The sequence below is a fragment of the Streptomyces camponoticapitis genome (assembly GCF_014646115.1).
GTDB classification, from domain to species: Bacteria; Actinomycetota; Actinomycetes; order Streptomycetales; family Streptomycetaceae; genus Streptomyces; species Streptomyces camponoticapitis.
In genome coordinates, this window is the sequence record NZ_BMMV01000010.1 from 1 (window position 1) to 57671 (window position 57671).

General features: G+C 71.1%; 49 protein-coding genes, 1 tRNA gene and 1 pseudogene (1 of these 51 running past the window's edge). 26 read left to right on the forward strand and 25 right to left on the reverse strand.

Features of this window, described 5'->3' with window-relative positions:
* Positions 1–105 precede the first annotated feature (105 nt).
* A complete protein-coding gene (locus IEY79_RS16975; protein WP_229700921.1) occupies positions 106–552 on the reverse strand; it encodes a MarR family winged helix-turn-helix transcriptional regulator in 447 nt (148 codons plus the stop codon).
* Positions 553–740: 188 nt separating this feature from the next.
* On the reverse strand, positions 741–1400 hold the full coding sequence (locus tag IEY79_RS16980; RefSeq protein ID WP_229700922.1) for a response regulator transcription factor: 660 nt from the start codon (positions 1398–1400) through the stop codon (positions 741–743).
* A 285-nt stretch (positions 1401–1685) separates the two neighbouring features.
* On the opposite strand from IEY79_RS16980, the gene IEY79_RS16985 reads away from it, so the two are divergent.
* A complete protein-coding gene (locus tag IEY79_RS16985; protein WP_189108341.1) occupies positions 1686–2462 on the forward strand; it encodes a ScbR family autoregulator-binding transcription factor in 777 nt (258 codons plus the stop codon).
* Positions 2463–2538: 76 nt separating this feature from the next.
* On the opposite strand, the gene IEY79_RS16990 is transcribed toward IEY79_RS16985, so the two are convergent.
* Positions 2539–3330, reverse strand: coding sequence for a DeoR/GlpR family DNA-binding transcription regulator (locus tag IEY79_RS16990; RefSeq protein ID WP_189108342.1), 792 nt, complete (start codon positions 3328–3330; stop codon positions 2539–2541).
* A 136-nt stretch (positions 3331–3466) separates the two neighbouring features.
* Here IEY79_RS16990 and IEY79_RS16995 point away from each other — a divergent pair, with 136 nt between their 5' ends.
* The 6 genes from IEY79_RS16995 to IEY79_RS17020 all read left to right on the forward strand — a co-directional run bounded on the left by IEY79_RS16995 (position 3467) and on the right by IEY79_RS17020 (position 8564).
* On the forward strand, positions 3467–4357 hold the full coding sequence (locus tag IEY79_RS16995) for an SIS domain-containing protein (protein WP_189108343.1): 891 nt from the start codon (positions 3467–3469) through the stop codon (positions 4355–4357).
* A 311-nt stretch (positions 4358–4668) separates the two neighbouring features.
* A complete protein-coding gene (locus IEY79_RS17000) occupies positions 4669–6600 on the forward strand; it encodes a sensor histidine kinase (protein WP_189108344.1) in 1932 nt (643 codons plus the stop codon).
* Between the two features lie 6 nt (positions 6601–6606).
* Positions 6607–7044, forward strand: coding sequence for a roadblock/LC7 domain-containing protein (locus IEY79_RS17005; protein ID WP_189108345.1), 438 nt, complete (start codon positions 6607–6609; stop codon positions 7042–7044).
* A 2-nt stretch (positions 7045–7046) separates the two neighbouring features.
* Positions 7047–7418 carry a DUF742 domain-containing protein gene (locus IEY79_RS17010; RefSeq protein WP_189108346.1) on the forward strand — a complete coding sequence of 124 codons (372 nt, stop codon included), beginning with the start codon at positions 7047–7049 and terminating at the stop codon, positions 7416–7418.
* On the forward strand, positions 7396–8037 hold the full coding sequence (locus IEY79_RS17015) for a GTP-binding protein (protein WP_189108347.1): 642 nt from the start codon (positions 7396–7398) through the stop codon (positions 8035–8037). Before IEY79_RS17010 ends, IEY79_RS17015 begins: the two co-directional genes overlap by 23 nt.
* The gene (locus tag IEY79_RS17020; RefSeq protein WP_189108348.1) at positions 8037–8564 is read left to right on the forward strand and encodes a GAF domain-containing protein; all 528 of its coding nucleotides are present in this window, start codon (positions 8037–8039) and stop codon (positions 8562–8564) included. The genes IEY79_RS17015 and IEY79_RS17020 overlap by 1 nt, the downstream gene beginning before the upstream one ends.
* 7 nt (positions 8565–8571) lie before the next feature.
* On the opposite strand, the gene IEY79_RS17025 is transcribed toward IEY79_RS17020, so the two are convergent.
* Genes IEY79_RS17025 through IEY79_RS17035 form a run of 3 tightly spaced genes read right to left on the reverse strand, consistent with a single transcriptional unit; the run spans position 8572 to position 12774 of the window.
* Complete coding sequence (locus tag IEY79_RS17025) at positions 8572–10542, reverse strand: DUF2264 domain-containing protein (protein WP_189108531.1); 1971 nt, start codon at positions 10540–10542, stop codon at positions 8572–8574.
* A gap of 34 nt (positions 10543–10576) precedes the next feature.
* Positions 10577–11737, reverse strand: coding sequence for a mandelate racemase/muconate lactonizing enzyme family protein (locus IEY79_RS17030; RefSeq protein ID WP_189108349.1), 1161 nt, complete (start codon positions 11735–11737; stop codon positions 10577–10579).
* Positions 11734–12774, reverse strand: a complete 1041-nt coding sequence (locus tag IEY79_RS17035; RefSeq protein ID WP_189108532.1) for a LacI family DNA-binding transcriptional regulator — start codon at positions 12772–12774, stop codon at positions 11734–11736. The genes IEY79_RS17030 and IEY79_RS17035 overlap by 4 nt, the downstream gene beginning before the upstream one ends.
* A gap of 315 nt (positions 12775–13089) precedes the next feature.
* Between IEY79_RS17035 and IEY79_RS17040 the strand changes: the two genes are divergently transcribed.
* From IEY79_RS17040 to IEY79_RS17055, 4 genes are all read left to right on the forward strand, one after another.
* The gene (locus IEY79_RS17040; RefSeq protein WP_189108533.1) at positions 13090–13938 is read left to right on the forward strand and encodes an ABC transporter permease; all 849 of its coding nucleotides are present in this window, start codon (positions 13090–13092) and stop codon (positions 13936–13938) included.
* A gap of 29 nt (positions 13939–13967) precedes the next feature.
* Positions 13968–14984 (forward strand): ABC transporter substrate-binding protein, encoded by a 1017-nt coding sequence (locus IEY79_RS17045; protein WP_189108350.1) that lies wholly within the window; start codon positions 13968–13970, stop codon positions 14982–14984.
* Positions 14981–15850: an ABC transporter ATP-binding protein gene (locus tag IEY79_RS17050; RefSeq protein WP_189108351.1), complete on the forward strand. Its 870-nt coding sequence runs from the start codon at positions 14981–14983 to the stop codon at positions 15848–15850. Before IEY79_RS17045 ends, IEY79_RS17050 begins: the two co-directional genes overlap by 4 nt.
* Before the next feature lie 123 nt (positions 15851–15973).
* Positions 15974–16492: a GNAT family N-acetyltransferase gene (locus tag IEY79_RS17055; protein ID WP_189108352.1), complete on the forward strand. Its 519-nt coding sequence runs from the start codon at positions 15974–15976 to the stop codon at positions 16490–16492.
* Positions 16493–16624: 132 nt separating this feature from the next.
* Here IEY79_RS17055 and IEY79_RS17060 read toward each other — a convergent pair whose 3' ends face one another.
* Both IEY79_RS17060 and IEY79_RS17065 read right to left on the reverse strand, forming a co-directional pair.
* Positions 16625–17563: a sugar phosphate isomerase/epimerase family protein gene (locus IEY79_RS17060; RefSeq protein WP_373292561.1), complete on the reverse strand. Its 939-nt coding sequence runs from the start codon at positions 17561–17563 to the stop codon at positions 16625–16627.
* A gap of 57 nt (positions 17564–17620) precedes the next feature.
* Positions 17621–21085 (reverse strand): ThuA domain-containing protein, encoded by a 3465-nt coding sequence (locus IEY79_RS17065; RefSeq protein ID WP_189108353.1) that lies wholly within the window; start codon positions 21083–21085, stop codon positions 17621–17623.
* Between the two features lie 327 nt (positions 21086–21412).
* Between IEY79_RS17065 and IEY79_RS17070 the strand changes: the two are divergent.
* Positions 21413–21778, forward strand: a pseudogene (locus tag IEY79_RS17070) (DUF5959 family protein); the annotation flags it as partial.
* A gap of 60 nt (positions 21779–21838) precedes the next feature.
* Here IEY79_RS17070 and IEY79_RS17075 read toward each other — a convergent pair.
* Both IEY79_RS17075 and IEY79_RS17080 read right to left on the reverse strand, forming a co-directional pair.
* The gene (locus IEY79_RS17075) at positions 21839–22744 is read right to left on the reverse strand and encodes a transketolase family protein (RefSeq protein WP_189108355.1); all 906 of its coding nucleotides are present in this window, start codon (positions 22742–22744) and stop codon (positions 21839–21841) included.
* Positions 22745–22789: 45 nt separating this feature from the next.
* Entirely contained in the window at positions 22790–23497 is a 708-nt protein-coding gene (locus tag IEY79_RS17080; RefSeq protein WP_189108356.1) for a thiamine pyrophosphate-binding protein, read from the reverse strand.
* 148 nt (positions 23498–23645) lie between these two features.
* Between IEY79_RS17080 and IEY79_RS17085 the strand changes: the two genes are divergently transcribed.
* Positions 23646–23719 (forward strand) — tRNA-Pro (locus IEY79_RS17085).
* A 144-nt stretch (positions 23720–23863) separates the two neighbouring features.
* Here IEY79_RS17085 and IEY79_RS17090 read toward each other — a convergent pair.
* Positions 23864–24817, reverse strand: a complete 954-nt coding sequence (locus IEY79_RS17090; protein ID WP_189108357.1) for an SLAC1 family transporter — start codon at positions 24815–24817, stop codon at positions 23864–23866.
* Positions 24818–25196: 379 nt separating this feature from the next.
* The gene (locus tag IEY79_RS17095) at positions 25197–25940 is read right to left on the reverse strand and encodes a flavodoxin family protein (RefSeq protein WP_189108358.1); all 744 of its coding nucleotides are present in this window, start codon (positions 25938–25940) and stop codon (positions 25197–25199) included.
* A 373-nt stretch (positions 25941–26313) separates the two neighbouring features.
* On the opposite strand from IEY79_RS17095, the gene IEY79_RS17100 reads away from it, so the two are divergent.
* The 3 genes from IEY79_RS17100 to IEY79_RS17110 all read left to right on the forward strand — a co-directional run bounded on the left by IEY79_RS17100 (position 26314) and on the right by IEY79_RS17110 (position 29097).
* Complete coding sequence (locus IEY79_RS17100) at positions 26314–27297, forward strand: DUF5996 family protein (protein ID WP_189108359.1); 984 nt, start codon at positions 26314–26316, stop codon at positions 27295–27297.
* Positions 27298–27311: 14 nt separating this feature from the next.
* Positions 27312–27959, forward strand: coding sequence for an RraA family protein (locus IEY79_RS17105; RefSeq protein WP_189108360.1), 648 nt, complete (start codon positions 27312–27314; stop codon positions 27957–27959).
* Between the two features lie 172 nt (positions 27960–28131).
* A complete protein-coding gene (locus IEY79_RS17110; RefSeq protein ID WP_189108361.1) occupies positions 28132–29097 on the forward strand; it encodes an MBL fold metallo-hydrolase in 966 nt (321 codons plus the stop codon).
* On the opposite strand, the gene IEY79_RS17115 is transcribed toward IEY79_RS17110, so the two are convergent.
* Entirely contained in the window at positions 29087–30322 is a 1236-nt protein-coding gene (locus tag IEY79_RS17115; protein ID WP_189108362.1) for an erythromycin esterase family protein, read from the reverse strand. The two genes, IEY79_RS17110 and IEY79_RS17115, sit on opposite strands and share 11 nt — an antisense overlap.
* Positions 30323–30426: 104 nt before the next feature.
* On the opposite strand from IEY79_RS17115, the gene IEY79_RS17120 reads away from it, so the two are divergent.
* A complete protein-coding gene (locus tag IEY79_RS17120) occupies positions 30427–31134 on the forward strand; it encodes a MerR family transcriptional regulator (protein ID WP_189108363.1) in 708 nt (235 codons plus the stop codon).
* Positions 31135–31296: 162 nt separating this feature from the next.
* On the forward strand, positions 31297–32196 hold the full coding sequence (locus tag IEY79_RS17125) for a hypothetical protein (protein ID WP_229700924.1): 900 nt from the start codon (positions 31297–31299) through the stop codon (positions 32194–32196).
* Positions 32197–32312: 116 nt separating this feature from the next.
* On the opposite strand, the gene IEY79_RS17130 is transcribed toward IEY79_RS17125, so the two are convergent.
* The 9 genes from IEY79_RS17130 to IEY79_RS17170 all read right to left on the reverse strand — a co-directional run bounded on the left by IEY79_RS17130 (position 32313) and on the right by IEY79_RS17170 (position 43692).
* Complete coding sequence (locus tag IEY79_RS17130; protein WP_189108365.1) at positions 32313–34352, reverse strand: metallopeptidase domain-containing protein; 2040 nt, start codon at positions 34350–34352, stop codon at positions 32313–32315.
* A 13-nt stretch (positions 34353–34365) separates the two neighbouring features.
* A complete protein-coding gene (locus IEY79_RS17135) occupies positions 34366–35367 on the reverse strand; it encodes a proline racemase family protein (RefSeq protein ID WP_189108366.1) in 1002 nt (333 codons plus the stop codon).
* Positions 35367–36368 (reverse strand): dihydrodipicolinate synthase family protein, encoded by a 1002-nt coding sequence (locus tag IEY79_RS17140; RefSeq protein WP_189108367.1) that lies wholly within the window; start codon positions 36366–36368, stop codon positions 35367–35369. The genes IEY79_RS17135 and IEY79_RS17140 overlap by 1 nt, the downstream gene beginning before the upstream one ends.
* Positions 36365–37873 carry an NAD(P)/FAD-dependent oxidoreductase gene (locus IEY79_RS17145; RefSeq protein ID WP_189108368.1) on the reverse strand — a complete coding sequence of 503 codons (1509 nt, stop codon included), beginning with the start codon at positions 37871–37873 and terminating at the stop codon, positions 36365–36367. The genes IEY79_RS17140 and IEY79_RS17145 overlap by 4 nt, the downstream gene beginning before the upstream one ends.
* The gene (locus tag IEY79_RS17150; protein ID WP_189108369.1) at positions 37870–38202 is read right to left on the reverse strand and encodes a (2Fe-2S)-binding protein; all 333 of its coding nucleotides are present in this window, start codon (positions 38200–38202) and stop codon (positions 37870–37872) included. Before IEY79_RS17150 ends, IEY79_RS17145 begins: the two co-directional genes overlap by 4 nt.
* Positions 38199–39437: an NAD(P)/FAD-dependent oxidoreductase gene (locus IEY79_RS17155; protein WP_189108370.1), complete on the reverse strand. Its 1239-nt coding sequence runs from the start codon at positions 39435–39437 to the stop codon at positions 38199–38201. The genes IEY79_RS17150 and IEY79_RS17155 overlap by 4 nt, the downstream gene beginning before the upstream one ends.
* Before the next feature lie 165 nt (positions 39438–39602).
* On the reverse strand, positions 39603–40196 hold the full coding sequence (locus tag IEY79_RS17160; RefSeq protein ID WP_189108371.1) for a helix-turn-helix domain-containing protein: 594 nt from the start codon (positions 40194–40196) through the stop codon (positions 39603–39605).
* A 355-nt stretch (positions 40197–40551) separates the two neighbouring features.
* Entirely contained in the window at positions 40552–41532 is a 981-nt protein-coding gene (locus IEY79_RS17165; protein ID WP_189108372.1) for an acetylxylan esterase, read from the reverse strand.
* A 45-nt stretch (positions 41533–41577) separates the two neighbouring features.
* Positions 41578–43692: an amylo-alpha-1,6-glucosidase gene (locus tag IEY79_RS17170; RefSeq protein WP_189108373.1), complete on the reverse strand. Its 2115-nt coding sequence runs from the start codon at positions 43690–43692 to the stop codon at positions 41578–41580.
* A 141-nt stretch (positions 43693–43833) separates the two neighbouring features.
* Between IEY79_RS17170 and IEY79_RS17175 the strand changes: the two genes are divergently transcribed.
* The 8 genes from IEY79_RS17175 (at position 43834) to IEY79_RS17210 (ending at position 54571) form a co-directional block, all read left to right on the forward strand.
* On the forward strand, positions 43834–44883 hold the full coding sequence (locus tag IEY79_RS17175; protein WP_189108374.1) for a LacI family DNA-binding transcriptional regulator: 1050 nt from the start codon (positions 43834–43836) through the stop codon (positions 44881–44883).
* A gap of 110 nt (positions 44884–44993) precedes the next feature.
* The gene (locus tag IEY79_RS17180; RefSeq protein WP_189108375.1) at positions 44994–46235 is read left to right on the forward strand and encodes a sugar ABC transporter substrate-binding protein; all 1242 of its coding nucleotides are present in this window, start codon (positions 44994–44996) and stop codon (positions 46233–46235) included.
* 75 nt (positions 46236–46310) lie between these two features.
* Positions 46311–47489: a carbohydrate ABC transporter permease gene (locus IEY79_RS17185; protein WP_189108376.1), complete on the forward strand. Its 1179-nt coding sequence runs from the start codon at positions 46311–46313 to the stop codon at positions 47487–47489.
* Entirely contained in the window at positions 47486–48451 is a 966-nt protein-coding gene (locus IEY79_RS17190) for a carbohydrate ABC transporter permease (protein ID WP_229700925.1), read from the forward strand. Before IEY79_RS17185 ends, IEY79_RS17190 begins: the two co-directional genes overlap by 4 nt.
* 114 nt (positions 48452–48565) lie before the next feature.
* Positions 48566–51304 carry a GTPase-associated protein 1-related protein gene (locus IEY79_RS17195; protein ID WP_189108377.1) on the forward strand — a complete coding sequence of 913 codons (2739 nt, stop codon included), beginning with the start codon at positions 48566–48568 and terminating at the stop codon, positions 51302–51304.
* Positions 51305–51506: 202 nt separating this feature from the next.
* Positions 51507–52163, forward strand: a complete 657-nt coding sequence (locus IEY79_RS17200) for a vWA domain-containing protein (RefSeq protein ID WP_229700940.1) — start codon at positions 51507–51509, stop codon at positions 52161–52163.
* Positions 52160–53065 carry a protein phosphatase 2C domain-containing protein gene (locus IEY79_RS17205; protein ID WP_189108379.1) on the forward strand — a complete coding sequence of 302 codons (906 nt, stop codon included), beginning with the start codon at positions 52160–52162 and terminating at the stop codon, positions 53063–53065. Before IEY79_RS17200 ends, IEY79_RS17205 begins: the two co-directional genes overlap by 4 nt.
* A gap of 156 nt (positions 53066–53221) precedes the next feature.
* Positions 53222–54571 (forward strand): protein kinase domain-containing protein, encoded by a 1350-nt coding sequence (locus IEY79_RS17210; protein ID WP_189108380.1) that lies wholly within the window; start codon positions 53222–53224, stop codon positions 54569–54571.
* Between the two features lie 93 nt (positions 54572–54664).
* On the opposite strand, the gene IEY79_RS17215 is transcribed toward IEY79_RS17210, so the two are convergent.
* The 3 genes in view from IEY79_RS17215 to IEY79_RS17225 are tightly spaced (at most 20 nt apart) and all read right to left on the reverse strand, a layout consistent with a single transcriptional unit that may run on beyond the window.
* Positions 54665–56908, reverse strand: coding sequence for a hypothetical protein (locus IEY79_RS17215; protein WP_189108381.1), 2244 nt, complete (start codon positions 56906–56908; stop codon positions 54665–54667).
* Between the two features lie 20 nt (positions 56909–56928).
* Positions 56929–57453, reverse strand: coding sequence for a hypothetical protein (locus IEY79_RS17220; RefSeq protein ID WP_229700926.1), 525 nt, complete (start codon positions 57451–57453; stop codon positions 56929–56931).
* Positions 57450–57671, reverse strand: the end of a protein-coding gene (locus IEY79_RS17225; RefSeq protein ID WP_189108382.1) for a hypothetical protein. It continues 1344 nt past the right edge of the window; only the last 222 of its 1566 coding nucleotides appear in the window; its start codon lies beyond the right edge, outside the window; the stop codon is at positions 57450–57452. The genes IEY79_RS17220 and IEY79_RS17225 overlap by 4 nt, the downstream gene beginning before the upstream one ends.

The following is a 57671-nucleotide window of genomic DNA, read 5'->3' on the forward strand; positions in this document are numbered from 1 at the left end:
CTTCAAGACCACAACCAGGTCTTGAAGGCCGACGTCACGCACGAGCCCGAATTAACCAACAGCGTCCGGACACCCCGGTACGGGCCACGGCATCGTCTCGCGGGATCAGGGGAAGTCGGGGTCCCCGCCGACGTTGCTGATCATGCGGCGCAGCACTCCCAGCGCCCGTACGTACTCCGCGTCGTCGATGCCGTCGTGGATCCGCGCGCGCAGTTCGAGCACCAGCTTCTTGATCCGTGCGCGGCCGGCCTCCCCGGCCCCGGTGAGTGAGAGCCGGCCGTCGGCGCCGGTGGTGATCCAGCCGCGCGCCAGCAGAATGTCGATGTCGGGACCGAGTGTCGTTCCCGGGTCCAGGTAGTCCCGCAGCCGGCGGGCAAGTTCGACCTGGCTCATGGCCGTCGGCGCGCCCGCGAGCTGGTTGAGCACCCACCACTGCGGCTGGGACACCTGGAGGCGTGCCATCGCCTGACGGATGTGCGTGATGATCGCCTTGTTCGCGGCTCCACTCCAGTAGCCGATGGGCTGCGCGGCCAGTGCGGTGTCAACGCTCACTGTGGTCACCTCCGGGTCCACCTGCGGTTTGTTGCCGTGGTGACCAACGTAGAACCTCAAGTCCACTCAAGGTCAAGGCCGTTCGGGGACTTGCCGCACGCGACGCGAGGGAGCCCCGTACCCGGTCGGGTACGGGGCTCCCCCAGGGTCCTTCGGTACGGCTCCGGGGCCGCGGCGGCCCGCCCGGTTCAGCCGTGTCCGATACGGAATCCGACCCCTCGTACGGTGGTGATCCACGTACTGGCCCCGAGCTTGCTGCGCAGACTGCTCACATGCGTGTCGATGGTCCGGCCCGACTTGGTCCAGGTCTCCTCCCACACCTGCGACATGAGCTGCTGACGGGAGACCACATGGTCGGGCCGGGAGACCAGCATGTGCAGGAGGTCGAACTCCTTGCGGGTCACCTTCACCAGCTCCTTCTCCAGCCGGACCTCGCGGGCGCCCGCGTCGATGTGCAGCGGACCGTGACTGACCTCCTGGGCGACCGGGGTCCCCGGGGAGGCCCGCCGCATGACGGCGTCCATCCGCGCCAGCAGCTCCCGGAATCCGTAGGGCTTGACGAGGTAGTCGTCGGCGCCGGCCTGTAATCCGAGGACCCGGTCGAGCTCGGTGCCCCGCGCGGTGACGGCGATGATCGGGGTGTCGGTGGAGTCGCGGATGGTGCGGCAGACCTGCAAGCCGTCGATGTCCGGCAACTCCAGGTCGAGCAGCACGAATTCGGCCTGCCGATGGGTCTTCAGCGCGGAGGCCCCGGTGCCGACGCTCGTCGCGTCGTTACCGTGCCGCCGCAGGCCGCGAACGAGGGTCTCCGCGGCGGCGGCGTCGTTTTCGATCACGAGTACACGCACGACTTGATCTCCGTATTCGTCTGCCTCAGCCTGGGAGATGACCATAACAAACCTAACCGTCTGTTTGTCAAGGTGATTGGAGTCGTCTGTCGACCGTTATCGCCCTGGATCTGTCTGGGTTAGGGTGTAAATTCCAGTCAAAATGGCTGAGATGGGATACTTCGAGTCAAGAAGCGGAATGCGTGACGGGTACACAAAACCAGCACGACGGTTTATTGTGGTGATCGAAGCGGCCGGGGGATACGGAGAGCCGCCATCTCCCCTAGAGACGTTGAGGTGTGACTCGTGGCGAAGCAGGCAAGGGGCGAGCGGACCCGGAACGCCCTGGTGCGGGCAGCTGCCGAAGTCTTCGACCGGGCCGGTTACGAACGTGCGAATCTCACCACGATCAGCGAGACCGCGGGGGTGACCAAGGGAGCCCTGTCGTTCCACTTCGCGCACAAGGAGGAACTCGCCCGCGCGGTTCAGGAGTTGGCCTGCGCGCACTCCCGGACCGCCTTCGAGGCCCTGAACGGCCGTGACACGACCGCCGTTCAGACCCTGATAGACATCACGCACGCGCTCACCGAGCAGCTGCGCGGCAGCGCGACCGTCCGGGCGGGTCTGCGGCTGTCCGGCGAACGCGCCGACGCGGACCCCGCGTTGGACTGCTCCCGGATCTGGCTGGACGCGATGTGCCAGGCGCTCCAGCGCGACCGGGCGGACCGGAGCATCGCCCCCGGGGCGGACCCCCCGGCGGTCGCCGCGCTGGCGCTCGCCATGACCACCGGTATGGAAGTCCTGGTCCGGGGCAACGGGTCGGTGCCGCCGTCGGGTCAGCGGCCCGGCGCCCACAGTCCGCCGAGGCAGTGGCTCACCCGGTTCTGGACCCTGCTCCTGCCCCAGGTGGCCTCGCTCGACCATCTGCATGCCCTGCTGCCGGGCGGCAGTCTCCTCGTCACCGCCGGGCCCGATCCGGGCGCGCGGAGCACACCGCCGTATCCCGGTGAGTGGTACGAGCCGACGCCGGTGGAGAGCGTGCGGGGCGCGCCGTGGTGGCGCTCGGCCCCGAACGCGCCGTAACGACGAGGCTCCCGCGTACCGACGAGTCCCCGCGCCCACGCGAGCGTTCCCCGTCGGCCGCGCGGGTGAGGGCGTCTCAGACCTGGACCACCTTCACGCCGCGCTCCTCGAACAGCTTCGCCTGTTCGGGGGCGCCCGCGTCCGTGATCAGTGTGCTGATGGCGTCGGTCGGGCAGATCCGGGCGAAGGCCGGCGTGCCCAGTTTCGAGCTGTCCGCCACCACCACGAGCCGGCGTGCCCTCTCGGCGAGAAGCGCGTTGATGCTCGCCTCGTGTTCGCTGCGCGCGCCGGCCCCGGCCGTCACGTCCACCGCGTCCGCGCCGATGAAGGCGATGTCCAGACTCACCTCGCCGAGGATGTGCCGGGCCAGCGGCCCCACCAGCTCGTACGACTGCGGCATCGCCACCCCGCCCGTGGTCACGATCTTGATGTGCGGGCGTACGGCCAGCTCATGGGCGATGTTCAGCGCGTTGGTCACCAGGGTGACGGCCGGCTCGCCGCCCCGGTCCGACATGTCGGCCAGATCGCCGCGCGTGGCGATGGCCCGCGCGACCTCGGCCGTCGTCGTCCCGCCGTTGAGCCCGACGACCATGCCCCGGTACACCAGCGCGGCGGCGGCGCGGCCGATGCGCTGCTTCTCCGCCGACCGCCCCACCGACTTGTAGCGGGGCGGCAGCCCGTACGAGACGGAGTGCGCCACCGCCCCGCCCCGGGTCCGTGTGAGCAGTTGCTGCTCGGCGAGATGATCGAGATCCCTGCGTACGGTCGCCGCCGACACGGACAGCTCGGCCGCGACGACGTCCACGTCCAACCGGCCCCGCTCCGCGAGCAGTTCGAGCAGGGTGTTGTGCCGTTCGTACCGGTTCACCGCATCTCCTTCGTCACGCTCCGGATCATTCAAGCACCTTCATACCGGAAGGACTTTGCTTGAAGGTGCTTGAAAGTCTCACCTAGCATGCATGAACGAGCATTTCTGTTGCGGAGATCGAGAGTGGAGAGCCGACGTGACGTTTGTCCAGACGGAACTGGCCAGCCAGCCCGCGAGCTGGAGCCGGGCGGCGGGGCTGGCCGAGGGCCTGCGCGGTTCGGGCCGACTGCCCGAGGCCGGTGAGCGCACGGCCGTCGTCGGCTGCGGCACCTCCTACTACATGGCGCAGGCGTACGCGGCGCTGCGCGAGGGCGCCGGTCAGGGGGAGACCGACGCGTTCGCCGCGTCCGAGTTCCCGGCCGGCCGCCGCTACGACCGCATCGTGGCGCTCACCCGGTCGGGCACGACCACCGAGGTCCTCCAACTGCTGGCCGCCGCACGCGGCACGGCCCGAACCACCGCGATCACCGCGGACCCCGAGACGCCGATCCGCTCGGCCGCCGACGACCTGGTGGTCCTGGACTTCGCCGACGAACAGTCCGTCGTGCAGACCCGGTTCGCCACCACGGCCCTCACCCTGCTCCGCGCCCATCTCGGCCTGCACACCGCCTCCGTGGTCGCCGACGGCGAGCGGGCCGTCAGCGAGCCGCTGCCCGAAGGGGTCACCGACTGCTCGCAGTTCACCTTCCTCGGACAGGGCTGGACCGTCGGACTGGCCAACGAGGGCGCGCTCAAGATGCGGGAGGCGGCGCTCGCCTGGACGGAGTCGTACGCGGCGATGGAGTACCGGCACGGCCCCATCAGCATCACCACCGAGGGTACGGCGACCTGGCTGCTCGGCCCGGCGCCCGACGGTCTCGCCGAACAGGTCGCGGCGACCGGCGGACTGTGGGTCGCCGGTGAACTCGACCCGCTGGCCGAACTCGTGAGGATCCAGCGTCTGGCCCTGGCCCTCGCCGACGCGCGGGGTCTCGATCCCGACAGGCCGCGCCACCTCACCCGTTCGGTGATCCTCGCCGCCGAGTAGCGGAGGGGGCGCGGAGGCCGGGCGGCCGTAGGGCGCCGGGCGGACGAGGGCCGGAGACGTGGGCAACTGCTCCGGCCCTCAAGGTGATTGCACTGTTTCGGACTGTTGTGCGATAGCTCATACCAGAGCGGGATGCTCTGTGGGCAAGTTCGTCAACTGCCCGCCGTAACTGACTATTCGCCAACTACCGTGAGTGCTCGGCGATCAACGCTGGGCTTCCTTCGCATGTCCGCCCGCCGTCCCGTCGACGACCGCGCACCACACCGCCGCAGAACACCGAATGCCTGGGGCCCCACGTACCGAGGACTCTGATGTCTCAACTTCGCGCACCCACCGCGCGACCCGAACGCCGTGAAGGCGGACGGCACGGCCGGCCCGGCAGCCGCCCGCCCGCGGCCAAGGCGTCACCGGCCAAGGGCGCGCCGGCGCCCCGGCCCCGCGCGCCGGCGTCACCCGAACGACGTCTACGCCCCCAGCTCCTGCGCGCCGCCCTGGTGCCGACGGTCATGGCCACGCTCAGCGGCCTGCTCGCCGTGCTCGTCACCGTACGCTCCGGCGGTGTACGGCCGACCCCCGAGATCTGGGCGGCCGTCGGCGGCACGGTGCTGGTCGGCGTCGTCGCGGCGACGGCCGCCGTGGTGGGCGCCGACCGCGCCACCAAGTCGGTGATCGACCGCTGCAACGCGCTCCGCCGGTCGAGCGCCCGCGCCCAGGCCGACCTGCGCGGCGTCGTCGAACAGCTCCGCCGAGGCGAGGGCCCGCCGCCGCGCCGCACACCGGCGGTGAAGGCCCCCGTCGGCGACGAACTCGACCTGCTCGCCCAGGAACTTGGACGCTCCCAGGAAGTAGCCGTCGCCGCCGTCGTGCAGGCGTCCCGGCTGTCGAGCAGCGTCGGCAACGAACAGAAGGTCGAGGTCTTCGTCAACCTCGCCCGCAGACTCCAGTCACTCGTGCACCGGGAGATCCAGCTCCTGGACGAGCTGGAGAACAAGGTCGAGGACCCCGACCTGCTGAAAGGTCTCTTCCATGTCGACCATCTCGCCACCCGCATCCGCAGGCACGCCGAGAACCTCGCCGTACTCGGCGGGGCCATCTCACGCCGCCAGTGGAGCCGGCCGGTCGCGCTGACCGAGGTGCTGCGCTCGGCGATCGCCGAGGTGGAGCAGTACCCGCGCGTCAAACTCGTGCCGCCCGTCAACGGCACCCTGCGCGGCCACGCCGTAGCCGACGTCGTCCATCTGCTGGCCGAACTGGTCGAGAACGCCACGGTGTTCTCCGCGCCGCACACCCAGGTCCTGCTCCGGGCCCAGCAGGTCACCGCCGGGCTCGCCATCGAGGTGGAGGACCGCGGGCTCGGCATGCCGGCCGACGAGCAGAAACGGATGAACGCCCTGCTCGCCGACCCCGACCAGGTCAATGTCGCCCATCTTCTCCAGGACGGGCGTATCGGGCTGTTCGTGGTGTCCGCCCTCGCCCGCAGGCACGGCATCGCCGTCCGTCTGCACACCAACATCTACGGCGGTATCCAGGCCGTACTCGTCCTGCCGCAGGGTCTGTTGGGCGCCGACCCGGACGGCCCGCAGCAGGCCGGGCAGACTCCCGTCAGCGCTCCCGCGCCCCCGCCCGTGCCCGCGCCCGTGCCCCCGCCATCGAACGAACCCGCGCCCGCCCCCACGCAGGCGTACGAGGCGGAGCCCGGCCCCGTGACCGAGACCCGGCAGCCGTACCCTCAGCCCCAGGCCCAGCGCACCTCGCACCGGCGGACGTCCGGCCGACGGCCGCTGCCCGTACGCGGCGAGCGCGCCGCGCGCGCCACACCGGCCGACGCACGTCCCGGCCCGAGCCCGCGGCTCCAGCCGGAGGCCCCGCTCCGGCCCGAGTTCCGGCGGGTGCCCGACCCGTCGCTGCCCGACCCGTCACCGGATCCCTCCGTACCCGGCGTCGTGCGCGGCACCATGGACCTGGACCGGCCCCAACTGCCCAAGCGGCGCAGCCAGGAGCACCTCGTCCCCCAGTTGCGGGACGCGCCCGCCCCGCCCGGCGACGGCGAACCGGCGCTCCACGATCCCGGTCTGATGGCCGCCTTCCAGCGCGGTATCGGGCTCGCCGAGGCGCAGCCCGCCAGGGACCCCGGGCCCGGTCCCGCCGCACCTCGACCCCCGGCCGGGGCCCCAGCTCCCAGCCCCGTGACGGAACTGCCGGATCCGCACCGCCACGACCGAGACAACCCCCACAAGGAGTAGATCACCATGGCGAGCGATGCGCCGACAGGCCACGTCTCCGACCTCGACTGGCTGCTCAGCGGCCTGGTCCAACGGGTGCCGTACACCCGCAGCGCGGTACTCCTCTCCTCCGACGGACTCGTCAGATCAGTGCACGGCCTCGACCCCGACAGCGCCGACCACATGGCCGCTCTCGCCTCCGGCCTCTACTCCCTCGGCCGCAGCGCGGGCGCGCGCTTCGGCGACACCAGCGAGGTGCGCCAGGTGGTGGTGGAGCTGGACGCCACCCTGCTCTTCGTCTCGACGGCGGGCTCCGGGACCTGCCTCGCCGTGCTGGCCGGACGTGAGGCGGACGCGGCCGTCCTCGGCTACGAGATGGCGATGCTGGTCAAGAGCGTCCGGCCGTATCTGGCGACCCCTGTCAGGCAGGCGGCCGGCACCACATCGAGCGTCACGGGGCCCTGAGCGTGACGGTCCCGACCGACGGGCCGTGGCTGGACGACGCGGCGGGCCGGCTCATCCGCCCCTACACGGTCAGCGGCGGCCGGACCCGCCCGACGGCCGAGCTGGATCTGATGTCCCTGGTCATGGCCACGGGGGCGGCGAGCGAGATGTATTACGGCCCCGAGCACAGCGAGGCCCTCGGCCTCTGCCAGGGGCCGACCTCGGTGGCGGAGATCGCCGGGCATCTGCGGCTGCCCGCCGTCGTGACCAAGATCCTGCTCTCCGACCTGATGGACAGCGGCGCGGTCACCGTCCGGCCACCGCACAACTTCGACAATCCCAGCGACTGTTCCCTCCTGGAGGCAGTACTCGATGGCCTACGACGACAGCTCTGACCCCTTTCCCACCCCCTTCCCGACCGCGCTGAAGGTGCTGGTGGCCGGCGGTTTCGGGGTGGGCAAGACGACATTCGTGGGATCGGTCAGCGAGATCGCACCGCTGAGCACCGAGGAGCTGCTGACGCAGGTCGGGGCCGATACGGACGATCTGACGGGTGTCGAGCTGAAGACCTCGACCACCGTCGCCATGGACTTCGGCCGGATAACGCTCGACGAGCGCCATGTGCTCTATCTCTTCGGTACCCCCGGTCAGGAGCGCTTCTGGTTCATGTGGGACGAGCTCTGCCGGGGCGCGCTCGGCGCGATCGTCCTCGCGGACACCCGGCGGCTGGAGAACTCCTTCTCCGCGGTCGACTTCTTCGAGCAGCGCGGCATCGGATTCGTCGTCGCCGTCAACGAGTTCGACGGCAGCTTCCGTTACGACCCCGAGGAGGTCCGGGCGGCGATCGACCTGCGGCCGGACGTGCCCGTCGTGCTATGCGACGCGCGCATCGCCAGCTCCGGGATCCGGACGCTCGTCACACTCGTCCAGCATCTGCTCACCGCCCTTCCCGTGGCCGATGCCGCCGACACCGCCGTGTCGAGCGGTGTCGTCCCGGACGACGGGGCGGCGTGATGAGGTACGACCCCATCGGCCGGCTGCTCCTCACCCCCGTCGACCGGGACGCGCCCGACCGGGTCGGACGGCTGCGCCTGCTCGGGCTCGGCGAGCGGCCCGAGCCCGCTTTCGACGCCTTCGCGCGGCATCTCGCCCAACTCGCGGGTGCGCCGTACTCGATGGTCAACTTCATCGACGAGGAACGGCAGTTCTACGCGGGACTGCACAGCCCGGCCCCCGAGGCAGGCCGCCTCAGGGACCGGGACCACGGCTACTGCCCCCATGTGGTCGTACGGCGCAAGGCACTCGTCCTGGAGGACGTACGCGACTTCCCGCGGTTCGCCGGCAACGCCATCGTCGACGAGACGGGCGTGCGTTCCTATCTGGGCGTGCCGCTCATCGACCGGACCGGTATCGCGCTCGGCACCGTATGCGTGGTCGACACCCAGCCCCGGCAGTGGGGGAGGACCGGCCTGGACACCGTCAAGTCACTGGCCGCCGAGCTGTCGGAACAGATACACCGACGAGAAGGCGGCACCATCTGACGTGCCCTCACAGCGGGCCCACGTGAACGGTCTCGCCGTCCTCGAAGGTCAACACCACGTCGTCGGCGTCCACTTGCACGCGTACCGCGTCGCGCATCTCTCGCGGGTCGGGCGCGCCCGACGCGTCCCCGACGAGAGCGATCAGCGTCACCAGGACGTGCGTCCCACCCGGATGGCTCGCCAGCCGCAGGACGGGTGTCGCGGAGTGCGTGCCGTAGGCGTTGGCGCCCACCCGCCCGACGACTGTCCCCTCCGGCCCGGTGTCCCAGCCGTGCAGCCCCACCACCGCGCTGGTCAGACCGGCGGCCGTGCGGGCGAGCGCCCAGCCGGGACCGGCGTCGGCCACCGGCGCGTCGGGACCGGCCACCGTATGACCGCCCTCACGGACCGGACAGCCCGCTGGGGCGGCGACCCGGTGCACGCGGATCTCCCACGCTCCGTGCAGCACACTCGTCGTATCGATCCGGAACGTCCCTTCTTCGCCCGGGAGTTCGGCCTCGTACCAGGACGACGCCGTACGCCCCTCACACCGCTCGAAGTGGATCCGGCGCCGTTTGCTGGGCGTGCCGTCGGCGGCGAGCAGGGCGAGGTGGTTGCCGACCCGGTCGGCCCATGCCTCTTCGGCCGAGTCGGGAGCCGTCGCCGTCGAGTAGCCGAACGCCGCGTAGTGCGGCTCGTCGTCGCCCGTCTCCCGGCCCCATGACCCCGGGTCCTGCCGGTCGCTGCCGTGGTTGACGAGCCGTACGATCCCGTCGCGCCGGGTGCCGTGCAGCAGCCAGCCCGGCGCCGGCAGGGCGGTGTACTGGTCCGATTCCTCCACCGGCAACGGCAGTTCGGGCTCCGTCCAGACGGCGTGGTCGGCGGGCAGCAGCAGCCCCACGAACGCCTTGCTCGCCCAGTACGGCGACGCGGGACCCGAGTAGAGCTGTGTGACCGGAAGGAAGGCGTCGTACCAGCCGAGGGTGAGCAGCCCGCGCTCGTCGGGCGCCCCGCGCTCCACGAAATGCCGTACCGCGCCCGACGCGAGCCGGCGGGTGAGTCCCGGCGCCAGCGGGGTGCAGTCGGCGAGCGCGCCCATCCATACCGGTGTCGCGGCGGCGAAGCGGTAGGTCAGCGAACGCCCCTGATGGACAGGGGCGCCGTCGGCGCCGAAGAAGTGCGGATAGGTGGTGAGGAAGCGGGCGAGCCGCTCCCGGTAGACCTCGGTGCGACCGCCGTTCCCGTCGGCCGTCCCGGCGGCCATCCGCGACCAGAGCAGCGGATACAGATGCATCGCCCAGCCGACGTAGTAGTCGAACTTCCGGCCGTCGCCGTCCGTGTACCAGCCGTCGCCGACGTACCAGTCCTCGATCCGGTCCAGCCCGTTCTCGATGTCGGAACGGCTGTGCGGGGCCCCGACAGAGGCGAGGAACTGTTCCGACACCACCTGGAACAACCGCCAGTTGTTGTCGTGCGTACGGCGGCCGACGAAGCCCCCGAGCCACTCCGCGACCCGCTCCTGGACACGGGTGTCCAGCCGGTCCCAGATCCACGGGCGGGTCTCGTGCAGTCCGATCGCGATCGAGGCGGCCTCCACCATCGGCTGCGAGCGGTCGGCCAGTCGGGGCCAGGCCTCCCCGCTGCCCGGATCCGTACCGGCGGCGAGCCCGGCGGCGTACCGCTCGATCAGCGCCTCGTCCACCCGCCCCCGTGCGCCCGCGATCCGGAAGGCGGCGAGCAGGAACGACCGCGCGTACCCCTCCAGACCGTCGGAGAGCTCACCCGACCGGCTGGTCCTGCCGGGCAGCCGGTACAGCGCGCGGCCCGGCGTGGCGTACGGGACGAGCGCGTCGAGCAACTGGTCGGCGACCGCCTCCCAGTGGGCGCGCGTCCAGCCGGTACGCGGTGAGAGGGCGGCGTCGGCGGGCGGCAGGACGAGCGGCGATCGCGACCCGGAGGAGGTGAAGGAGGGGGAGGTGAAGGGAAGTGAGTCGGTCATCCCGCGCTGCTCCTCGTTGTGCGGCCGTACGTGCTCAGCCACGGTGTTCCAGTACGTCGACGGCCAGTTCGCGGACCACCGACTCGTCCACCTCCACGCCCAGCCCCGGGCCCTCGGGCACCCACGCGGTCCCGTTCTCGACCCGCACGGTCTCACCCGCGTACGGCGAGCCGATGAACTGGCGGCCGTTGAGGTCGACCGGCGTCGTGATGCCGAACGCCGCGAACAGGTGCAGCGAGGCGGCCAGCCCCAGGTCCGACTCGGTGAGTCCCGACCCCATCAGCCCGACCCCGCAGTCCTCGGCGAGCGAGCAGAGCCGTCGGGAGAGCGTGAGGCCGCCGCTGCGCTGGACCTTGGCGATCGCGACGTCGACCGCGCCGAGGCGGACGAAGGTCGCCAGATCGCTCGGATGACGCAGGCTCTCGTCGAGCGCCACCGGCACGGCGGAGAGGTCCCGCAGCCGCCGCAGCCCGGCGATGTCGTTGGCGGGCAGGGGCTGTTCGAAGGCGGTGACCCCGAGCGCGTCGAGGCGGCGGGCCATCCGCAGGGCGACGGGCACCGTGTAGGCCTGGTTGGCGTCGACCCAGAGCGGCGCGTCAGGGGCGTGCTCCCGGACGGCCGCCACCACGGCCGCGTCGGTGTCCTCGTCGTGCAGCCCGATCTTGACCTTGAAGGCGCGGTACCCCTCGGCCCTGCCCTCGGCGACGCTGTCACCCACCTCGGCGGGCGACTGGCCCGAGACGATCCAGCCCAGTTCGATGTTCGGAGTCCGGCGCTGTCCCCACAGAACGCCGAGCGGCACTCCGGCCGCCCGGCCGAGCAGATCGTGCAGCGCCACGTCCACGGCGCTCTTGGCGAGGGGCGCGCCGATCGTGAACCCCCGGTTGATCGCCCGGTCGAAGGCGGTGCCGACGGCGTCGAGGTTCCACCCGGGGGTGCCGATGATCGCGGGCGCCAGATAGCGGTCGATCGTGGTCACGATGGACTCGGCGGTCTCGTACGTCCAGGCGGGGATGGGGGTCGCCTCGCCCCAGCCGTACGCTCCGTCCGCGCCGACCCGGACCAGGATCCGGACGGACGGTTTCCCGGCGACGGCCACCGAGCCGCCGGCGACGCCGAAGGAGCGGCGGGTGGGCAGTTCGACGGCGAACGTCTCGACGCGGTCGATCCTCATGCCGGACAGTTCCACGCTCATGTCCCCTCTCCCGCTGCACTGTCCGCCGGCGGCGGCGCCGTGCTGGCGCGCAGCACCACCTCACCGCCCACCCTCAGTACCCGCGACCGCTGCCCGTGCGGCTCACGCAGCGCCAGCGAGATGGCGTGCTGTCCCATCTCGGTCAGCGGCAGGGCGACGGTGGTGAGCGGGGGAGTCAACTCCCTCACGAGCGGGATGTCGTCGAAGCCCGCGAGCGAGATGTCCCGGGGCACCTCGATGCCGGCCTCCCGGAACGCGGCGAGCGCGCCCACCGCCATCACGTCGGTCACACCGAAGACGCAGGTGGGGCGGGTGGGACGGGTGAGGAGTTCGCGGGCGGCGGCGTAACCGCCGTCGCGGGTGAAAGCGCCTTCTACGACACAGCCGGGATCGAGCGTGATGCCCGCCTCGGCGAGCCCTTCGCGGAAGCCGGCCAACCGGTCGGCGACGGTGGTGAGTTCGGGCGGCCCGCTCAGCACGGCGAACCGCCGGTGGCCGAGCGCGAGCAGCGCGCGGGCGAGCTTCGTGGCGCCCGCGCGGTTCTCGGGCAGGACGGCGTCGGCGCGCACGCTGCGGTGCCGGCTGACGACGGCGACCCGGCCGCCCGCGCGGATGTACGGATCCAGCTCGGCGCCCAGCGCCCTTTCCCAGGTGCGGTCCTGGAAGCCGGAGCCGATCAGCAGGATGGCGCGGGCCCGCTGGGCGCGGAGGATGGAGACGTACTCGATCTCCCGCGCCGGTTCGCGGAAGGTGCTCGCGAGCATGACCAGCACGTCCTGCTCGGCCGCCGCCCGCATGACGCCGTCGGCGATCGCGGCGAAGTACGGGTCGCCCACGTCGTGGCAGATGAGTCCGACCGTGTTGCTGGACGAACTGGCGAGCGCCTGGGCGTGCGCGTTGGGGATGTAACCGAGCAAATCCGCTGCCGCGCGCACCCGTTCACGGAGCTCGTCCCGGACGCGTGTCGTGCCGTTCAACGCTCTGGACGCGGTCGCCAGCGAGACCCCCGCCCGCCGGGCCACGACGTCGAGCGTCACATGGGCCCGTGCTTCCCGTTCACTCACGTCGGCCCCCTCGGGCGTGTTTCAGGAGTCCCGTCCGACTCGCGGCGCCTGGCACGCACACGCCCGAGCCGTGGTGGCGGCAGGTCCCTTGACGGGGCCCGGAAACTTCCGGACGACCTATTGACCGTTCGGACAAGCAGTCATTAGCGTGGCGATCACCTTACCAGAAAGCGCTTTCTGAAAGCGCTTCTTCCGGTACGGCAGTACGGCAACCGGTACAGCAGAGGATCGGACAGCGCTTAGTAACCGCTCCTGATTCCCGAGGAGTTCACTGTGAGCCAGAGCGTCATGCCGGGACCGACCAAAGAGATCGCGGGAGTCGCCACACGGAACAGGCCAGGAGCGGGTGAGCGGTTCGGAAAGGCCGTCGAGACCAGCTGGCGGCCCGTAGCGCTGCTGTTCGCGTGCTTCGTCGCGTGGTGGGCCGTCGCCGCGGCCGAACTGGTCGAGCCGTATCTCGTCCCGTCCCCCGGAGCGACCCTCGACGTCCTGACGGGCCAGACCAGTTACATCTGGGAACACACGTGGGTGACCACCTACGAGACCCTGCTCGGCTTCGTCATCGCCGTCGTCGTCGGGGTGCTCGCCGCGGTCGTGATGGTCTACTCGTCGACCGTCGAGAAGACCCTCTACCCGATCCTGCTCTTCGCCCAGGTCGTACCGAAGATCGCCATCGCCCCGCTGTTCGTCGTCTGGCTCGGTTTCGGCATCACGCCGAAGGTCCTCATCGCGGTCCTGATTGCCTTCTTCCCGGTCGTGATCTCCATGGTCACCGGCCTCAAGGCGGTCGACCCCGAGATGCTCCAGCTCTCCGCGACGATGGGGGCGAAGCCGTGGCAGACCTTCGTCAAGATCCGCTTCCCCGCCTCGCTGCCGCATCTGTTCTCGGGCCTCAAGGTCGCCGTGACGCTCGCGGTCACCGGCGCGGTCGTGGGCGAGTTCGTCGGGGCCAACGAGGGTCTGGGCTACGTGATCCTCCAGGCCAACGGAAACCTCGACACCCCGATGCTGTTCGCGGGTCTCCTTGTCATGTCACTGATCGGTGTCGTCCTGTTCGTCCTGGTCGAGATCGCCGAGAAGCTGCTTCTGCCCTGGCACGCCAGCCGCCGGGACAACAACGTCACGACCTCGTTCTGATGAGACCTCTCCTCCGAGAAGGGCCAGCCATGCACTCCCGCAGACTCCTGATCGGCCTCGTGCCGCTTCTTCTGGTCGCCACCGCCTGCGGCGAGGACGGCGACGACACCAGCACCAGCGACTCGGGCAAGAAGCTCGACAAGGTGACGCTGACGCTCAACTGGTACCCGTACGGCGAACACGCGCCCTTCTACTACGGCGTCAAGGAGAAGATCTTCGAGAAGCACGGCATCGACCTGGAGATCAGGGCGGGCCAGGGCTCCCAGAAGACCGTCCAGGCGACCGCCGCCGGGCAGACCGACTTCGGCTGGGCCGACACCCCCGCCGTCCTGAGCGGTGTCGACCAGGGCGTCGACGTCAAGAGCCTCGGTGTGATGCTCCAGACGACGCCGTCGTCCGTACAGTTCTTCAGCGACCAGAACATCAAGACGCCCGCCGACATCAAGGGCAAGACGGTCGCGGGCACGGCCGGTGACGCGCTCACCAAGACGTTCCCGATCTTCCTGGAGAAGAACAACCTCAAGCTGTCGGACGTCAAGATCCAGAACACCGACCCGGCGGGCAAGATCGCCGCGGTGATCTCCGGAAAGACGGACGCGCTGCTCGGTTACGCCAGCGACCAGGGCCCGACCATGGCGGACAAGGCCAAGAAGGACGTCGAGTACCTGCGCTTCTCGGAGCACGGGCTCAACTTCTACTCCAACGGTCTGATCGCCGGCCAGAAGATCCTCAAGCAGGACGCCGACCTCACCAAGCGTATGACCACGGCGGTCAGCGAGGCCTGGGCGGCGGCCGAGAAGGCCCCGGAGCCCGCGGTCGCCGCGATGGAGGGCGCGTCCGAGCAGCTGCCTCCGAAGGCCGTACTCACCGAGCAGTTCGCGACGACGATGACGCTGCTGCACACCGAGTCGACCCAGGGCAAGGCTCCCGGGCTCAACACCGAGGCCGACTGGCAGGAGACCATCGACATCTTCGCCGAGGCCGGTCTCGTGAAGAACCCGAAGGCTCCGTCGGATTACTGGGACAGCTCGGCACTGAAGGGATGACGATGCCCAGGGAAGCGACTCTCCGGGAGCATGGTGTGAGCAAGACCAGTCTGAGCAAGGACGACGGGCCGAGGGACGGCGCGGGTGCCGACGGCACGGCGGCGGTCTCCCTGAACGACGTGGCTGTCCGGTTCCGTACGAAGGACCGCGACGTCACGGCCCTGCGTGAGGTGTCGCTCGACGTTCCGATGGGCGAGTTCGTGGCGATCGTCGGCCCCTCGGGGTGCGGCAAGTCGACACTGCTCAAGCTGGTCGCCGGCCTGCTGAAGTCGTCGGCCGGTGACGTACGGCTGCACGGTGAGCAGGTCGACGGGCCACGGCCCGACATCGGTTACGTCTTCCAGCGGGCCGCCCTCCTGGAGTGGCGCACCGCCCGGCGCAACATCCTGCTCCAGGCGGAGATGCGCCGGATGCCCAGCGCGATGGCGCGAGCCCGCGCCGACGAGCTCATCAGGATGACCGGCCTCGGAGGGTTCGAGGACGCCTATCCGCACGAGCTGTCGGGCGGGATGCAGCAGCGGGTGGCCCTGTGCCGGGCGCTGCTGCACGAGCCGCCGGTGCTGCTGATGGACGAGCCGTTCGGCGCGCTCGACGCGCTGACGCGCGAGCAGATGAACATGGAGCTCAACCGCATCTGGCGGGAGACCGGCACGACCGTACTGCTGGTCACGCACTCCATCTCGGAGGCCGTCTACCTGGCGAACCGGGTCGTGGTGATGAGCCCGCGGCCCGGCACCATCACGGAGATCATCGACGTGGGGCTGCCGGCGGAGCGGGACTACGTGGAGACCTTGGCCCGGCCGGAGTTCCGCGAGGCCACGACGCACATCCGGGAGCTCCTGGGGGCGGCGTCGGCCGAGGACTGAGCGCGACCCGTCCCATGAACCGGGCGGGGGGCGGCACGACCTGTCGAAGTGCCGCCCCCCGCCCGTTCGCGTGCCCCCGACAACCGGGTGTTCCGCGAGTGGGTGTCGTGATTGGCTGCGTCGGTGAGTGATGAACGTGTTTCCGTCAGGAGGCGGGAGGCCCCCGACCTCGACGCATGTGTCCGCGTACTCGCCGATGTCCACGAGAGCGACGGATACCCGGTCGACTGGCCCCAGGACCCGGCGGGCTGGCTCGCCCCTCCGGAGTCGCCGCCCGCCTGGGTCGCGCTGCTCGACGGCACCGTCGTCGGGCACATCTGTCTGTCCCGCGCCCGCTCCGGCGACACCGCGCCCGGCCTCTGGAGCGGCCGCACCGGCACGCGTCCGGAGGAGACCGCGGTGGTGAGCCGGCTGTACGTCTCGCCGAAGGCACGGGGCCATGGGATCGGCGCGCTGCTGCTGGCCGAGACGGTCCGGGAGGCACGCGCGCGCGGACTGCATCCGGTGCTGGACGTCGTGACGTCCGACCGCTCGGCCGCCGCGCTGTACGAACGCCAGGGGTGGACGCTGATGGCGACCGGCGAGCAGCGGTGGGGGCCGGACCGTACGGTCCAGGTCCACAGTTACGCGGCGCCCCGCTGACCCTGTCCGTACGGGCCGGCTTCCTTACGGACAGGGACAGGCGCCCGTACGGCACCGCACCCCCCGACCGGCCGTGAGGCCCGTCGGGGGGTGCGGTGCGTGCTGGTCAGGAGCCGCACTCCGGTGCCGCTTTCAGTACCGCAGCCTCGACAGGTAGCGGTAGCTGTTGCGGGCCGTGGCGATGGGGTCCTTCGGCGAGTCGTGTTCCACCAGCCACTGCCGTACACCGCCCCGGTGCGCCGTCTCGAACATCTCCGCGAAGTCCAGCACGCCCGAGCCGACGTCCGCGAAGTCGCCGTTCGGAGCCATGTCCTTCACGTGCAGGGCCGGGAAGCGCGGGCCCTCGTCCACGAACAGCTGTCGCGGATCGGCCCCGCCCTTCGCGCCCCAGTAGACGTCCAGCTCGAAGCCCACGTACTCGGGGTCCGTCTCGTTGAGCAGGATGTCGTACAGGACCTCGCCCTCGACGACCCGGTGGTCCGCGTCGTGGTTGTGGAAGAGAACCGGGCCGAGACCCGACTCGACCGCCACGCGGCCCGCCCTGTTCATCGCCGCCGCGGCCTCGCGGTAGCCGGCGGGGGTGTGCATCTCGGTCGGCAGGCTCGGTACGACGACCCACTCGCCGCCCAGTGTGTGGACGTCCGCGATGGCTTGCTGGAGGCCGGTGCCCGACACGATGCCGTAACCGACGTGCTCCAGCACCGCCTTGAGGCCGACGTCGTCCAGCACCTGGCGGATCTGTGTGGCGTTGCGGCCGAACCGCCCGCTGACGCCGACCGTGGCGTAACCGATGTCCGCCAGTTGCTCCAGCGTCCCCTCGAAGTCCGTCTCAAGGATGGACCGCATCGTGTAGAGGTGCATACCGATGCCCGAACGCGGGATCTTGCGCTTGCGCCGGCCGTGCCCGTGCCCGTGTCCATGCCCGTGGCCATGTCCGTGCCCGTGGTGCCCGCCGTGGCCCCGGCCGGACTCCGCCGCGTGCGCGGTCCCCGCCGTCGACGCCAGTCCCACCGCGGCCAGGCCCGCGGCCGCCGTACCCAGGAACGCTCTTCGTGTGCCGTTCACGCTCACGTGACCTCTCTCAACTCGCTTGAATGCGGCTCGTGCTGCTGCGACTCACTGCCGGAGTCAGGTCGCGGTGATCTCGACGGCGCCGGTCGTCGTGTCGCCCTTGTCGTCGGTGACCGTCAGATGCGCCGTGTACGCGCCCGGCCGTGCGTAGGTGTGCGTCGCGCTCGCACCCTGCTCGCCGGTGGGCTTGCTGTTGTCGCCGAAGTTCCAGCTGTACGAGGCGACGGTGCGGCCCTCGGCGAGCTTCACCGTGCCGGTCAGCGCCACCGCGAGCGGTGCGTCGCCCTCCGCCTTGGACGCGGCGACGGTGACGCCGGAGCCCGACCTCTTCTCGACCCCGCGGCCGTTGAAGCGCAGCCAGTCGAGAGACAGCACGTCCTGACCGCCCGGCTGCCACTCCGGGTTGCTGAAGACCGCGTACATCTTCACCGTGCCGCCCACCGGCCTGAGCGCCGTGGTCGGCGAGACGAAGTTGGTCCAGTTCCCGGTGTTCGGGACGGTGACCGAGCCCATCAGCGGACCGGTCGGCGAGCCGTTGCGGAACTCGATGGTGCCGCCCGTACCGCCCGAGGACGCGCCGACCGTCACGGACTGGACGCCCGTGAGGTTCACCGGGTCGAACGCGACCCAGTCGCCGTGCTCGATCTCGATGACACGCCTGCCGCCGGATGCCTCGGCGCGGGCGCCGATGGTGACGCCGTCGCCGTCGCCGCCGGTCTCGCTGAAGAACTCACCCTCGCGGTAGGAGGCCTTCAGATTCGAGGTGGCGGTCCCCGTCAGCGCGGGGGCTCCGTCGGCGCCGTCGTCCTTGTAGCTGGCGGTGACGCGGTAGAAGAGGTCCTGGTTCGCGTGCTCGTCGGTCGTCGGGACGGTGAACTCACCCGCACAGCCCTGCTTGGACTGCACCGGATGCAGCGTCGTCCCGTGGCCGAGCCGCCCTTCGACGGTGACGCGCGCGCAGTCGATCTCCGCGCCCTTGCCGTCCTCGGGATCGGTGACCTTCACGGTGAACGGCACCGTGTCGCCGAGGCTGAACATGCCGCCGTCCGGGGCCTTCTGGATGGTCAGCGCCGGCCGTGTGTTGCCCACGGTGATCTCCCGGGCGGCCTGCGCCGAGAGCTTGTCGGGACCGGTGACCGTCAGCCGCGCGGTGAACACGCCCTTGTCGGTGTAGATATGAGTCGGGTTGGCCTTCGTCGAGTCGACGGTGCCGTCGCCGTCGAAGTCCCACGCGTAGGTGACGGGCTTGCCCCCCGGCAGCCCGGAACCGGCGCTGGAGAACTTCACGCTCCGCGGCGCGGGCCCGGTGTCGGACGTGGCGCTGATCCTGGCCGTGGGCAGCGTGCCGTCACCGACGTAGTCGATGCGGTAGATGGCGGTGCCCGGGTTGGGCACGCCGGTGCGGCCGGCGCCGGAGCCGACGCCGAAGTCGATCACGTACATCGAACCGTCGGGTCCGAACTCGGCCTCGAAGAGCTGGTTGAACTTCATGTCGGTGAAGATCTTGTTGATCGACTGGATGTCGCCCGCCTTGGCCGCCGGGAAGCGCGGGTCGGTGAACGACTGGTCCTTCTGCTGGATCGAGAACGTCTTGAACCAGTTCTGGCCCAGATCGAAGTTGAACCACTTCGCGTCGAAGTACTCGGGGAACTTGGTGGGCGAGGGGTTGTCCGGGTTGTAGTCGTAGACGGGACCGCCCATCGGCGCGCCGCCGCCGCCGACCTCGGGGTACTGGGTCGAGCCGGAGTACTGGTACCAGACCGTCGCCGCGGTGGCCGGCGGCAGCTCGCGCAGACCCGTGTTGTTCGGCGACTCGTTGACCGGGTTGGCGCAGTCGAACTTCGCCCCCGAGACCTTGGTCGCGAAGTCGTAGTCGTTGAAGGGGGTGTTGCCGCCGATGCAGTACGGCCAGCCGAGGTTCGCCGCCTTCGGGATCCGGTTGAACTCGACCGTTCCCTCGGGCCCGCGGTTCGGGTCCGCCGAACGCGAGTCGGGACCGTAGTCGCCGACCAGCAGCGCCCCGTCCTTCGGGTCGGTGGTGATACGGAAGACGTTGCGCAGCCCCATCGCGTAGACCTCGGGACGGGTCTTCTCCGTGCCCGGCGCGAAGAGGTTCCCCTCGGGGACGGTGTACGTCCCGTCGTCCTCGGGGGTGATCCGCAGGACCTTGCCACGCAGGTCGTTGGTGTTGGCCGAGCTGCGCTGCGCGTCGAACACGTGCCGGCCCGGACGCTCGTCGATGGGCGTGAAGTTGTCGGAGGCGAACGGGTCGGTGTTGTCACCGGTCGCGATGTACAGGTCGCCGTCCTTGTCGAAGGCGAGGGAGCCCGCCATGTGCACGTTGGCGCGCTGCTCGTCGCGGTCCGTCGGGATCTCCAGCAGGAGCTTCTCCGACGCCGGGTCCACCGTGTTCCCCGTCAGCGTGTAGCGCGACAGGTTGACCTGCTTCTTCTCCTTGTCGGAGTGCAGCAGGTACAGCCAGTTGTTCTCCGCGAAGTCCGGATCGAGCGTCAGCCCGATGAGCCCGTCGGACTGCTCCGTCATCTTCAGGCTGTAGTCGAAGTCCAGCGCGGTGGTGGTCTGCATCGTCGACTGGTCGAGGATCTGGAGCTCGCCGGTGCGCTGGATGTAGATCACCCGGCGGTCGGGAGCCACCGCCAGCTCGTACGGGTCGGAGAGGTCGGTCGCCAGCTGCGTACGCTTGAACGCCCCCGTCTTGGTGGCCGAGCAGTCGCCGGGCTTGTTGCCGGCCGCCCACTGGATGCCGCCGAGAAGGTGCTTGAGGAAGGTCTCCTCCTTGAAGGAGGAGGCGTCATGACCGCCGGCGGTGAACCAGGAACGCCCGCCGTCGTAGTTCTGGCACCAGGACCACGGATGGTCGACGCCCTCGTCGAGCCCGGTGATGCCGTCGTTCACCTTGATCTGCGCGAGCGTGTGCACCTTGCCCGTCGGGTTGGTGCGCCAGTTGTACCACTCCTCCGTACGCTCCCAGAGCTCCGGAAGCCCCTTGGTGGAGGGGTGCGCCTGGTCGAGCACCTTGACGCGGCCGGTCTGGATGGCGGGGTGCTTGTCGAAGATGGCCCCGGTCAGCCCCTCGTACCAGTCCCAGTCGCGCTCACTCGCGGACGCGGCGTGGAGTCCCACCCAGCCGCCGCCGGCGCGGACGAACTTCTGGAGGGCCGCGCGCTGCGGGGCGTCCAGCAGATCGCCCGATTCGGGCGTGGAGTTGGTGTTGTTGAAGACGATCGCCTGGAAGCGTCCGAGGTTGGCGTCGGTGAAGACACCGGCGTCGTCGGACGCCTCGACCTCGAAGCCGTTCTCCGCGCCGAGCTTCTTGATGCCGTCGATCCCGGCCTGGATCGACTCGTGCTCGAAGTTGGTGACCTTGGAGAAGACCAGGACACGGTAGGGCGCCGCCTCCGCGGGAGGCGGCGAGGCGACCCCGAGCCCGAGCACGAGAGCGAGCAGTGCCAGGACGACGGTGAAGGGCGTCAGGGCCCTTCTGGATCGGCCGGTGCGCATGGGGGATCGGTCTGGTGGACGGCTACTCACGGGCGCTCCCGGTGCAGGTGGCGGCTACGAATGGGAAGAAAGCGCTTTCTTTAGTACGCCGCACAGCGTAAGTTCCCCGCTTCCAGGGGGTCAATGGGTCGGAAGCGCCCACTGTGGTATAGGAGTTGGGTATACCGGAGTCCTTCCGTCCGGTCGGTCGCTTTGGGGTGCGGTGGGGGGGTATGCGGGGGTGCGAACGTCGACCCGATGCTGACTCGTCGTTGAAAGGGTGCCCATGGCTGATACCGCTCCCCGTGAGCTCCTGCTCCTCGCCGATGACGAGGGGAACAGTGCACCGTCAACGTGCTTGGCCGGGACGGTGGATGGGCGGCGGGCCTGGACGCCGAAATCGTCGTCAGGACGCCCTTCGTGTCCGGCCGGGTCCGCCTGGAGCTGTCGGCCTCGAAGCTGAAGAGCTGGGGCGACGCGCTGGAGAGGCTCGACGCCGGGGAGGACGCCGGCTGGATGGAGATGGACAGGGGCCCGTCGATCTCCATCCAGCTCCGCGGTGAGCGCGACTGCCCGGAGGTGGTCGTGGAGGACGAGACGGTCTCCATGGTCACGGTGCGCGTGCCGGTGGTCCCGCCGGACGACTGGATCGCGGACCACCGGCGGCGTCTGCATCAGGTGCGGGCGCACTGGGTTCCGACGCTGTCGGCGTAGTGGGACAGCTTGCCGCTCGCGCCCGGGCGACTCCCGTACCCGTCCCTCACTCGCGTCCCGTCACACACTCCCCGTCAGAAAGCCGGAGACGCGCTCCCGTAGGGACCGGGCATCGAGGCCGTGGGCCGCCAAGTGGTCGGACAGCTCACCGTACTTGCGCAGTTCGTTCCGTCCCACGCCCAGCCCGAGCACCCGGTGCGGCACGTCGGCCAGCGCCTCGGTGGCCGCCGCCGTCGACGTTCCCGCGAGATACGGCTCCACGATCACCGCCTCCGCGGCCCCCGTGTCCCCGACTGCCCGGCGCAGTGCCGAGCCGTCGAAGGGGCGGACCGTGGTCGCGTACAGCACCGTCGTGTCGAGCCCCTCCGTCGCGGCGAGGACGTTGTCCAGCATCGGCCCGACGGCGACCACCGCACCGTGCCTCCCCTCCCGTACGGTCAGGAAGCCGGTCCCGGTGACCGGCAGTGGCCGCTCGTTGGTCTGCAGCGACAGCCGTACGTACACCCGGTCGTCGCCCTTCGCCGACCGCCGCAGCAGGGCCTCGGCCTCGTCCGGGTGCCCCGGCACATGCACCGTCCAGCCGTCGAGCGTGTCGAGCAGTGCCACGTCGCCCGGCGACATATGGGTGAAGCCGGCGGACGGCGAGTCGTAGGACGCCCCGGCGCTCACGAGCACGCCGCCCACGCCCTGGTGCCCGAAGTCCAGCTTCACCTGTTCGAAGGGGCGTTCCACGAGGAAGCTCGCGAATGTGTGGACGATCGGCCGCATTCCGGCGAGTGCGAGCCCGCCGCCCGCGCCGACGAGCAGTTGTTCGCGGATCCCCACGTCGATCACCCGGTGCGGGTGTCGGCGTTCCGCCTCGCGGAAGCCGTCGCGGCCGATCACGGCGAGTACGACCGCGAGCCGCGGGTCCTCGTCCAGCAGCCGCGACGCGGTCGAGGCGAAGCGCTCACGCATGGTGTCCATCAGAAACCTCCGAGTGGTCCTTGGTCGGTAGCCCGTGGTCAGTGGTCAGTACGATGGCTCGACGCGGGCGACGACCGCCCTGGCCCGACCGGGATGGGGCGCGGTGAACGCCTCGTACAGCGCCTCGTGGTCCCGCCCGTCGACGGTCGCGGCCGACCAGCCGGCCGCCGTGAACCGGGAGGCGATCCCGCCGGGCCAGCCGTGCGTGGCCGAGGAGTTGTCGATCACGAGCGTGTGCAGCTGTTCGAGACCCGTGGGGCCCGCGTAGGCGATGGCCTCGTGGTTACTGCCCTCGTCCAGCTCGGCGTCCCCGATGAGCACCCAGACCTTGGAGTCGGTGAGCCCCCGCGCCCGGAGCCCGAGCGCGCTTCCGACGGCGAGCGGCAGGCCGTGCCCGAGCGATCCGCTGCTGATCTCGGCACCCGGCACGAGCGTCCGGTCGGGGTGGTGGCCGAGCGGTGAGTCGTACGAGCCGAAGTCGGCGAGCAGCGACTCCGGGAAGAAGCCCTTGGCGGCGAGGACGGCGTAGTACGCCATCGGCCCGTGCCCCTTCGGCAGGAGGAAACGGTCGCGTGCCGGGTCGTCGGCGGTCGCGGGGGAGACGTTCAGTACGCGGTCGTAGAGCACCCAGATCGCGTCGAGGGTGGAGGTCGCGGCCGGTCCGTGCTTCTCGTCGCCGGTCATGTGTCCCAGCAGCCGGTCGAGGTCCTGGTAGCCGTGCGTCGCTGCCATCGTTGATGGTGAGGTCGTCATGGGGACCACCGTGCAACGTCAACTTAACTTGAGGTCAAGCGACCGGCCGACGTCGCAGAACGGAAAAAGCGGTTCGTGACCACCGGTCGGAGTGCGGTATTGTTCTCATGCGCGTTCGGCCGGGGGAAACCCCAGGTCAGGCGGGCACCGGGACGTGGCGCAGCTTGGTAGCGCACTTGACTGGGGGTCAAGGGGTCGCAGGTTCAAATCCTGTCGTCCCGACTTGTGTTTCCGCAGGTCGCAGGCGGTATCGGAGGAATCCGGTACCGCCTTTCGGTATTTCTTGGGGACCGGCCGGGGACGAGCCGGTCCAGCGGTGACCGAGGTGGGGCGGCCGACGCGCGTTCGGAGCCCTCGGTCGTCCGGTCAGGGGGTGTGCGGCAGGAACTGATTGCGCATCAGTTCCTGGATCGTGCGGGCGGCGACCCAGGCGATGAACGCGCTGATCGCGGCCAGGAGGATGAACGCGTAAGCGGTGTAGCCGCCGGGACGTTGCAGTCCGTTCCAGTGCAGCGCGGTGGTGACGACGGCGGCGGAGGAGAAGGCGAAGGCCCAGGTGCCGGGGCCGAAGGGGAGACGCAGATAGGCGGGCAGCAGTCTCACCTGGGCGAGGACCATCAGGACCGCGTAGCCCGCCAGGAACGCCGCGATCGAGTCCACCCGGTCGCCGTTGATGGCGAAGTAGGCGATGCTCCCGACGGTGGGAGGCGCCATCTCGATGGCCACCGTCGGCAGCAGGGCGGGAGGCAGCGCGGGGCGGAAGAACAGCCTCCCCATGATCATCGAACCGAGTACGAACCAGCAGAGCACGCCGAGCCCCAGCAGTGCCTCGGCGACTCGGAACTGGCCCACCCTCGCCGTCGCCTCGGCGGCGACGAGCCCGCCGGCGACGGTGGGGAGGAAGTAACCGGGGTGCAGTCTGTCGATGTCGAGCGGCCCGTAGATCCACTGTCCGGTGAACCAGCCGCCCAGCACGACGGTCAGGACGACGAAGATGTCCACCAGTACCTTCCCCGCCGTCGGCGCGTAGGGGAACAGTCCCTGGGCTGCCAGGAGCATGGGCGTGATCACGGCGAGAGACGCGAAGGGCCCGGCGATGTTGTCCGTCAGATCGGCCATGAGGCGTCCCGGGCCGGACAGTGCGTAGCGCAGATAGGCCGCCACCGCGAGCAGCCAGACGATCGCGGTGATGATCAGGATCATGTTGCCGACCCAGACGGGGACGTGGTTCTGCTCCGACGCCGTGACCCAGCAGCCGGCGAGACCGGCCAGACCGAAGGGGATGCTGAAGATATTGAGCGGAATCTTCTCTTTACCCATGAACGACCTCCTTATGGCCAAATGACCGTTGAGGGAGATGTTCGTCGCTTCGGGGAGCAAAAGGCCGTACTGACACGGCGGCGTCACCGGGCTCCTGTGACGCGCGAGGGCGTCCGGAGTGGTTCAGGGCCGCCGGTCGTCCTCCAGTCGCCCGCCATGGGGGCGCTGCCTTTCCTGCGCGCGGCGACGGACCCGGGTGTCCAGAGAAGGAGTACTACGGCCCGCGAGGATTCCAGCAGGCCAAGGGCTACCCGAAGGCTGTCCGGTCGAGCGCGGGGTCCTGCGACGTCCCGGCGCGGCGCCGGCTGTGGGCGATCTCGGAGGAACTGACCGGCGTCAGGTTCCCGCCGGCATCCGAACACGGTGCGGGAGCGGCCGCTCAGCGGTAGTCGGGGTTGGGGTAGCCGCCGCCGCAGCCGGCGTCCCACTCGGCGCGCTGGTTGCCGTACGCGGGAATGCCGCCGGAGCGTTTGAGCATGGCCGCGACGTGCATCAGGTTCCAGGTCATGAAGGCGGTGTTGCGGTTGGTGAAGTCGTTCTCGGGGCCGCCCGACCCGGGGTCCAGATACGACGGGCCCGGCCCCACCGCGCCGATCCAGCCCGAGTCCGCCTGGGGCGGGACGGTGTAGCCGAGGTGCTGCAGGCTGTAGAGGACGTTCATCGCGCAGTGCTTCACGCCGTCCTCGTTGCCGGTGATGATGCAGCCGCCGACGCGGCCGTAATACGCGTACTGGCCCTGGTCGTTGAGCAGACTCGAACAGCCGTAGAGGCGTTCGATCACCCGCTTCGTCACCGAGCTGTTGTCGCCGAGCCAGATCGGCCCCGCGAGCACCAGGATGTCCGCCGCCATCACCCGCTCGTACAGCGCGGGCCAGTCGTCGGTGGCGAAGCCGTGCTCCGTCATGTCGGGGTAGATGCCCGTCGCGATGTCGTGGTCGACCGCCCGGAGCACGTCCGTGGCGACGCCGCGCGCCTCCATGATCGCGCGGCTCCTGTCGATCAGCCCCTGGGTGTTGCTCTGCTCCGGAGAGGGTTTGAGTGTGCAGTTGACGTACATCGCGGTCAGATCGTCGAAGCGGTACGCGTCGTCGGTCTGGTCGGCGGTGGACGGCGGCGCTCCCATGATGGGCTCCTCGGACGAGACTCCTGAGCCGGCCGATGGGCGGGGCGGGCCGGTCTCGGCGCAGCGTCTCCCACGGGTCACCGTTCGAGGAAGCGCAACGCCCCTCGCGCGTCCATATTCACTTCTGTGGGTCACGTTTCCGCTTTGACGAGGGGCTGGGCGCCCTCGTCGAAGCGCGCGGACCGGGGGGCTTCTCGCCCGTCGTGTCCGCCGCCGTGGATTCGTCCCGAATTGCAGTGCCTGGTACGCACGGCGTTACATGGGTTGCAGGGGGTTTACGGGCGTCGCACCGAGACCGTGGACGCCCCGGACGGTCGCGCCCGACTGCGACGTGATTCCTCGACCCGGCGGGGGGCCTCTGGGAGGCGGAACAATGACACCTACCGATGTAGAGAAGCAGCTGGGATGGCCGCGGCTTCGCCTGGACGAATGGGCCGAGACGCGTGACACCCTGCATATGTGGATGCAGATCGTCGGAAAGGTACGGCTGGCCCACACCCCTCTCATCAATCACTGGTGGGCGGTCGCGCTGTATCCCACGCCGCGCGGTCTCTCCACATCGGGAATTCCTTATGGGCGGGGAATGTTCGACATTGAATTCGACTTCGTCGACCACAGGCTGCTGATGCGCGAGAGCAGCGGTGGTCAGCGTGAATTCGCCCTCCGGTCCATGCCGGTGGCGGAGTTCTACGACCGGGTCATGGACAGCCTGCGCGAGATCGGGGTGACCAGCGCGATCCAGAATCATCCCAATGAGGTCGAGGTGGCCGTCAATTTCACCGAGGACTTCGAACACCGCGTCTACGATCCGAGCCCGGTCCACCGCTTCTGGCTGCAATTGCTGCAAGCGCATCGAGGATTCACGGATTTCCGCTCCTATTTCGGCGGAAAAGTGAGCCCTGTGCATTTCTTCTGGGGTGCGATGGATCTCGCCTGCACCAGGTACTCGGGCCGCACGGCGCCGACCCACCCCGGGGGCGCACCCAACTGCGGAGACTGGGTGATGGTCGAGGGGTACTCAGGTGAGCTGAGCAGCTGCGGATTCTGGCCCGGGGGTGGCGAGGAGGGGGCGTTCTATTCGTACGCCTATCCGGAGCCCCTCGGCTATTCCGATACGCCGGTGAGCCCGCCGGAGGCGTACTACAGCCACGAGGAGCACGAATTCCTGCTGCCGTACGAGGCGGTGCGGCGCTCCGACGACCCCGACCGGACTCTGGCGGCCTTCCTGCACAGCACGTACGAGGCCGCGGCGGAGCGCGGGGACTGGGACAGGGCGGCCCTGGAGCTGGATCCCCAGCGGTGGGCGACCGAACAGGGCCGCGCCCGGCGGGACGTCCGTCGGCCGGCCGGGGGATGAGGAGGGAAGCCACGATGACCCACGAACCGGGGCCGCTGAGCGACGACGTGCTCGACCGTGTGGCGTGCGCCTCGCTCGTCGACGCCATGGGCCGTACTCACGGGCACCGCGCGCACATCCTCAGCCTCGTCAGCCCCGCGCCACGCAGACTGTTCGGCCCCGTCGCCACGGTGGCCTATCTCCCCTACCGGGACGACGTGCCGCACGCCGACTTCGGGGACCTCTTCACCCAGGCGATGGTCGGCCGCGCGGCGGGCACGGTGCTGGTGCTGTCCAGCGGGGGCTACCCCGATGCCTCCCACGGCGGTGGTACGAAGCTCTCCCGGCTGGAGAACACGGGCGCGGCGGGGGTCCTGACGGACGGCCGTCTGCGGGACTTCGACCAGTTGGCCGACTACGGGTTCGCGACCTGGTGCGCAGGAGAGGCGACGATGGCGGGCGGCGGGACCGCGATGCCGTTCGCGGCCAACGTCGCCGTGGAGGTCGGTGGTGTCAGCGTGTTCCCCGGGGACTACCTGTACGCGGACGCCAGCGGAGCGGTCGTGATCCCGAACGGAAGCCTGGAACGGGTCGTGGACGAAGCCCTGAAGGTCGAGGCCGAGGACGCCGGCTTCGCGCAGGAGATCGCGGCGGAGGACGGGACGTCCGCCCCGGAGCCCTGACCCCGCTGATCAGGGAGCTTCGGGCGCTGTGTCCGCGGACGGGCTGAGCGGGCCCTTCCCTCGCCGACCGCGAGGATTCGCGTTTGCGGATAAAATAGTACGTATGTGTACGGGTGGTGTACCCAGCGATCACGCGCCTCGGGTCCTGCACGATTTCGAGCCGCGTACCCCTATGCCCCTGGAGCCGGTCGACTCGGTGACCGTCACCACGCTGATGGACAATGTCACCGACCTGATCATGGCCGACCGAGGTCCCGCACGGCGGCTGCCACCGACCACCAGGATTCCCGCGTCCACCATGACGGAGGAGTCCGTACCCGACGCTCTGGTGGCCGAGCACGGATTCTCCGCCCTCGTCACCGTGGTCAAGAACGGCCATGAGCACCGGTTCCTCTTCGATGCCGGCACCAGCCCCGACGGGGTCGTGGAGAACATGCGCCGCCTGCGGATCGATCCCACCTCCATCGAGGCGATCATCTGCAGTCACGGGCACTTCGACCACACCACCGGGCTCGACGGGCTGATCCGCGCCCTGGGCGGCCGGGTCAACCTGCCGGTGCTGATACACCCGCACTTCTGGCGCAGCCGCCGGATGGCCCTGCCCGGTGTCGAACCCATGGAACTTCCCACGACGAGCCAACGGGCCCTCGAAGGCGCCGGATTCACGGTGATCGAGGAGCAGCAGCCGAGCTTCCTCTTCGAGGGATCCGTCCTGGTCACCGGCGAAGTGCCCCGGACCACCGGGTACGAGCCCGGCTTCCCGCCGCAGCAGGCGTGGCTGGGCGGGAAGTGGGAGCCCGACCCGCTCGTCCTCGACGACCAGGCGCTGATCATCGATGTCCGGGACAAGGGGCTGATGGTCCTGACCGGGTGCGGCCACGCGGGTGTGGTGAACATCTGCCGTTACGCGCGACGCCTCACGTACGACCGCCCGTTGCACGCGGTGGTGGGTGGAATGCACCTCAACGGGAGGGCGTTCGAGCGTCTCATTCCCCAAGTGCTCGCGGATCTGGGGGAGATGACGCCGTCCGTCCTCATTCCCGCCCACTGCACCGGGTGGCGGGCCCAGCACGCGATGGCCGAACGGTTCGGTGACGCGTTCATCCCCAACACGGTGGGCACCGCGGTCACCCTGTGAGTGGTGTTGCGCGCCCCGTGGTGGGCGGGGGTATGTGTGGCAGGAACAGGACCGCGTCGAAGTCGGTGAGCGTGGTCGGGGAGAGCGGGAAGTAGCCGGGATTGTCGGTGGTGCGCGTCGTCAGGCCGGGGGATTCGGTTGCCAGCTCGGTCAGTTCGCCTTGGGAGACCAGACGGGGCGTCGACGTGGTCGAGGCCAGCAGCCCTTCCAGGGTGTCGGCCGGTGGTTCGTCGATGCCCGCGTGGGGCGCGGAGCCGACCGCCGTGGCGATGACCGCGTACTGCGGACCGTACGTGCGGGCGAGGTGGGCGCCGGCCGGGACCCAGGGGACCTCCAGCGGGCCGATCCGCATGCGCGCCGGATTCCGCCGCAGGTGCTCGTTCTGGGCGAAGACCAGGACGGGGCCGTTGCCGTGTTCGCGGGTGGCGAGAGCGCGCAGATTGGCCGCCATCATCGCGTCGCGAACTCCAAGACCGCGCTCCAGCCGCTCGTTCGGATCGGTGCGGGCCAGGACGGCGTGGTAGGCGAGCAGGCCGGCGGCGGTGCGGGCGCCGAGTTCGGCCTCGCGCAGCGCCTCCGGGGAGCAGCCCCCGGCGACCTGGGGTGTCAGCGACGTGAGCAGCCAGCCGAGGTCGTCGGTGATCACCCGCAGCTCGTGGGCCTCGGGCGAATCTCCGACGGCCTTCGAGGGGTCCATGATCACCTCGGGGTTGGTCCATCTGTCCTCGTCGCCGATCAGGGCGTCGATCCGGCTCCACCGGTGCGGCACGGGCTCGCAGTTGGCCGCGAGGAAGGTGTGCAGCATGCGCAGGGGCTCGCGCGGGCTCCGCGCCCCGCTGTGCTCCATCGGCGCGTCGACCCCGGCGAAACGCACCCGGTCGGCCGGAGGGCAGGTGCCGTTGTGCTCGCCGAGCCATTCCACCATCGCGCGGTTCCCCGGCGCGGCCCCGAACCCGTGGCTGATGCCGTCGGTCATCACCCGGTCGAGGTCCCCGTCGCCGAGGAGGACGTGACGGTCGACCAGGCGCCCCGCGAGACAGTCCGACTCCAGGGCCACACAGCGGCACCCCTGGTGGTCGACCAGCCCCCGCAGCAGGTCGTTGCGCAGTCGCGGGAAGGTCTCCTCGCCGTGGAACGGCTCGCCCAGAGCCAGCAGTCGCGGCCACCGCGTCCGTGCCTTCAGGAGTTGCGCGACTGCCGCGTATATCGATTCGTCAAGTGCCATGGCTTCGATGGTATCTTTGACGTTTCGATTGAAGGTTGTACGCCAAGTGCCGGGGATGGCGGTCCACAACCCTCAAACGATGGCCACACCTGGAGGGGAACCGTATGCGGCCCGTGGACCTGGCTCGGCCGCACGGGCTGTCCGGTCAGGCCATCCGTAACTACGAAGCGGCCGGCATCCTGCCCGCCGCCGGGCGCACCGCCTCCGGCTACCGCGACTACACGAGCCTGCACGTCGCCGCCCTGCGGACCTTTGTCGCCCTCATCCCGGCCCACGGTCACGCCGCGGCCCGCTCGATCATGGCGCTGCTCAACACCGGCCGCGCCGAGGAGGCGCTCACCGTCATCGACCGCAGCCACGCCGAACTGCTCTCCGACCGGCGGACGCTGGACTCGATCGAGCTGGCGCTGACGGAGTTGACCCAGTCCCCGGACGAGCGCCCGGCGCACCGCGCCGCCACGGTCGGCGCCCTCGCCCACCGGCTCGGCCTCCGGCCCGCGACGCTGCGGCGGTGGGAACGGGCCGGCCTGCTCCAGCCTCGACGGGATCCCGCCACCGGGTACCGGACGTACGCGCCCGGTGACGTCCGGGACGCCCATATCGTCCACCAACTGCGCCGCAGCGGGTACGTACTCGCCCAGATCGCGCCGATCCTGGGTGAACTGCGCGACGTCACGACCCCCGCGTCGGCCGCGTCCGCCATCGCGGAACGCCGCCACCGGCTGCACACCCGCGCCCTGGCCATGCTCCACGCGTCCGCCGAGACCGGCGACTATCTGCACGAGCGGGACCGGCACGGGGAGAACGGCTGACGCCACCGCGCTCCCAGCCGTTGGTTTTCGCGCCCCCCGAACGGCGTAAGCGTCGTTGGGCCCCGCTCACCAAGATCAATAACCTGTCGCCCGGCGCGTGATCACGCGCCTCTCGGCGAGGGAAGGCGAGCGACCCCAGTGAAACTCCCGATGTTGCGGCGCATGGCGCGGCTCGGCGCGGCGACCGCGCTGCTGACGATGCTCGGCACCGCCCCGGCCGGTGCGGCCGACGAGTGGCGTAGGACGGGCGGCGACGCCCGGAGCGGTGTCAGCGGCATCGCGTACGAAGGCCGTACCGGAGACGGGGTGCGCGTCCTGGTCGTGCACGACAACAAGCGCGGCGGGCAGGCGCGCCTGTCCCGGATCACCCACCGGGACGGCTCCGACAGCGTCTCCCCGATCACCTGGGACGGGGCCGAACCCGTAGACCTGGAGGCCGTCGAAGCCGTTCCTGGTCTGCCCGGGGAGTATCTGGCGCTCGCCGCCCGCGGCATCGTGTACCGCCTGAAGGTCACCGACTCCACGGCGACCGTCGTCGACTACACGCCGCTGCCGGCGATCGGCGAGGGCGACGACTTCGAGAGCTTCGCGCTCGTGTCGCAGAACGGGAGAATCGCCGCTCTCTGGGCGGACCGTGGAGCGGGGGCGGACCGTCCGGCCACGCTGTACGCGGCGCCGCTCGCGTTCGCCTCGTGGGGGCAGCCGCAGTTCGGCGGCGTGACGCACCGGGCCTACCGGACGGCGTACCCGAGCGACAGCGTGGCCCGCCATATCTCCGACATCTCGGTGACCGACTCGGGCCGGATCATCGCGAGTTCGGCCGCGGACGCCGGTGACGACGGACCGTTCGACTCCGCGGTGAGCGACATGGGCCGGGTCACCGTGTCGGCGGCCGGGCGGGTAAGGGTCACGCTCGATGCGTCCCCGGCCGTCCTGGGGACGTTCCCCGAGTACAAGATCGAGGGCGTGGAGTGTCTGCCCGGCTCCACCGAGGCACTCCTCGGCACGGACGACGAGAACCGCGGCGGATACGTGCGGGCCATGCCGTACTGCGGCCGCTGACGCACCGTCAGACAGACGGAAGCGCCGGACGGTCCGGGCCCGCCAGGCCCGGCCGTCCGGCGCGTCAGCCGCGACTCAGCCGCGGGTTCACCACCGCGTCGGCCGAGAGCCGCGACTCAGCGACGGATGCCGCACGTGGCCGTCGCCGTCCGCGACGGATCGCTCTCCGAACGGGCCGTCAGCGACACCTTCCCCGTCCGTGCGGCGCCGTGGCCCGCCGCCACCGCGACCTTCACCTCCGTCGAACGGCCGGCCTCCGCCGTCGCCAGCCGGTTGGGCAGCGCCACCCGCCAGTTCTTGCCGTCGACCCGCGCCGTCAGCCGGTAGACGTCCGACTTCTGGTGCCGCGCCGCCGAACCGCTCGCGCCGCGCCCGGTGTTGGTGAGGTCGAAGCGGCACGTCGTCCCCTTGCCGTCCGGCTTCCCCTCGGGGCTGCCGTGGCCCAGCGCCACACCCCGCTTCTGCGGCCCCGACCCGTCGAGCGACCGTACGGCGATGACATAGGACAGCTCGCCCTTCCGGTTCAGCCGCTTGTCGATGACGTAGAAGTGCAGCCTGTTGGCGCTGTCGACGTACTCGTACTCGCTCCCCGAGTTGGTCCCGGCGTGGAACAGGCCGTCGTTGAGCTGGCGGTAGTCGCCGATGGACCGCATCACGGGCGTGCCGTCCGGCTTCGTGTAGTCGACCATGCCGATGTCCTGCGGATTGGCGTCGACCATCCAGCTGAAGCAGAGATATCCGCAGCTGTTGTTCTCGTTGTCGTAGGGCTTGTTCCTGGTCAGCATCACCCCGTTGTCGGGGGTGAAGGAGTCGGTGCCGATGCGCTGGACCGTCTCGATGGTGTAGTCCGTGAAGCCCGGACCCGCGCACATCGGGTCCGTCGCGACGTCGCACGCCGGTGTGCGGTCCTTGCCCAGAGAGATACGGACCCCCTGGAGCGCGTCCTTGCGCACGGCGGCGGTACGGGCGCGGACCTCGAACACCGCCGGGCCCGAGGCCTTGAGCGCCTCGGGGTCGAGTTCGAGGACCTGCTCGTCGTCGATGAAGCCGAGCTTCATCCTCGTACGCAGCGTATGGCCGGCGGGCATCGACGCACCCTGCGTCGCCGGCACCTGCCAGCGGTTGTGCGGGCCGCCGGGTCCGTTGAACGAGCCGCGGTCCATGCCGTCGAAGGGGCCGGTGCCCGAGCGGTGGTACGGCCGCACATACGGGTTGTTGGCGTTGTCGCCGATGTCGAACGTGTGGGTGATCTCGTGGGTGATCGTCCCCGAGCTCTCGCCCTGGCGGATACCGGAGTTGCCCCAGAGCTGGGAGCCGGCCTTCCACGAGGTCCACTCCGTGTAGCGGCCCCGGACCCAGTTCGGCAGCGACGGGTCGGGCGGTCCCCACTCGTCGGGGATGTCCTCCTTGTTCTGGAACATCATCTCGCCGAACTCCTGCCAGACGGAGGTCTCGTCGTAGCCGGCGTAGAGACGGAACACCCGGTCGTACGTCTTGGACTCGGCCTCGCCGACGTCGTCGAGCCACATCGGGTCGATGTCGTCCTCGATCGAGCCGTCACAGGTGTGTTCGGAAGGGCACCCCTCGCCCTCCTGGCCGATGTCGTTGATGCCGTACTCGTAGGACGCGCGCGGGGCGCGGTAGGGCGAGAAGGGGACGAACTCGACGCCGATCCGGCCGTCGGTCTGTTCCATCCAGTACTCGTTGACGGTGTGCCCGTGGTTGAGCTTGCTCGGCTTGTTCCAGAAGTCCGCGTAGAACTGGGGGACTTCGGCGCGCGACACCGGATCGATCTGGGGGTTCTTGAACACGTCGCTGCCCTTGGGCAGCGTCATCACGAAGGGCTGATCGGGGAAGTCGACGGCCAGTACGGCGATCTTCAGCTTCTTCTCGGTCGGCTGCCGCTTCGGATCGGCCCAGTCCGTACCGGGCACGGCCCGGTAGTCGCTCCAGGTCATGTCCTGCTGGTCCTGCCAGGTGGACGGGTCGACGGGGGCGAACGGATCGCCGCGCTTCTCCTTACCGGTGCCGGCCGCCGCGGCGGAGGCGGAGCCGGGCGCCGTGGTCGCGGCACCCGCCCCGGCGCCGGCGGCGAGCAGGGCGGCCGACAGAGCGACCGCCACCACCAGCCGTGAACGTTTGCGGGCTGAGCGCATGAGAACCCTCTCCTCAGAGAACGAAGCCGTTCGGGAACGGATCCGCGGGATCCAGCAGATAGTTGGCCGTTCCGGTGATCCACGCGCGGCCGGAGAACTCCGGCACCACCGCCGGTACCCCCGCGACCTCGCTCGTCCCCACCAGCCGCCCGGTGAACCGGGTCCCGATGAAGGACTCGTTGATGAACTCCGTGTCCAGTGCCAGCTCTCCCCGGGCATGGAGCTGCGCCATCCGGGCGCACGTGCCGGTGCCGCACGGAGACCGGTCGAACCAGCCGGGCTGGATGGCCATGGCGTTACGGGAGTGCCGCGCGTCCGAGCCGGGCGCCAGGAACTGCACATGCTTGCAGCCGCGGATCATCGGGTCCGCCGGATGCACCGGCGGATTGTGCGCGTCGACGGCTCCCGAGATCGCCAGCCCCGCCGCCAGGATGTCGTCCTTGCGTGCCCGGTCGAAGGGCAGCCCGAGGGACGCCAGGTCCACCACGGCGTAGAAGTTGCCCCCGTACGCCATGTCGTACCGGACCTCGCCGAGACCCGGCACCGTCACCTTCGCGTCGAGCTCCAGCGCGAAGGCGTCGACATTGCGCAGTGTGACCTTCTCGGCCACCCCGTCGCGCACCGTCACGCGGGCCTCCACGAGCCCGGCCGGGGTGTCGAGACGTACGAGGGTCTCGGGTTCGGTGACCGTCACCATCCCGGTCTCGACCAGTACGGTCGCCACCCCGATCGTCCCGTGTCCGCACATCGGCAGGAAGCCGCTGACCTCGATGTACAGGACGCCCCAGTCCGCGTCCGGACGGGTCGGCGGTTGCAGGATCGCGCCGCTCATCGCCGGATGCCCGCGAGGCTCGTCGACCAGGAAGCGGCGCAGTGGGTCCAGATGCTCCATGGCGTGGCGGCGGCGCTCGGCCATCGTGTCGCCGGGGACGGGCGCCACCCCACCGGTGACCACGCGCGTCGGCATGCCCTCCGTGTGGGAGTCGACCGCGCTGATCGTCCGCACGCTGCGCATCAGACCGCCTGCCGCACGGTGTCCGTGGCGGCGTCCCCGGCCTCCGCGGACGCCGCCGCCTCCGTCGCGAGGAAGTCGATCGCCTGCCGCATCTCGGCGGTGATCAGCTCCCGGTGGGCGGGGATCAGCGGGCCGCGCGGCGGGCGGCAGGGGCCGCCGTAACGGCCGACCATCTCCATACCGAGCTTGATCGCCTGGACGAACTCGGTCCGGGAGTCCCACCGGAACGCCGCGACCAGCGGCCGGTAGAGCGCGCGGGCCTCCTCCAGCCTGCCCGCCGTGGCGAGTTGGAACAGCCGCGCGGACTCGGCGGGGAAGACGTTGGGGAAGCCGGCGAACCAACCGGTCGCCCCCATCAGCATGCTCTCCAGCGCCACGTCGTCGGCGCCGCTGATCACGTCGAGACCGGGCGCCTTCTCCTTGATCTCCAGCACGCGCCGCACATCGCCGGAGAACTCCTTGACCGCGAGGACGTTGTCGATCTGGGCGATCTCCGCGAGCAGGTCGGGCGTCAGGTCGACCTTCGTGTCGACGGGGTTGTTGTAGACCATGACCGGCAGTCCGACGGCGGCCACGGCCTCGAAGTGCGCCACCACCTCGCCCGCGTTGGCGCGGTACATGGTCGGCGGCAGACAGAGCACCCCGTCGGCGCCGTCCTCGGCGGCGGCCTCCGCCCACCGCACGGCCTGGTGCGAACCCGGCCCGTGCACGCCGACGACGACCTTGCCTCGTCCGCGTACCGCCTCGACGGCCGTACGGGCGACGGTGCGGCGTTCCTCGTCGGTCAGCGACGAGTACTCGCCCAGCGACCCATTGGGGCCGACCCCGTCGCAGCCGTTGTCGACGAGCCAGCGGCAGTGCTCGGCGTACGTGTCGTAGTCGACGGCCAGGCCGGCCGGGGCGGAGGTGTCCTGCCGGTAGGGCAGCGCGGTCGCGACGACGACCCCGGTCAGCGGGTTGGGCCTGGTCGGCTGCTTCGGCTCGTTCGTGGTGGTGCTCATGAAGTGCTCTCCTCCGCGGGGGAGTCGGTGGGCGTGGACGGGGTGGCCGGAGTGGCCGGGGTGGCCCGGCCCGGCGGGGGCTCCGGCGGGCGGGCCAGTTCACCGAGCCTGATCGGCTCGGCGACGGGACGGTGGTGCGGGCCGGCGCCCTGGTCGGTACTGCGGCGCAGTTCGGCGACGGTCGGGCCGCAGACACGTGCCTGGCACGGTCCCAGGCCGGCCCGCGTCGCCAGCTTCGCCACCTGGGGCTCGGTACGGGTGGGATCGGCGGCCGACCGGCACACCGCCGCGTAGGTCGTCTCCTCGCAGCGGCAGATCACGGTGTCGGGCCGCAGCCAGCCGGGCCAGGCACGGCCGACGGGGTGCGCGAGCGCCAGCCGGGCGGCGAACGCCCTGCCCTGGTCGCGGCTCCGGCCCAGGGTGACAAGCGCCCGCGCGCCCCGGTCGCCGCCCGCGGCGATCCAGCCGGCCACGGCACCCTCGGCGCGCGCGGCCGGGGCGCCGGCGACACCGGTGATCTCGCCCGCCGCGTACACGCCCGGCCGGCTCGTACGCTGGTCGTCGTCCACGGACACGAACACGTCGGCGGGCGATCCGGCGGCGGACCCGCCCGCTGCCGGGCGCAGGTCGCACCCGGCGGCGACCGGCAGTTCCAGCTGTGGGGTGAACCCGTGACCGACGCACAACGCGTCGACGGCGGTGACGTGTTCGCTGCCGGGCACCACCGACCAGTCCGCCCGCACCCGGGCGGTGACGATCTCCTCCACCCGGCCGTCCCCCCGGGCCTCGACGACCGCCCGGCCCATCCGGTAGGGGACCCTGTGGCGCCCCAACCGCGCCGTGTACGAGAGGAGTTCGCCGGACTTGCCGAGCTGCGAGGTGAGTTCCCACGGGCGGCGCAGCCAGCCGCGCGCGACAGCCGCCGGTCCGGCCGCCTCAACCACGGCGAGCACCCGCGATCCGGCCTCCAGCAGTGACGTCGCCACCGGCAGCAGGAACGGCCCCGTGCCGGCGACCACCACCCGGTCCCCGACGACCACGCGCTCTCCCTTGGCCAGCGCCTGGGCCGCGCCCGCCGTGTACACACCGGGCAGGTCCCAGCCGGGGAAGGGAAGCACCCGGTCGTGGGCGCCCACGGCGAGCACCAGGGCGTCGGGCTCCAGCACATGGCGGCGCCGGGGCGTACCCCGCAGGACATGCACCAGCGGAGGCCCGTCGTCGGCGGAGTCACGGCGCTCCAGAGCCCATACGGAGCTCTCCGCCCACCAGGAACAGCGCGGATGCCCGAGCACCCGGCGGCTGCGCCGGTCGAAGGAGCGGTAGCCGTGCTGAAGGGCTCCGGGGTCGGTCGCCTCGTACGCCTCGGGCAGCATGCGATGGTACTGGCCGCCGGGCCGTTCGGCCGAGTCGATCAACGTCACTTCCGCACCCGCCGCCAGCGCCGCGTCGGCGGCGGCGAGACCGGCGGGTCCGGCGCCCACCACGACGACATGACGGCCCGTCACCGCGCTCGCCGCCCGTCCCGCTCGTCGCCCTGGGCCCGCGACTGCGTGGTGACCGCGTCGCCGTCCCTGGCGCGGCGGCGGCAGGCCCGTACGTCGCGCTCGTCGTTCACCGTCACCAGGCAGTCGAAGCAGACACCGATACCGCAGAAGACACCGCGCGGCGCTCCCGACGGCGCCCGGCGCCAGGCGGGCCGGCCGGCGGCCAGCAGCACTCCGGCGACGGTCTGGCCGGCGATTCCGGTGAGGGGTTCACCGTCCACCGTGATGGTGAGCGGCCGCTCCCGGCGGCCGGCCGGGTCGGACGCGGCGGGTACGAGACGTGGGCTCATGGTCCCTCCTCGGTGGTGGGGGCGGTGTGGGGCGGGGAGTTCGGAGCCTCGGTGACGGTCGGCGGACCGCCGAGCACCGCCGGGCGGTCGACCCGGAACGGACTCGCGTCGATCGCCGGCGCGGTGCCCGTCAGGAGCTCGCGTACGAGCCGCGCGGTACCGACCGACAGCCCGATACCCGCCCCTTCGTGCCCGGTCGCGTGCCAGAGGCCGGGCAGTCGCGGGTCGGCGCCGATGACCGGCAGATGATCGGGGACGTACGGGCGGAAGCCCCCGTACGCCCGCATCACATGCACGCCCGCCAGTGACGGGAAGAGCTTGAGCGCCTTGGCCGCGATCGCCGACAGCACCTCCGGGCGCGTCCGGTCGTCGAAGCCGACGCGCCGCCTCGACGACCCGAGGAGGACGGTGCCCGCCCGGGTGGACTCCACCACGGCGGACGTCTGGAGATCGCCAGCGCCGCTGCCCACCGCGCCCACGTAGTCGGCGTCATAGACCTTGTGGAAGACCGTCGGCGGCAGGGGAGTGGTCACCAGGACCTCGCCGCGACGCGGGCGGATGTCCAGCGGCACACCGAGCCGCCGGGCGACCTCGCCCGACCAGGGCCCGGCGGCGTTGACGAACACGTCGGCCTCCACCTGCCCGTCCGCCGTGCGCACCGCCGTGAGCCGGCTGCCGCGCGTCACTCCACCGAGCACCTCGCGGCCGGTACGCAGTCGGGCCCCGGCCCGCAGTGCGTCGGCGAGGAGGGCGGTGGCCGCGCCGGCCGGCTGGACCTGTGCGTCGTCGGGATAGTGGACGGCGGCCGTACGCCGCTCGGTGAGGAACGGCTCGGCCGAGGTCAGGGCGTCGGAGTCCATGGCTTCGGCCCGTACCCCCGCCGCGCGCTGGGCCGCCGCGAACGGCAGCAGCGCCTCGGCGCCCCCGGCGGTGGTCGCCACGACGATGCCGCCCTTGGGGTCCCACTCGACCGCGTCGACCTCCTCCGGGGAGGTCCGCTCGGTGAGGGCGGCCAGCACCTCGGGCCACAACCGCCGCGACAACTGGGCGAGTTCGAGTTCCGGACCGGGGCCCTTGTCGGAGACCAGGATGTTTCCCTCGCCGTGCGAGGTGGTCGCGGCGGCGGCCCCGGCGCGGTCCAGTACGAGGACGTCGAAACCTGCGAGCGCGAGTTCGCGGGCGCACGCGGCGCCGATGATGCCGGCGCCGATGATGACGACTCGTGTTCGGTCCACCAGACCTCCGCGTTCTGCATAACGAACGAAGCTGAGGCTATGGCGGCGTACCGGAGGTGTCAACGGCATCCACGGACGGAACGTCGGCCGGTCTCGCGCGGGTCCGTCCCGCCCGCCCCGCCCGGTCGCGCACGCGACGTCTTCCGCGCGCGAGCCGGTGCGCCCTCAGTGGGGCATGCTCGGCTCCTCGTTCCGGGCGCTGCCGCCCGACCGGTAGTGCAGCAGCAGTACCGAACGCACGGGCCCGTCGTTCGCCGCGTAGCGGTGCGGCAGGGAGGCGTCGAACGACACGTAGTCGCCGGGCCCCAGTTCGACCTGGTGGCCGTCCACCTCGACGCTCAGCGTGCCGCTCTGCACCACCGTGTGCTCGGTGCCCGCGTGTCCGAGCGACGGCTGCTGCGCATCGGCGCGTACCTGCTGGTCGTACACCTCCACGATGACTCCGCCCGCCTCGATCCGCCGCAGCGGACGCAGGTCCACGCCCTCCCCGCTCAGCACGTCCACATCGGCGGCACGCACCACGGTCACCGCCTCCGCGTGCCCGGTGTCCAGCAGATCGGAGATGGGCACCTCCAAGGCGCGGGAGAGGCTGAAGACCGTCTCGATGGTCGGATTCCCGGTGGCCGACTCCAGCTGCGACAGGGTCGCCTTGCCGATCTTGGACAGCCGGGACAGCTCGGAGAGTGACAGGCCCCGACGGCTCCTCTCCCGGCGGAGATTGGCGGCGAGAGCGCTGCGGACCGGACTGCTGGGGGACATCGCGGGGTCTCCTTCGACCGTCAGGTCTGTTCGCTTCAGTAGGCGGCGCGCGGCGATACGGTGTTCGGTATCACGAACGAAGTGCTGTGCGCGTCGGGGACGGGCATCGTATCGACAACCGCCGACCCGTCCCCGCGCGGTGGTGACCGGGGATTCACCACCGCACCGCGTGACGGCGCCTCAGCGCACCGGCCGGGCGCAACCTCACGCACCCCCTCGGAAGCAGCGAGCGGGGGCGGGGTCGGACCTTGGACTGATCGTGTGTCAGGACCGGGCCTTCGGAGGTCACTCGCGGCGCGCGGCACCGTTCGCGTTTCCGCGTGGCGCCGGTGTGTGGAGCCTCCGCGGGCCCGGCTCAGCCGCGGCCGAGCCCCGGCAGCGTGCGCAGGAAGCGCAGTTGCTCCCGATCCTGGAAGTGGCCGCCGCCCTCGTGGCGGTTCCACGGCCAGACGCGGATGTCCTTCGGTCCCGACCAGTGGTTGTAGGCCGCGAACACCGTCGACGGCGGGCAGATGTCGTCCATCAGAGCCGCCGAGAACAGCGCGGGGGCGCCCGCGCGCGCCGCGAAGTTGACCCCGTCGAAATAGGACAGCGTCGTGAACACCCGCTCGGCCGACTCCCGGTGGGTACGCAGATACGTCCAGATCTCCCGGTACGCGTTGCCCTCCACCATCTGGAGCGCGCGCCGGTAGTGGCACAGCGAGGGCTGGTTGACCAGGGCGGCGCTCACCCCGTCGGTCAGCGCCGACGCGGCCAGCGCGATGCCGCCGCCCTGGCTGCCGCCCGCGATGACGATCCGCGCCGGGTCGACCGACGGATGCGCGCGGGCGGCGTCGACGGCCCGCACCGCGTCGGTGAACACCCGCCGGTAGTAGTAGTCCGCCGGATTCTCGATGCCCCGGGTGACCATGCCCGGGGACGACGCGCCGCCGCTGCCGTGCGGGTCGCCCGTCGCGCCCGGCTGGAGGGAGCCGCCCTGGCCGCGGGTGTCCATCAGCAGATGCGCGTATCCGGCGGACGGCCAGGTCAGCCACTCGTACGGAAAGCCGCGCCCGCCGCCGTAACCGAGGAAACCCACCACGCACGGCAGCGGCCCGGTGGCGGACGCGGGCACCAGCAGCCAGCCGGCCACCAGGTCGCCGCCGAAGCCCGGGAAGCTCACGTCGTACACGTCCACCTCGGTCAGACAGGCGTCGTACGGCGTGAAGACGGGAGGTCGGTCGTGGCCCCGCGCCTCGGTGAGCGTCCCGGCCCAGAAGGCGTCGAAGTCCGACGGCTCCTCCCGGTCGGGGAGGTAGCCGCGCAGCTCCTCCAGGGGCAGGTCCATCAGCGGCATGGCGGGGTTCCTTGTCGTGGCGGCGCGGGGAGCCGCGGAACGGCTTCAGGCGCGGTCGGCGCCGTGCACGGTCAGCGTGTCCGGAGCCTCCACCCGGACCTGACCCGTCGCGTCGACCCGTACGGCCAGGGGCGCGCCCGCCACCCGCAGACCGGTCAGAGTCAGCGGACCCATGCTCCCGGCGGCGCCGGGCGAGACGCGCAGCGTGCCTCCGGGCACATCGGCCTCCAGCCCGAGCGCGGCCTGGAGCAGGGCGACCGCGGACGCCGCCGACCAGGCCTGCGGACGGCACGACGCCGGATACGGGGCGGGCACGCTGTCGGCGGCCGAGCCGTGGCCGGCGAACAGCTCGGGCAGCCGGCCCTCGAACGCCGTGGACGCGGCGACCAGACCGTCGGCGAGCGACGCGGCCTCCGCCGGGAAGCCCGCCCGGACCAGGCCGTGCACCGCGATGGCGGTGTCGTGCGGCCAGATCGACCCGATGTGATAGCCGAAGGGGTTGAAACCGGTGGATTCCGTGCTCAACGTACGCAGTCCGAAACCCGAGTTGAGTTCGGGCCCGGCCAGCCGGGCCGCCAGCAGCGCGCTCTCCTCCTCGTCCAGGAGGCCGGTGCCCAGCAGATGCCCGAAGCCCGAAGTGACCGAGTCCACCGGGCGTTTGGCGGCGTCCAGTGCCACGGCCGGATAGCGGCCCGTCTCGTCCTCGACCCAGAAGCTCTCCCGGAAGCGGCGCTTGAGCCTGCCCGCCCACTCCTCCCAGCGCTCCGCACCGGGCCGGCCGAACGCGCGCAGCAGCGCCGCGCCGCCCATGGCCGCCTCGTAGCCGTACGCCTGGACCTCGCACAGCGCGATCGGGGCCTCGGCGAGCCGGCCGTCGCGCCAGCGGATGGCGTCGCCCGAGTCCTTCCAGCCCTGGTTGGCGAGCCCGAGGCCCGAGACGTCGATGTACTCCAGCAGGCCGTCGCCGTCCGCGTCGCCGTACGCCGCCAGCCACTCCAGGGCCGCCTCGGCGTGCGGCAGGAGGTCGCGCACCTGCTCGGGGTCCATGCCCCAGCGCCAGGCGTCGTGCAGCAGGATCACCCAGAGCGGGGTGGCGTCGACCGTGCCGTAGTACACCGGAGGCAGGGACGCGCCCTCGTTGAGCAGACGGCTCTCGCGGCGCACCTCGTGCAGGATCTTGCCGGGCTGCTCGTCGGTGCGCGCGTCGGTGGTGGTGCCCTGGCGGCGGGCAAGAGTGCGGAGGGTGCCCGCCGCCAGGTCGCTGCCGAGCGGCAGCAGCATGCGTGCCGCCCACAGCGAGTCACGGCCGAACAGGGTCAGGAACCAGGGCGACCCCGCGGCCAGGAACTGGTCCTCCGGGTGTTCGGGATCGGACAGCAGCAGCCGCTCCAGATCGCCGACGGACCGGGCGAAGAACTGGTCCATGCGGTGATCGGCGCTGCGCAGCCCGGTGGGCGACCACGGCACGGCGTCGCGCGCCACGGCCGGGAAGCGGAGGGGTTCGTCATCGCTGACGGTGCACTCCAGAGTCGTACGCCACGACTCGCGCGGCGCCAGTGCCACCTCGAACCGGAACTCCCCCGCGGCCGCGTCGATCCGGGGGGAGCCGGAGGAGGCGCGCAGCCGGACACCGATCCCGTCCCTGCGCCACACGAGCGCGCCGTCCTCGGCATCGGCGGGCAGCGGGTCCGAGCGGCGGCCGGACTTGACGTCGTTCATGCTGACCAGGTCGCTGGCGGCGCCGACCACGACCTCCAGCCGTATCTCCTTCACGCCCGCGTTCGCGATCTCCAACTCCTCGCGCAGCACGCCCGGTTCGACCGAGCGCACACGGTGCAGCGTGACGGCCGGATCGGCGGTGTGCTCGCCGATGCCGCGCAGGACGGAGCGGAAGGCCGTCCTGTCGGCGGAGGCGAGGGTGTTGCTCACAGGGAGGACCGGCACTCCCTCGGCCCGGACGGAGAGGCCGGAGAGGAGCCGGCGGTCGCCGTGGAAGAACCCGTCGGCCCCGCCCGCGATGTCGCCGGCCGGGCGGGACAGCACCAGGCTGGGCGCGTAGAGCGTCGTGCAGACGTCGTGCAGGAAGGGCTGCAGGCCCTCGGTGACGACGTCCCCGGGGGGATGGTGACCGGCGGGGTTTCCCTGGACGACCGTGTTCACTGTGTGGCGCCTCTCGTGATTTGGATCGATCTAAAATCACCTTAACCCTTGCCAACCTGCCGTGGGAAAGAGTTTTATCGATCCATTGCAGATGCGGCGCCGCATTTCGAGCGGTCGCCGTGCGTGGAACGGAGGCCGTTGGTGGCACGTACGACGTCGGCAGGCGGGCGCAAGGGAGGGCCGGTCACCCTGGCTCTCGTGGCCCAGAGGGCAGGGGTGTCCACGCAGACGGTCTCCAACGCGCTGAACTCGCCCGAACTCCTCGCGCCCGGAACCCTCAAGCGGGTCCGCGAGGCGCTTGACGAGCTGGACTACCGGCCCCACCGCGCCGCGCGCTCACTGCGCACACGCTCCAGCAGACTGATCGGATACGGCGTCCAGCCCACGCCGCCCGGTCTGTCGACGCCCGTGTCCGACCACTTCCTGCACGCGCTGTCGGACTCGGCGGACCAGGCCGGCTACCGCATCCTGCTCTTCGCCGCGCTCCTCGGCGCGGACGACGAGGCCGAACGCTACGACGAACTGCTCCGGGAGCACTCCGTCGACGGGTTCGTCCTCAACAACACCTACCGCGGCGACAAGCGGCCCGGCTGGCTGCACAAGAAGGGGGTTCCGTTCGTCGCGTTCGGCCGCTGGTCTGCGAAGGACACCGGCGACTGGGTGGACGTGGACGGAGCGCACGGCACCGCCGCCGCCGTCGACCACCTGGTGGCCGCCGGGCACCGGAAGATCGCCTTCCTGGGCTGGCCGCGCGGCTCGGGCGTCGGTGACGACCGGGCCGGCGGCTGGCGCGAGGCGATGCGCCGGCACCATCTGCCCGTACGCGACCTGCGGGTGTCGTCCGTGGACGAGGTGGACGCCGCCCGCAGCGCGGTCGCCCGCGTCGTGGGCCGCGCCACCGCGGTGGTGGCGGCGAGCGACACCCTGGCGCTCGGCTGCTACCGCGCGCTGCGGGACGCCGGGCTCAGTCCGGGGCGTGACGTGGCGGTCGTCGGCTTCGACGACTCGCCCGCCGCCCGGCTCCTCTCGCCGAGTCTCAGCAGCGTTCGCCAGCCGCTGGACGAGGTCGGCCGGGCCTGCACGCGGATCCTGATGGACCGCATCAAGGACCCGGCCGCCGCACCCGAGCGCGTGCTGCTGGCGCCCGAACTGATCGTCAGGGAGAGCTCGTCGGCCGAGCACCGGCCCTGACCCCGCGTCCCCGATCCCCGCCCCCCGCACCGATCCACCCCCCGCGCCGCCCCCGTCCCCGAAGACCCCGACAGCACGTCCCCGACAGCGACAGCTGGAGAGAGAAGCAGATGAAGAAGAACAGAGCCGCGACCGCCGCCGCAGTGTGCGGCGCGCTCCTCATAGCCGGATGTTCGTCCGACTTCGGCAGCGACAGCGGCGCCGAACAGGACAGCTCCGAGAAGCAGAAGCTGACCGTGATGATCGGCTCCTCCGGCGACGCCGAGACGAACGCGGTCAAGGCCGCGGCCGCCGCCTGGGCGAAGAAGACCGGCAACACCGTCACGGTCGTACCGGCGCAGAACCTCGACCAGCAGCTCGGCCAGTCGCTGGCCGGCGGCAAGCCGCCGGACGTCTTCTACGTCGGCTCGTCGGTCTTCGCCAACTACGCCAAGGGCAACTCCCTGTACGCGTACGGTGACAAGCTCACCGACAAGGACGACTTCTCCGCCACGCTGCGCAACTCCTTCAGCTACGAGGACAAGTTCGTCTGCGCGCCCAAGGACAGCTCCACCCTCGGTCTGGCGATCAACACCAAGATGTGGAAGGCCGCCGGACTCACCGAGGCCGACTACCCCAAGAGCTGGGACGATCTGACGAAGGTCGCGAAGGAGCTCACCACCGACAAGGTCAGCGGCCTCGTCGTCAACAGCTCGTACAACCAGCTCGGCCCCTTCCTCAAGCAGGCCGGCGGCTGGATCACCAACGCCGACCAGACCGAGATCACGGCCGACAGCCCCGAGAACGTCGAGGCGCTGACGTACGTCAAGAAGCTGCTCAACGACGGTGTGCTCACCTACCCCAAGCAGGTCGACGCGGGCTGGGGCGGCGAGGCGTTCGGCGCGCAGAAGGCCGCCATGACCATCGAGGGCAACTGGCTGACCGGCGCGATGACCAACGACTACCCGGACGTCGACTACACGGTCGTTCCGCTGCCCAAGGGCCCGGCCGACCAGGGCACGCTCTCCTTCAGCACCTGCTGGGGTGTCGCCAACAAGAGCTCCCACCGGGACGCGGCCGTCTCGCTCGTCGAGGCCTTCACCACCGCCGAGCAGCAGGTGACGTTCGCCGACGCGTACGGCGTGATGCCCTCGCGCACCAGCGCACTGGCGACGTACGAGAAGCGGCACCCGCAGGACAAGGCGTTCGTGGACGGCTCCGCCTACGCGCAGGGCCCGGTCACACTGCCTGGCTTCACCAAGGTGCTGGAGCAGTTCGACACGGACCTGGCGGGGCTGGCGAAGGCCGACCCCAGGAAGATCCTCGGCGACCTGCAGACCAACGGTGAACAGGTCCTCAAGAGCAACGGCTGACGGGCAGGCCCCACCGTGTACGACACCCGCCGGGGCGCACGGTCCCCGGCGGGTGCAGGAGGAGAGAGAAAGCGCATGAGTCAGTACGGCAGCGGCAGCGGTTCTGTCGCGGCGCCGCCCGCCCCGGCCGGAGGCGACGGAAGTACCGGGGCCGGGGGCCGGCGCCGGCCCCGCCGCGGCTCCGCGTCCGGCATCAAGGGCCGGCAGGGGCTGTGGGGCTGGCTCTTCGTGAGCCCGATGGTGCTGGTCCTCGGACTGTTCCTGCTGCTGCCCATCGGGATGGCCCTGTGGGTCAGCCTGCTGAACTGGGACGGGCAGTCCAACCCCTTCACCGGCGCCGCCGACTTCGTCGGGACCGACAACTACTCCAACGTTCTGGCCACCGACGGCCTCGACCGCACGCTGTTCATGACCTCGGTCCGCAACAACCTCTACTTCGTCCTGCTGGCCGTACCGCTCCAGACGATCCTCGCCCTCGCGCTCGCCGTGGCCGTCAACAGCCGCCGGGTCAAGGGCAAGAGCCTCTTCCGGACGATCTTCTACTTCCCCTCGGTGACCAGCTCCATCGCCATCTCCACGGTCTTCCTCTTCCTGTTCCAGGGCAGCGGCGCCGTCAACGCGCTGCTGAAGTGGGTCGGCATCACCGGACCCAAGTGGTTCACCGACGCCAACGGCCTCGTCTGGACGATCCTCGGCGGCCTCGGCATCGTCGATCCCGACAAGCCGACCGCGGCGCTCGCGTCCAACGGCTTCCTCGGACTCTCCTGGTGGGACTGGCTGTCCGGCCCGTCCATCGCGATGTGCACCGTCATCATGCTGATCGTCTGGACGTCGTCCGGCACCTACATGCTGATCTTCCTCGCCGCGCTGCAGGACGTGCCCGCCGAGCTGGAGGAGGCCGCCCTGCTGGACGGCGCCAACCGCTGGCAGTCGTTCCGCAACGTCACCATCCCCGCGCTCCGGCCGGTGATCTTCCTGGTGGTCACGCTCGGCCTGATCGGCAGCTGGCAGATCTTCGACGCCGTGTACGTGATGAGCCAGGGCGCCCCGGGCAACACCACCCTCACCCCCGCCTTCCTCTCCTACACCGCGGGATTCGGGGACTCCGAATACGGCCGCGCCGCGGCCATCGCCTTCATCCTGCTGGCGATCATCATGGTGATGACCCTGATCCAGCGTGTGCTGCTGCGCGACCGCGACAAGCCGGTCCGGGCCGGCAGGCGCTTCGGGGCCGTACGCCGGAGGGCTTCATGAGTACGCCGCCGACCATGCCGACCCCGACGAGCCGGGCGAAGCCGACGAACCCCGGGACCTGGGCGCCGCGGGCCACCAGCAGCTCTCCCGCGGGGCCGCGCCCCCCGCGGGGCGCCGGCCGGCGGATCCTGCTCGTCGCGCTCTATCTGCTGCTCACGGGCGTCGGGCTGCTGTATCTGCTCCCCTTCGCCATCCAGATCGTGACGTCGTTCAAGACCGACCCGGACGCGGCCGCCAATCCGCTGTCCCTGCTGCCGAACCCGTTCTCGCTGGAGTCCTACCGGCGGCTGTTCGGACTCGGGAACGCCGCGGACGCCGTGCCGTTCAGCACCTGGCTGGGCAACTCGGTCCTCGTCACCCTCTTCATCACCGCGGGACGGGTCTTCTTCGACTCGCTGGCCGGTTACGCGCTGGCCCGGCTCGACTTCCGCGGACGCAACCTGCTCTTCAACGGGCTGCTGACGGTGATGTCGGTCCCCGGCGTGGTGCTGCTGATCCCGAAGTTCCTCGTCCTCAACCAACTGGGCATCTTCGACACGTACGCCGGGATGATCGTCCCCCTGCTGGTTGACGCGGCCGGGGTGTTCATCATGCGGCAGTTCTTCCTCTCCATCCCCAGGGAGGTGGAGGAGGCGGCCCGGATCGACGGGGCCGGTGTCTTCCGCACCTTCTGGTCGGTGGTGCTGCCGATGGCCAAGCCCGCCCTGATCACCCTGACGATCCTGTCGTTCCAGGGATCGTGGAACGAGTTCACACACTTCCTGGTCGCGACCCAGTCTCCGCAGTACCAGACGCTGACGACCGGCCTCGCGTCCTTCGTCTCCGGCAGCCTCAGCAGCGGGACGCAGTATCCGCTCAAGCTGACCGCGGCCCTGCTGGCGACCATCCCGGTGGCCGTCCTCTTCTTCGCCTTCCAGCGTCACTTCGTACGGAGTGCGAACTCGGGGGCGGTCAAGGAGTAGGCCGGGGGAGCGCGCAGGCGGCGGAGAAGGGTGCCGGGGGCCGAGAAGGGTATCGGCTTGGACAAACTTCGCGGACCGCCTGCGGCCGGGTGAGAGGGCTGGTCAGAATATGGCATGGTCATCCGCCGTCTCAGCTACCTGCTCGACCGGGAGCCGGACACCGGCAGCGCCCGCCTGCGGCCGCTCCGGTCGCCGGAGCCGCCGCCGGGGGGTGGGACAGGGGTTTCCGAGGATCTGCTCGCGCAGGTCGAGCAGATCCTCGACCTCACCCATCGCCGCACACCGCACGGGGTCCTCAGCTGCAGCCGGCTCCCGGCCGGCGGAAGCCTCCTGTGCAACGGCCGCGCCGACGGCGAAGACCCCGACGGACAGCGGCAGTTCATCGAGATCCTGCACCTCCCGGCGGGCGCCGCCGGCTTCGACCGGATGTGGCCGATCGACACCTGGCGCTCCCGGTCATGGGAAAGTCCGGGGCCGGCCGACGAGCACGGGGACCCGCTGCCCGTTCCGGAAGGGCACTTCGGCCGCGAGATGCTCGTGCGCTTCGCCCAGGAGCAGTCCTCGCGCGTGGCGCCGTTCCTCGCCGACGTACGACGCCTGTGGGCCGACCCCGCGGGCCGGCAGATCGTCATCGCCGAGGAGGACCCGGAGACGATCGTCCGCTGGATCGCCCTCGCCTGCGCGTCGCTGCCCGAACACCGTGCCAGGGAGCTGACGTTCGTCACCGGCGCCGACGAACCGCACGAGGCGCCTCAGCAGATCATCGGGATCGGCCCCGACTCGTCCTTCGACCGGCACGATCCGCTGCTCGTCGGGCATCTGTACCGGGTCCACGACGGTCTCGGGGGGCCGGGCAGTCCGTACGTCCCCGATCCCTGGGCCGAGTTGACGGCCGCGCTGTGGCAGGCGGGGACGCCGCCGACACCCGGGGCCACCACCTTCTCGACGAGCCGGGCCGCCCCGCCCGGCCCGGCCGCCGTACCCTCCGCCGCGGGCTCATCGGCGTCCGGCGCCTCCTCGGCCGGTACGGCGGAGGCCGCCGACCCGTTCGACCTCGCCGCGCTCGTGCCCCAACTCCTGCGGATGGGAACGGCGTCGGGGGAGGGGTTCACCGCACTCCAGGGCGAGTCCCTGCACGCCGTGATCGCCTCGCTCGCCTCCGCCGCCCAGGACCCGGCCCAAGGAGCCCCGGCCGTGGAGGAGTTGACCCGGGTCTGCCAGGAACTCGGCAAACACTGCCCCGAGAGCGTCACCGACCCGCTGGCGCTCGCCCTCGCCCGACGGCGGCTCGCCGCCGCGCTGGACCAGGACACCGGACTCCGGCACGACCCGCTCGTCGGTCTGCCACTCGGCGAGGCGGCGCAGCGGTCGCTGCGCTCCGAGTTTGGAGCCCGCTTCGACAAGGGCCTCGGGCACAGACTGCGCGGTCCGGTCTCCGCCTGGGCCGGGCCACTGCATCTCGCGCTCGTCCTGCACGGCCCCCAGGGCTCCGGGGTCGAGGACGCGGTGAACAGACTCGTCCGGGTCCTGCTCCAGCCCCGTGTCCCCGAGTGCGCCGACGCGGTCGCCGTCCTGAAGAGCGTGGGCCACCAAGGGCTGAACCGACGCGTCCTCGCGAAGATCGCCGTCGAGACGTCGGGCCGACGGAGCCACCTCCTGCGGGAGTTGCTGATGTCGCCGCACGGCGAGTGGGTACGGTCCCGTCTCGACATCGCCCCGCCCTCCGTGCGCGTGGTCGAACTGGCCGTGCGGTGGGGTGGGCCGCCGCACCATCTGCGCGGCGTCGACCTGTTCGCGAAACTCGCCGAACCCGCGCCCGGGGCAGCCGTCTCGGCCGCGACCGACCCGCCGACTCTGGAGACCCTGTGGGGGCTCGTCTGGGGGGCGGGCCAGCCGGAGCGGCGAGACTTCCCGGCCATACTCCGCATCTGCGGCGCGGAGGCGGTTCTCGCCGCCAATCTCGGCACCCGGTTCCTGGCGTGGCTCACCTCGCCCGGACGGTTCGACCGTGAGCTCGTCGAGTTCGCCCAGGCGGTCCACCGCCGGCCGGAGCTGACCGGGCGGGAGCGCGCCACCGCTCAACTGCTCGTCACCGCCGACGACTTCGCACGGACGGGCCGCGCGCCCAGGGATGTCGTGGACAGCCTGGGCGAGCTGCGGCGGGCCGCCTCGCCCGTGGACGGGCCGGTGTGGGACGGCGTCCAGTACCTGCTGGCACGCGGCTTCGCCGCCCTCCCGCCCCAAGAGCTCTACCAGTCGGGCGCGCTGTCGTACCTCGCCACCGGCGAACCGGCGTTGCAGCAGCACTACCGGGCCGCCGTTCAGGCCGACTTCGCCGACGACGCCAAGATCAGAGGCATGGCCGCACAGCCGGAGATCATCGCCGATCTCTTCTACGTGTGGCGCAAGGACCTGACCAGATCCTCCCGCGAATGGCACGCGATGGTCGACGACCTGCTCCGGCAGACCATCGGTGTGGTGCTGCGCCGGATGAGCGACGAGCAGCGCGGCGCGGTCGCCACCCGGCTGGTGGGACGGTCGAACAACTGGCTTCAGAGCTGGCTGCGTTGGTCCCATCGCATGGCCGTCGGCGGCAGCCGGGACACCCAGCTCCCGGGCGCCCCCGCCTCGTACTCACCGGGACAGGGCCAGGGGCAAGGAGGGCAGGGTCACGGACCGGGGCAGCGGACCGGCCACGGAGAGGGCCACGGGCCCGGTCACCGTCCCGGGCAGCCGGGCCCCCCGCCCACCCCGCATGTCCCCGGCCGGCCACCACCGCCCCCGTCGGGCGAGTTGCCCCCGCTCCCGCCCAAGTACCCGCCCGGGTACTCACCCTCGCATCCACCGCGCTGACCGGGGGCGCTCAATATCCCTGCTCAGCACACGTACCCGGGCACCCTCAACTAGGCTTTCGGGCCTAGGCTTTCAGCGCCACCACAACACCGCACACACATCACCACCGGACGCACCACACAGGCAGAACCAGGCGTGCGAACGGGCCGCCTCGGGGGAGAGGACCAGCGTGACCATCATTCTCGACGTGCCCGGCGGCAGCATGGCCAGCCGCCCGGCACACTTCATCTGGATGCTCGACTGCTCGGGCTCCATGGGAGTGAACGGCAAGATCGGCGAATTGAACTTCGCCATCCGTGAGGCCATTCCGGAGATGCAGCAGGCCGCCCAGTCCAACCCGGCCGCCTCACTGCTCGTCCGCGCCATCTCCTTCGCCAGCGGGGCGAGTTGGCACATCGAGGAGCCCACCCCCGTGGACCGGTTCACCTGGGACGACGTGCACACCTACGGCGCCACGGACATGGGCGCCGCCTTCCGGATGGCCGCCGCCGCGCTCCAGACCCCGCCGATGCCGCAGCGCGCCCTGCCGCCCGTCCTGGCCCTCGTCTCCGACGGCCAGCCGACCGACGACTGGCGCTCGGGACTGCGCGCCATCGACGACACGCCGTGGGGCAAGCGTGCCGTGCGCGTCGCGGTCGCGATCGGCGACGACGCGGACAAGAGCATGCTCAAGGAGTTTCTGGGCAATCCCGAACTCGAACCGCTGCTCGCCAAGAACCCGCGCCAGCTGGCCGCCGCGATCCGCTGGATGTCCACCGCGGTGGTGAAGGAGGCGTCGGCGCCGAAGATCGAGGACGCCGCACCCGTGAACGTCTCGCCCGTCGTGCCGCTCACCAAGGACGAGACCGACATCTGGTGAGCGCCACCGGGACATCCGCCGCTGTGTGGGAACTCCTCGACGGGGGAGTCAAAGGAGTCGCCAAGAAGTTCAGCCAGGACCGGGGCCAGGCCCTCGTCACCGCGGGCGGCCGGGCCGTTGTGCTGGCCGTCGCCGACGGCCACGGGTCGCGCGCGCACTTCCGCAGTGAGATGGGCGCGCGCTGGGCCGTGGAGAAGTTCACCTCCTGCGCCCGGGTGTACGCGCAGGAGGCCGTACGGCGCGGGGACGACGCGGCGAACCTGCCCCGGCTGCTCGCCGAGGCCCGTACCCTCCCGCAACAGGTCGTGCACGCCTGGCGCCGCCGTGTCCTGACGCACGAGGCGAACTCCCCGGCGCACGGCGGAAACACCACGTCGAGCGGTCCGGCCCCGGCAGCCGCCGGGGGATCCGCGCCGGAGGCCGACCTCGCCGTCTACGGCAGCACGCTGATAGGAGTCGTACTCACCGAACGGCTCCTGGTCTGCTGGCAGTTGGGAGACGGTGACATCGTCCTCGTCGACGAGGACGGCACGACCCGGATGCCGCTGTACACCGGCCCCGACATGGGCGACGAGACCGAATCGCTCTGCGAGCCCGAGGCCTGGCGCAAGGCGCGGCTGCACTGGCAGCCGCTGACCGGCGGCGGGCCGCCGCCGGGCGTGCTGATCTCCACCGACGGACTCTCCAAGAGCTTCGCCGACCACGAGGGGTTCCTCGCCTTCGCGAGCGGGGTGCGCTCGCGCGCCGCGTCGCACGGCGTCGCGGCCGTCCAGGCCCAACTCCCCGACTGGCTGGGCCACGCGGCGAAATACTCCGGCGACGACGCGACGCTGGCGGGCGCCTTCCCGGTGATCGGCCGCACCCCCGCCCGCCCCGGCCCCGACAACGACGACTCGCACTGACGCAGACACTCACCGACCCACACACGTCCCCACCCACACACGCGCCAACGACCCACACACGCGGCAACGACACACACAAGCACCGACGACGCACGCGCACGCCGACGTGGACACGCACCCACAACGCGGACTCGCACTGAAGCAGAGAGGTACAGCATGGCGAACGGCATGCTCGCAGCCGGACAGACCCTGGTCACCGAAGCCGGGGAGCAGGTCACCGTCGCCGAGCTCTTCGGCTCGGGCGGCCAGGGCGAGGTCTACCGGGTGCGGACGCCGCACGGCGACCGGGCCGTGAAGTGGTACTACCCGCAACTGGCCGACGCCAGGCAGCGGCAGATCCTCGAAGGGCTCATCCACCACGGCTGGGGCGACGACCGGTTCCTCTGGCCGCAGACGGTCGTGATGGACCCGTCGGCCTCGTACCCGGGCTTCGGCTATCTGATGGACGTACGGCCCCAGCGCTTCCACGACCTGCCCGCCCTCTTCCGCCGTGACGCCTCCGTGGCGGCGACCACCCTGCGTACGCTCGTCGCCGCCGCACTGCACACCGTCGAGGCGTACTTCACCCTGCACTCCAAGGGCATCGCCTACCGCGACATCAACTGGGGCAACATCTTCTTCGACCCGACCACCGGCGATGTGCTGGTGTGCGACAACGACAACGCCGTGGTGGACGGCGAAGCCGCCGCCGTGGCCGGGACGATGGACTTCATGGCCCCCGAGCTGGTGCGCGGTGACAAGGGCGCGCAGCCCGGCATCCAGACCGACCTGCACTCGCTCGCCGTGCTGCTCTTCCTGCTCCTGATGAACCATCACCCGCTCGACGGCGCACAGGCGTTGAAGATCCGCTGCATGGACGAGGCGGCCAAGCGCAAGATGTACGGCACCCACCCGCTGTTCATCTACGACCCCGCCGACACGGGCAACAGGCCCGTGCCCGGCGAGCACCCGACCGTCATCGCGACGTGGGGCGCGCTGCCGAAGATCCTGCGGGACCTGTTCGTGCAGACCTTCACCCGGGGACTCGACACGCCGTCCATGCGGGTCCGCGAGTCCCAGTGGCGGGACGCGCTGAGCCGGGTGCTGGACGCGATCACCATCTGCGCGTCCTGCGGCCGGCAGAACATGACCCAGCCCGACGGCCCGGCCCCCGACTGCTGGAAGTGCGGCAACACGGTCCTGCTTCCCCCGAAGCTCGAAGTCGTCACCGGCCGGGGCGCCCTGCGTACCCGCCGGGGCATCCGGCTCGACCCACAGGCGCGGGTGTACGCCCACCATCTGGTGGACGACCCGGAGCGGCACGACTTCACCGCCGTGGTGGGGGAGATGACCGAACACCCGCAGCAGCGCGGGCGGTTCGGGCTCACCAACCGTTCGACGCTCCAGTGGACGGTCCGCCGTGACGACGGCACGGTCCAGGAGGTCGGCCCCGGGCGCACCGTGGCACTGCGCCCCGGGCTGCTGCTGGAGTTCGGCGGCGGCACGGAGGCGGAGGTCCACGCCTGACAGCGCGACGGGTGGCCCCGCGCCACCCGTACCACTGACAGCGGCCGGGACGGGGGACGGGGCTGTAGCCGGGCTTCGAAGGCTCAGCCCCCGCTACGCCCGGGGCAGCCAGCGGCGCCACCACGGGCGGCCACGGGGCGCGCCCCCACTGCTCCACGGCGTCCACGGGAACGACAGCAGTGCCAGGCCGCGGCTGTTGCGAGGAGGCTGAGGGGGCGGCTCGGGCAGATGCGGCAGCGATGTCGTCGCCGGGACCGCCGGAATGGAGACCGCGTCCGGGCGGGGCACCGCGCTCACCTCGACGCGGCAGGGCCGGCCGGTCAGCGGGATCTCGACGCGCCGCTCGGCCAGATAGCGGCTGCGCGCCACCCGCGTCTCCTGCCGCCGCCCCTCCTGCTCCCACACCACCAGCACGAGGACCGCGGGCTCGGGCCAGCGGAACCGCAGCTCCGCCGTGCCCGGCACCGTTCGACGAGCCGTCAGGTCCTCGACCGTGCCGGGCCGTTCGACCAGCACGCTCGACCCGGCCACCGCCCTGTCACCGAGCACGCTGACCGGCGTCATCCGGACCCGGGTACGCACCTCGGGCACCACACTCACCGGGCCCTCACCCGGTGCCGACAGCGCGGCCGGAGTACCTGACACATCGTCACCCACGGTCGTCGCCGGACCCGGCCACTCCACCAGACGGCCGTTCCCCCGCGCCGGCGGACGCCAGTCGATGGTCACGGTGCCGTCTTCGAGGCGCTGTACGGTGACGTCCTCCACCGGCGAGGGCCAGTCCACGGCGGTCGCCGCGACACGCAGCCCCGGCGACCACACCAACTCCCCGCCGTCGCCCGGCAGATCGGGGACCGCAGGGTAGCCGCACGAGATCTCGTACAGATACGTTCCGGGCCGCAGCGGGCGGTCCACGAACCCCTTGGGTCCGGCCGGCACCGTCAACCCGTCGACCGGTACACCGTCCGTCGGCTCCCCGGAGGGCTCCGCCTGCCCGGCCCGGCGCGGCATCGAACGCACCGCCCTGAACCCGGTGGCCGCCGGGTGCGCGCGCCACTCCAGCCGTACGCCGTCGGGCACCGGCACCGCGCGGACCTCCTCCACGTCCGGCACCAGCAGCACAGCGGCGGTGATCCGCGGCACCCCCGCCAACTGTCCCCGGCGCAGCGGCAGTACGGCGTACCGCACCCGCCTGCCGATCGGGGCGTCCGGGTCGAGCACCGAGAGCGAGGAGTCCGTGTACGGCACCTCGACGGTCCGCTCGGGCGCGCCGTCCATGAACCGGAGCACCCGGTAGGAGACCGGGCCCCCGAGCCGGGCGGTGTCACGCGGCAGCCGCGCCGCCGTCCATCCGAGCGTGACGGCCCGCCGCTCGACGGTCACCCGCAGCGCCGAGTCGACGGGCTCCCGCGCGTCGGCGGAGTGCCGCTCGTCCGCGAGCAGCGTGGCGGCGCCCAGCAGGCCCGCCATCGCCCGCTCGTCGTCGGCCGCCCGCCGCACCGCCGCGAGCCAGGAGACCGTCGCCGCGCGCAGCTCGCCGAGCGTCCCGAGCCGCCGCGCCTCGGCCATCAGCCGGTCCACCGCCGCCGCCCGGTCGTTCAGCCGGGTCCGGAGATTCGCGAGGACATGGTCGGTCGGCTGTGCCGGGAGGAGATCGGCGATCCGCTGGGCCTCCCGCAGCCGGTCACCGGGCCACACCTCGTTGATCGACTCGGCCGCGTCACGGACCGGCCCCTTGCCCATGAAGCCCGCCGCGACGGCGGACGCCAGCGCCGCGGCGTCCGTGCTGTGCACCCCGAGCGCCTCCGCCGCCTCCGCGGTCGGCCCCCCGGCCCTGTCCTTCAGCTCGCGGCACACCTGCCAGAGCACGATGCGGCGCGGCCCCATCGGATCGTCACGGACGACGGTCTCCATGGTGTCCATCAGGGCCGCGGCCGTCCCGGCCCGCGGATCGGTCGAGGTACGCCAGCGCTCGGCCGTCTCCTGGACGTGGCGCAGGTCCACCCGCGTCCACGCACGCCCTCTGGCCGGGAACCACAGGCCGTCCAGGATCCGGAACCCGTCGTCCGTCGTGGCCTTGGGCAGCGTCGCGAACGGACTCGTGCCGGCTTCCACGGCCGGCCCCCGCAGCAGATCCGCTGCATGCCGGAACCCCAGCCGGCTGATCACCGAGTCCAGGTCGGCGAAGCCCCGCATACCGGGGAACTGCGGCAGTACGGGCAGCGGCAGCCGCCGCCCGTCCGTACCGCCGCTCGTGCCTTCCGCCCGTGCACCGGGCCGCCACCGCTCCACGCCGTGGGTCCTCTCGTTCGTCGCGGCACCAGGGCCGGTTCTCACACCGGCACCGGGCCGCCCGGTCAGCGGGGCGAGGTGTAGAAGTAGATCCGGATGATCGCGGTGTTGGCGGGCTCGCCGAGATCGTGGAAGTCGTCCGTCGCCGTCTTCTTGGAGAACATCCCCGGACGGGCCTCGCTGAGCAGCGAGTTGACCCGGTGCGCGTACTCCGTGCCGCCCTGGCTGCCACCGAAGGTCAGGACCAGCGCGGCGGTGCGCCCAGGCCATTTCTTCGTGCCCTTGTTGATCTGGGAGACGATGTCCTTGGTCTCGCCGCCCCTCACCCGGATCTGCTGCGGCTTCAGCTCCACCGACCTCGGCCCGGCGGGGGACGAGGTCGGCGACGGTGAGGGCGAGGCGGAGCGGGACGGCGACGGTTTGCCGCCTGCGCGGGCGGCCAGCGGGTCCGGGCGGTCCGCCATCGACACCAGGGCGAGCACCAGTACCAGGTCGGCGAAGAGCCAGCCGGCCAGCATGATGACGCCGGGCCGCCCGCCGCGCCGTACCCGTCCCGCCAGTTGGCCCACCCGGCGTACGGGACGGCTCACGGGCCCACCTCGTCCTGCGGCGGATACGGCGGACGCGCCGGACCCTGCTGGGGGATGCCGGGAGTCGTCGGCGCGTCAGGAACGGCCCCCGCCCCGCCGTTGGAACTCGCGTTCGCCCCGTTGTTCGTCCCGCCGTTCGCTCCCCCGTTCGCGCCCGTCAGCAGGAGCCGTTCCGTGGGTGTGTCGTATTCGAAACCCGCCCCGTACGCCCGCCCGCC

Coding starts and splice junctions, on each gene's coding strand:
- IEY79_RS17140 (WP_189108367.1), bottom strand. CDS start 36,368: ATGAGCACCACCACGAACGAGCCGAAGCAGCCGACCAGGCCCAACCCG.
- IEY79_RS17210 (WP_189108380.1), top strand. CDS start 53,222: ATGGCGAACGGCATGCTCGCAGCCGGACAGACCCTGGTCACCGAAGCC.
- IEY79_RS17120 (WP_189108363.1), top strand. CDS start 30,427: ATGCGGCCCGTGGACCTGGCTCGGCCGCACGGGCTGTCCGGTCAGGCC.
- IEY79_RS17165 (WP_189108372.1), bottom strand. CDS start 41,532: ATGCCGCTGATGGACCTGCCCCTGGAGGAGCTGCGCGGCTACCTCCCC.
- IEY79_RS17150 (WP_189108369.1), bottom strand. CDS start 38,202: ATGAGCCCACGTCTCGTACCCGCCGCGTCCGACCCGGCCGGCCGCCGG.
- IEY79_RS17135 (WP_189108366.1), bottom strand. CDS start 35,367: ATGCGCAGCGTGCGGACGATCAGCGCGGTCGACTCCCACACGGAGGGC.
- IEY79_RS17100 (WP_189108359.1), top strand. CDS start 26,314: ATGACACCTACCGATGTAGAGAAGCAGCTGGGATGGCCGCGGCTTCGC.
- IEY79_RS17000 (WP_189108344.1), top strand. CDS start 4,669: ATGTCTCAACTTCGCGCACCCACCGCGCGACCCGAACGCCGTGAAGGC.
- IEY79_RS17160 (WP_189108371.1), bottom strand. CDS start 40,196: ATGTCCCCCAGCAGTCCGGTCCGCAGCGCTCTCGCCGCCAATCTCCGC.
- IEY79_RS17105 (WP_189108360.1), top strand. CDS start 27,312: ATGACCCACGAACCGGGGCCGCTGAGCGACGACGTGCTCGACCGTGTG.
- IEY79_RS17075 (WP_189108355.1), bottom strand. CDS start 22,744: ATGGACACCATGCGTGAGCGCTTCGCCTCGACCGCGTCGCGGCTGCTG.
- IEY79_RS17030 (WP_189108349.1), bottom strand. CDS start 11,737: ATGAGCGTGGAACTGTCCGGCATGAGGATCGACCGCGTCGAGACGTTC.
- IEY79_RS17050 (WP_189108351.1), top strand. CDS start 14,981: ATGACGATGCCCAGGGAAGCGACTCTCCGGGAGCATGGTGTGAGCAAG.
- IEY79_RS17065 (WP_189108353.1), bottom strand. CDS start 21,085: ATGCGCACCGGCCGATCCAGAAGGGCCCTGACGCCCTTCACCGTCGTC.
- IEY79_RS17005 (WP_189108345.1), top strand. CDS start 6,607: ATGGCGAGCGATGCGCCGACAGGCCACGTCTCCGACCTCGACTGGCTG.
- IEY79_RS17185 (WP_189108376.1), top strand. CDS start 46,311: ATGAGTCAGTACGGCAGCGGCAGCGGTTCTGTCGCGGCGCCGCCCGCC.
- IEY79_RS17180 (WP_189108375.1), top strand. CDS start 44,994: ATGAAGAAGAACAGAGCCGCGACCGCCGCCGCAGTGTGCGGCGCGCTC.
- IEY79_RS17125 (WP_229700924.1), top strand. CDS start 31,297: ATGGCGCGGCTCGGCGCGGCGACCGCGCTGCTGACGATGCTCGGCACC.
- IEY79_RS17045 (WP_189108350.1), top strand. CDS start 13,968: ATGCACTCCCGCAGACTCCTGATCGGCCTCGTGCCGCTTCTTCTGGTC.
- IEY79_RS17115 (WP_189108362.1), bottom strand. CDS start 30,322: ATGGCACTTGACGAATCGATATACGCGGCAGTCGCGCAACTCCTGAAG.
- IEY79_RS17130 (WP_189108365.1), bottom strand. CDS start 34,352: ATGCGCTCAGCCCGCAAACGTTCACGGCTGGTGGTGGCGGTCGCTCTG.
- IEY79_RS17015 (WP_189108347.1), top strand. CDS start 7,396: ATGGCCTACGACGACAGCTCTGACCCCTTTCCCACCCCCTTCCCGACC.
- IEY79_RS17110 (WP_189108361.1), top strand. CDS start 28,132: ATGCCCCTGGAGCCGGTCGACTCGGTGACCGTCACCACGCTGATGGAC.
- IEY79_RS17095 (WP_189108358.1), bottom strand. CDS start 25,940: ATGGGAGCGCCGCCGTCCACCGCCGACCAGACCGACGACGCGTACCGC.
- IEY79_RS17040 (WP_189108533.1), top strand. CDS start 13,090: ATGCCGGGACCGACCAAAGAGATCGCGGGAGTCGCCACACGGAACAGG.
- IEY79_RS17200 (WP_229700940.1), top strand. CDS start 51,507: ATGGCCAGCCGCCCGGCACACTTCATCTGGATGCTCGACTGCTCGGGC.
- IEY79_RS17080 (WP_189108356.1), bottom strand. CDS start 23,497: ATGACGACCTCACCATCAACGATGGCAGCGACGCACGGCTACCAGGAC.
- IEY79_RS17195 (WP_189108377.1), top strand. CDS start 48,566: ATGGTCATCCGCCGTCTCAGCTACCTGCTCGACCGGGAGCCGGACACC.
- IEY79_RS17025 (WP_189108531.1), bottom strand. CDS start 10,542: ATGACCGACTCACTTCCCTTCACCTCCCCCTCCTTCACCTCCTCCGGG.
- IEY79_RS17020 (WP_189108348.1), top strand. CDS start 8,037: ATGAGGTACGACCCCATCGGCCGGCTGCTCCTCACCCCCGTCGACCGG.
- IEY79_RS17090 (WP_189108357.1), bottom strand. CDS start 24,817: ATGGGTAAAGAGAAGATTCCGCTCAATATCTTCAGCATCCCCTTCGGT.
- IEY79_RS17190 (WP_229700925.1), top strand. CDS start 47,486: ATGAGTACGCCGCCGACCATGCCGACCCCGACGAGCCGGGCGAAGCCG.